At 64.7% G+C, this 55,543-nt stretch carries 56 protein-coding genes and 2 tRNA genes (2 of these 58 cut by a window edge); 29 read left to right on the top strand and 29 right to left on the bottom strand.

From position 1 onward, the window contains the following. The 8 genes from ubiB to serA all read right to left on the bottom strand — a co-directional run. Positions 1-368, bottom strand: the start of a protein-coding gene (gene ubiB, locus QTH90_RS20410; protein ID WP_286569307.1) for a ubiquinone biosynthesis regulatory protein kinase UbiB. Its footprint begins 1,198 nt before the window's first position; only the first 368 of its 1,566 coding nucleotides appear in the window; the start codon lies at positions 366-368; the stop codon falls past the left edge of the window. Continuing rightward, positions 365-919 (bottom strand): ubiquinone biosynthesis accessory factor UbiJ, encoded by a 555-nt coding sequence (locus QTH90_RS20405; RefSeq protein WP_286666395.1) that lies wholly within the window; start codon positions 917-919, stop codon positions 365-367. Before QTH90_RS20405 ends, ubiB begins: the two co-directional genes overlap by 4 nt. A 44-nt stretch (positions 920-963) precedes the next feature. Next, a complete protein-coding gene (locus QTH90_RS20400; RefSeq protein ID WP_286666394.1) occupies positions 964-1,998 on the bottom strand; it encodes a Tim44 domain-containing protein in 1,035 nt (344 codons plus the stop codon). A gap of 29 nt (positions 1,999-2,027) precedes the next feature. Continuing rightward, positions 2,028-2,759 (bottom strand): bifunctional demethylmenaquinone methyltransferase/2-methoxy-6-polyprenyl-1,4-benzoquinol methylase UbiE, encoded by a 732-nt coding sequence (gene ubiE, locus QTH90_RS20395; RefSeq protein ID WP_286666393.1) that lies wholly within the window; start codon positions 2,757-2,759, stop codon positions 2,028-2,030. 69 nt (positions 2,760-2,828) lie between these two features. Then, on the bottom strand, positions 2,829-3,242 hold the full coding sequence (locus QTH90_RS20390) for a gamma-butyrobetaine hydroxylase family protein (protein ID WP_286666392.1): 414 nt from the start codon (positions 3,240-3,242) through the stop codon (positions 2,829-2,831). Beyond that, complete coding sequence (locus QTH90_RS20385) at positions 3,242-3,679, bottom strand: HIT family protein (protein WP_286666645.1); 438 nt, start codon at positions 3,677-3,679, stop codon at positions 3,242-3,244. Before QTH90_RS20385 ends, QTH90_RS20390 begins: the two co-directional genes overlap by 1 nt. A gap of 5 nt (positions 3,680-3,684) precedes the next feature. After that, positions 3,685-7,572: a DUF3683 domain-containing protein gene (locus QTH90_RS20380; protein ID WP_286666391.1), complete on the bottom strand. Its 3,888-nt coding sequence runs from the start codon at positions 7,570-7,572 to the stop codon at positions 3,685-3,687. 84 nt (positions 7,573-7,656) lie between these two features. Then, positions 7,657-8,886 (bottom strand): phosphoglycerate dehydrogenase, encoded by a 1,230-nt coding sequence (gene serA / locus QTH90_RS20375; RefSeq protein WP_286666390.1) that lies wholly within the window; start codon positions 8,884-8,886, stop codon positions 7,657-7,659. A 227-nt stretch (positions 8,887-9,113) separates the two neighbouring features. On the opposite strand from serA, the gene ugpB reads away from it, so the two are divergent. From ugpB to QTH90_RS20345, 6 genes are all read left to right on the top strand, one after another. Further along, on the top strand, positions 9,114-10,424 hold the full coding sequence (gene ugpB, locus QTH90_RS20370; RefSeq protein WP_286666389.1) for a sn-glycerol-3-phosphate ABC transporter substrate-binding protein UgpB: 1,311 nt from the start codon (positions 9,114-9,116) through the stop codon (positions 10,422-10,424). A gap of 116 nt (positions 10,425-10,540) precedes the next feature. After that, positions 10,541-11,422 (top strand): sn-glycerol-3-phosphate ABC transporter permease UgpA, encoded by an 882-nt coding sequence (gene ugpA / locus QTH90_RS20365; RefSeq protein WP_286666388.1) that lies wholly within the window; start codon positions 10,541-10,543, stop codon positions 11,420-11,422. A gap of 1 nt (position 11,423) precedes the next feature. After that, entirely contained in the window at positions 11,424-12,275 is an 852-nt protein-coding gene (gene ugpE / locus QTH90_RS20360) for a sn-glycerol-3-phosphate ABC transporter permease UgpE (protein WP_286666387.1), read from the top strand. A 91-nt stretch (positions 12,276-12,366) separates the two neighbouring features. Next, entirely contained in the window at positions 12,367-13,374 is a 1,008-nt protein-coding gene (ugpC, locus tag QTH90_RS20355; RefSeq protein WP_286666386.1) for a sn-glycerol-3-phosphate ABC transporter ATP-binding protein UgpC, read from the top strand. Positions 13,375-13,382: 8 nt separating this feature from the next. Next, positions 13,383-14,129: a glycerophosphodiester phosphodiesterase gene (gene ugpQ, locus QTH90_RS20350; RefSeq protein ID WP_286666385.1), complete on the top strand. Its 747-nt coding sequence runs from the start codon at positions 13,383-13,385 to the stop codon at positions 14,127-14,129. Between the two features lie 62 nt (positions 14,130-14,191). After that, complete coding sequence (locus QTH90_RS20345; protein ID WP_286666384.1) at positions 14,192-16,648, top strand: DUF3772 domain-containing protein; 2,457 nt, start codon at positions 14,192-14,194, stop codon at positions 16,646-16,648. Here QTH90_RS20345 and QTH90_RS20340 read toward each other — a convergent pair. After that, the gene (locus tag QTH90_RS20340) at positions 16,645-16,923 is read right to left on the bottom strand and encodes a hypothetical protein (RefSeq protein WP_286666383.1); all 279 of its coding nucleotides are present in this window, start codon (positions 16,921-16,923) and stop codon (positions 16,645-16,647) included. The genes QTH90_RS20345 and QTH90_RS20340 overlap by 4 nt on opposite strands. A gap of 102 nt (positions 16,924-17,025) precedes the next feature. Here QTH90_RS20340 and hemA point away from each other — a divergent pair, with 102 nt between their 5' ends. From hemA to paeA, 7 genes are all read left to right on the top strand, one after another. Beyond that, a complete protein-coding gene (gene hemA, locus QTH90_RS20335) occupies positions 17,026-18,321 on the top strand; it encodes a glutamyl-tRNA reductase (protein WP_286666382.1) in 1,296 nt (431 codons plus the stop codon). A gap of 87 nt (positions 18,322-18,408) precedes the next feature. Next, positions 18,409-19,497: a peptide chain release factor 1 gene (gene prfA, locus QTH90_RS20330; RefSeq protein ID WP_286666381.1), complete on the top strand. Its 1,089-nt coding sequence runs from the start codon at positions 18,409-18,411 to the stop codon at positions 19,495-19,497. A 38-nt stretch (positions 19,498-19,535) separates the two neighbouring features. Continuing rightward, entirely contained in the window at positions 19,536-20,348 is an 813-nt protein-coding gene (prmC, locus tag QTH90_RS20325; protein ID WP_286666380.1) for a peptide chain release factor N(5)-glutamine methyltransferase, read from the top strand. 30 nt (positions 20,349-20,378) lie between these two features. Then, positions 20,379-20,705, top strand: coding sequence for a Grx4 family monothiol glutaredoxin (gene grxD, locus QTH90_RS20320; RefSeq protein WP_286569326.1), 327 nt, complete (start codon positions 20,379-20,381; stop codon positions 20,703-20,705). Between the two features lie 127 nt (positions 20,706-20,832). After that, entirely contained in the window at positions 20,833-21,333 is a 501-nt protein-coding gene (locus tag QTH90_RS20315; RefSeq protein WP_286666379.1) for a cupin domain-containing protein, read from the top strand. A gap of 109 nt (positions 21,334-21,442) precedes the next feature. Continuing rightward, the gene (locus QTH90_RS20310; RefSeq protein WP_286666378.1) at positions 21,443-22,438 is read left to right on the top strand and encodes an AAA family ATPase; all 996 of its coding nucleotides are present in this window, start codon (positions 21,443-21,445) and stop codon (positions 22,436-22,438) included. Between the two features lie 49 nt (positions 22,439-22,487). After that, the gene (gene paeA, locus QTH90_RS20305; RefSeq protein WP_286666377.1) at positions 22,488-23,792 is read left to right on the top strand and encodes a polyamine export protein PaeA; all 1,305 of its coding nucleotides are present in this window, start codon (positions 22,488-22,490) and stop codon (positions 23,790-23,792) included. Between the two features lie 3 nt (positions 23,793-23,795). On the opposite strand, the gene QTH90_RS20300 is transcribed toward paeA, so the two are convergent. After that, complete coding sequence (locus QTH90_RS20300) at positions 23,796-24,458, bottom strand: lytic transglycosylase domain-containing protein (protein ID WP_444814749.1); 663 nt, start codon at positions 24,456-24,458, stop codon at positions 23,796-23,798. Continuing rightward, positions 24,455-26,203, bottom strand: coding sequence for a proline--tRNA ligase (locus QTH90_RS20295; protein ID WP_286666375.1), 1,749 nt, complete (start codon positions 26,201-26,203; stop codon positions 24,455-24,457). The genes QTH90_RS20300 and QTH90_RS20295 overlap by 4 nt, the downstream gene beginning before the upstream one ends. A gap of 128 nt (positions 26,204-26,331) precedes the next feature. On the opposite strand from QTH90_RS20295, the gene QTH90_RS20290 reads away from it, so the two are divergent. Both QTH90_RS20290 and QTH90_RS20285 read left to right on the top strand, forming a co-directional pair. After that, positions 26,332-26,982, top strand: a complete 651-nt coding sequence (locus QTH90_RS20290) for an RNA pyrophosphohydrolase (RefSeq protein ID WP_286666644.1) — start codon at positions 26,332-26,334, stop codon at positions 26,980-26,982. 91 nt (positions 26,983-27,073) lie between these two features. Continuing rightward, positions 27,074-27,523, top strand: coding sequence for a CNP1-like family protein (locus QTH90_RS20285; RefSeq protein WP_286666374.1), 450 nt, complete (start codon positions 27,074-27,076; stop codon positions 27,521-27,523). Positions 27,524-27,527: 4 nt separating this feature from the next. Here QTH90_RS20285 and proB read toward each other — a convergent pair whose 3' ends face one another. From proB to rplU, 4 genes are all read right to left on the bottom strand, one after another. After that, positions 27,528-28,673 (bottom strand): glutamate 5-kinase, encoded by a 1,146-nt coding sequence (proB, locus tag QTH90_RS20280; protein ID WP_286666373.1) that lies wholly within the window; start codon positions 28,671-28,673, stop codon positions 27,528-27,530. A 73-nt stretch (positions 28,674-28,746) separates the two neighbouring features. Continuing rightward, positions 28,747-29,802: an Obg family GTPase CgtA gene (gene cgtA / locus QTH90_RS20275; protein ID WP_286666372.1), complete on the bottom strand. Its 1,056-nt coding sequence runs from the start codon at positions 29,800-29,802 to the stop codon at positions 28,747-28,749. Between the two features lie 68 nt (positions 29,803-29,870). Continuing rightward, positions 29,871-30,128, bottom strand: coding sequence for a 50S ribosomal protein L27 (rpmA, locus tag QTH90_RS20270; RefSeq protein ID WP_093105745.1), 258 nt, complete (start codon positions 30,126-30,128; stop codon positions 29,871-29,873). Between the two features lie 12 nt (positions 30,129-30,140). Further along, positions 30,141-30,452 carry a 50S ribosomal protein L21 gene (gene rplU, locus QTH90_RS20265; protein ID WP_077001508.1) on the bottom strand — a complete coding sequence of 104 codons (312 nt, stop codon included), beginning with the start codon at positions 30,450-30,452 and terminating at the stop codon, positions 30,141-30,143. Between the two features lie 186 nt (positions 30,453-30,638). On the opposite strand from rplU, the gene QTH90_RS20260 reads away from it, so the two are divergent. From QTH90_RS20260 to QTH90_RS20215, 10 genes are all read left to right on the top strand, one after another. Then, complete coding sequence (locus tag QTH90_RS20260) at positions 30,639-31,631, top strand: polyprenyl synthetase family protein (protein ID WP_286666371.1); 993 nt, start codon at positions 30,639-30,641, stop codon at positions 31,629-31,631. Positions 31,632-31,668: 37 nt separating this feature from the next. Beyond that, positions 31,669-31,745, top strand: a tRNA-Pro gene (locus tag QTH90_RS20255). A gap of 118 nt (positions 31,746-31,863) precedes the next feature. Beyond that, entirely contained in the window at positions 31,864-33,597 is a 1,734-nt protein-coding gene (pilB, locus tag QTH90_RS20250) for a type IV-A pilus assembly ATPase PilB (RefSeq protein WP_286666370.1), read from the top strand. Between the two features lie 20 nt (positions 33,598-33,617). Beyond that, positions 33,618-34,841, top strand: a complete 1,224-nt coding sequence (locus tag QTH90_RS20245; protein WP_286666369.1) for a type II secretion system F family protein — start codon at positions 33,618-33,620, stop codon at positions 34,839-34,841. After that, complete coding sequence (locus QTH90_RS20240; protein ID WP_286666368.1) at positions 34,841-35,683, top strand: prepilin peptidase; 843 nt, start codon at positions 34,841-34,843, stop codon at positions 35,681-35,683. Before QTH90_RS20245 ends, QTH90_RS20240 begins: the two co-directional genes overlap by 1 nt. Before the next feature lie 12 nt (positions 35,684-35,695). Next, complete coding sequence (coaE, locus tag QTH90_RS20235; RefSeq protein ID WP_286666367.1) at positions 35,696-36,298, top strand: dephospho-CoA kinase; 603 nt, start codon at positions 35,696-35,698, stop codon at positions 36,296-36,298. Positions 36,299-36,379: 81 nt separating this feature from the next. Beyond that, complete coding sequence (locus QTH90_RS20230; RefSeq protein WP_286666366.1) at positions 36,380-37,873, top strand: MBOAT family O-acyltransferase; 1,494 nt, start codon at positions 36,380-36,382, stop codon at positions 37,871-37,873. A gap of 8 nt (positions 37,874-37,881) precedes the next feature. Further along, positions 37,882-38,895: an alginate O-acetyltransferase AlgX-related protein gene (locus QTH90_RS20225; RefSeq protein ID WP_286666365.1), complete on the top strand. Its 1,014-nt coding sequence runs from the start codon at positions 37,882-37,884 to the stop codon at positions 38,893-38,895. A 30-nt stretch (positions 38,896-38,925) separates the two neighbouring features. Continuing rightward, on the top strand, positions 38,926-39,681 hold the full coding sequence (zapD, locus tag QTH90_RS20220; protein WP_286666364.1) for a cell division protein ZapD: 756 nt from the start codon (positions 38,926-38,928) through the stop codon (positions 39,679-39,681). Beyond that, a complete protein-coding gene (locus tag QTH90_RS20215) occupies positions 39,678-39,890 on the top strand; it encodes a DNA gyrase inhibitor YacG (RefSeq protein ID WP_286666363.1) in 213 nt (70 codons plus the stop codon). The genes zapD and QTH90_RS20215 overlap by 4 nt, the downstream gene beginning before the upstream one ends. 27 nt (positions 39,891-39,917) lie before the next feature. Here the strand turns inward: QTH90_RS20215 and QTH90_RS20210 are convergent, their stop codons facing one another. From QTH90_RS20210 to secA, 4 genes are read right to left on the bottom strand one after another with little or no spacing between them, the layout of a single operon-like run. Next, positions 39,918-40,352, bottom strand: coding sequence for an NUDIX domain-containing protein (locus tag QTH90_RS20210; RefSeq protein ID WP_286666362.1), 435 nt, complete (start codon positions 40,350-40,352; stop codon positions 39,918-39,920). A gap of 8 nt (positions 40,353-40,360) precedes the next feature. Beyond that, complete coding sequence (locus QTH90_RS20205) at positions 40,361-41,236, bottom strand: ATP-binding protein (RefSeq protein WP_286666361.1); 876 nt, start codon at positions 41,234-41,236, stop codon at positions 40,361-40,363. Further along, a complete protein-coding gene (argJ, locus tag QTH90_RS20200; protein ID WP_286666360.1) occupies positions 41,233-42,462 on the bottom strand; it encodes a bifunctional glutamate N-acetyltransferase/amino-acid acetyltransferase ArgJ in 1,230 nt (409 codons plus the stop codon). The genes QTH90_RS20205 and argJ overlap by 4 nt, the downstream gene beginning before the upstream one ends. Positions 42,463-42,490: 28 nt before the next feature. Next, positions 42,491-45,268, bottom strand: a complete 2,778-nt coding sequence (secA, locus tag QTH90_RS20195) for a preprotein translocase subunit SecA (protein ID WP_286666359.1) — start codon at positions 45,266-45,268, stop codon at positions 42,491-42,493. 2 nt (positions 45,269-45,270) lie between these two features. On the opposite strand from secA, the gene QTH90_RS20190 reads away from it, so the two are divergent. Together QTH90_RS20190 and QTH90_RS20185 are read left to right on the top strand one after the other, a co-directional pair. Then, positions 45,271-45,429 (top strand): hypothetical protein, encoded by a 159-nt coding sequence (locus tag QTH90_RS20190; protein WP_286666358.1) that lies wholly within the window; start codon positions 45,271-45,273, stop codon positions 45,427-45,429. A 16-nt stretch (positions 45,430-45,445) separates the two neighbouring features. After that, entirely contained in the window at positions 45,446-45,751 is a 306-nt protein-coding gene (locus QTH90_RS20185) for a hypothetical protein (RefSeq protein WP_286666357.1), read from the top strand. Between the two features lie 12 nt (positions 45,752-45,763). On the opposite strand, the gene QTH90_RS20180 is transcribed toward QTH90_RS20185, so the two are convergent. The 7 genes from QTH90_RS20180 to petA form a co-directional block, all read right to left on the bottom strand. Beyond that, the gene (locus QTH90_RS20180) at positions 45,764-46,531 is read right to left on the bottom strand and encodes a PepSY-associated TM helix domain-containing protein (protein ID WP_286666356.1); all 768 of its coding nucleotides are present in this window, start codon (positions 46,529-46,531) and stop codon (positions 45,764-45,766) included. Between the two features lie 63 nt (positions 46,532-46,594). Continuing rightward, positions 46,595-46,670, bottom strand: a tRNA-Thr gene (locus QTH90_RS20175). A gap of 39 nt (positions 46,671-46,709) precedes the next feature. After that, positions 46,710-47,276, bottom strand: a complete 567-nt coding sequence (locus QTH90_RS20170) for a ClpXP protease specificity-enhancing factor (protein WP_286666355.1) — start codon at positions 47,274-47,276, stop codon at positions 46,710-46,712. 16 nt (positions 47,277-47,292) lie between these two features. Next, positions 47,293-47,904, bottom strand: a complete 612-nt coding sequence (locus tag QTH90_RS20165) for a glutathione S-transferase N-terminal domain-containing protein (RefSeq protein ID WP_286567597.1) — start codon at positions 47,902-47,904, stop codon at positions 47,293-47,295. A 91-nt stretch (positions 47,905-47,995) separates the two neighbouring features. Beyond that, on the bottom strand, positions 47,996-48,751 hold the full coding sequence (locus QTH90_RS20160) for a cytochrome c1 (RefSeq protein WP_286666354.1): 756 nt from the start codon (positions 48,749-48,751) through the stop codon (positions 47,996-47,998). Positions 48,752-48,767: 16 nt separating this feature from the next. Further along, complete coding sequence (locus QTH90_RS20155; RefSeq protein WP_286666353.1) at positions 48,768-50,168, bottom strand: cytochrome b; 1,401 nt, start codon at positions 50,166-50,168, stop codon at positions 48,768-48,770. A gap of 13 nt (positions 50,169-50,181) precedes the next feature. Then, a complete protein-coding gene (gene petA, locus QTH90_RS20150) occupies positions 50,182-50,796 on the bottom strand; it encodes a ubiquinol-cytochrome c reductase iron-sulfur subunit (RefSeq protein WP_286666352.1) in 615 nt (204 codons plus the stop codon). Between the two features lie 175 nt (positions 50,797-50,971). Between petA and mscL the strand changes: the two genes are divergently transcribed. Beyond that, positions 50,972-51,397, top strand: a complete 426-nt coding sequence (mscL, locus tag QTH90_RS20145; RefSeq protein ID WP_286666351.1) for a large conductance mechanosensitive channel protein MscL — start codon at positions 50,972-50,974, stop codon at positions 51,395-51,397. Here mscL and pdxA read toward each other — a convergent pair. The 3 genes from pdxA to QTH90_RS20130 are packed head-to-tail and all read right to left on the bottom strand — an operon-like array spanning position 51,384 to position 54,558. Next, a complete protein-coding gene (gene pdxA / locus QTH90_RS20140) occupies positions 51,384-52,445 on the bottom strand; it encodes a 4-hydroxythreonine-4-phosphate dehydrogenase PdxA (RefSeq protein WP_286666350.1) in 1,062 nt (353 codons plus the stop codon). The two genes, mscL and pdxA, sit on opposite strands and share 14 nt — an antisense overlap. After that, positions 52,442-53,215, bottom strand: coding sequence for a Nif3-like dinuclear metal center hexameric protein (locus tag QTH90_RS20135; protein WP_286666349.1), 774 nt, complete (start codon positions 53,213-53,215; stop codon positions 52,442-52,444). Before QTH90_RS20135 ends, pdxA begins: the two co-directional genes overlap by 4 nt. Then, positions 53,212-54,558, bottom strand: coding sequence for an MFS transporter (locus QTH90_RS20130; RefSeq protein ID WP_286666348.1), 1,347 nt, complete (start codon positions 54,556-54,558; stop codon positions 53,212-53,214). Before QTH90_RS20130 ends, QTH90_RS20135 begins: the two co-directional genes overlap by 4 nt. Positions 54,559-54,868: 310 nt before the next feature. Here QTH90_RS20130 and QTH90_RS20125 point away from each other — a divergent pair, with 310 nt between their 5' ends. Then, positions 54,869-55,543 carry the 5' portion of a S1C family serine protease gene (locus QTH90_RS20125; protein WP_286666347.1) on the top strand. Its footprint extends 486 nt past the window's final position, so the window shows 675 of its 1,161 coding nt (coding positions 1-675); it begins with the start codon at positions 54,869-54,871; its stop codon lies beyond the right edge, outside the window.

Here is a 55,543-nt window from a genome sequence, read left to right as displayed (position 1 = left end):
GTCTCGTCGAACTGCACGAAGATGTCGCTGACCGGCCGGCGGAATGCGCGCTCGATGGTGGCAATCGCCACCTTCGACGGAAACGGAGGAACGCGATCCTGCAGCCACGCCAACTCGTCGGCGATGTCGGCCGGCAGCAGGTCGCGCCGGGTCGACAGCACCTGTCCGAACTTGACGAAGATCGGCCCCAGCCGCTCCAGCGCCTCGCGCAGGCGCTGGCCGCGCGGCGCGTCGAGCTTGCGGCCCACCGAGACGATGCGGGCCACCACGCGCAGCCACGGCTTCTGGAAGCTGGTGAGGACGAGTTCGTCGAGGCCGTAGCGAAGCGCGACCCAGACGATGAAGATGCCGCGATAGACGCGGCTCATTCGGTGCCCGCAGGCCCGCCGGCCTTGCCGGAGCGCTCGCCGACAAAGTGCCGCAGCGCTTCCACCACGCGGCGGGCGCCCGTCGCGATCGTGTGCGCGGGCACATCGCCGATGGCGCGCGCAAGGTCGTCCTCCACATCCCAGCGCACATGGTCGACCAGCCAGTTGACCTCTGCCGCAAGCTGAACGTCACCCTCGATGCGCACGGCGGGCTTCTCGCCCCGGAATGCCGCGCGTGCGAGGCCGAAGGGAGACTCCTCGGTCACGGTCAGCGTGAGTTCTGCCGTGGCGCCTTCGGGCGCCAGGTCGAGCAGGCCGGCCGGCGTGGCGACGAACTTCATCGTCACGAAGCGCCACTCGAACTGCACCACGCGGCCTTGCTGGCGCATGAGGCGCTGCTGTGCCTCGGGCTCCTGTTGGAGCACATGGTTCAGGAAGAGCACCGTGCGGTGCTGGATCTCGTGAACCGCCCAGGCCGGCGGCTGGAGGCGGCTGCCGACGCGATTGAACAGGTCGTCGAGAAATGAAAATGGGGACGATGGTGTAACCATGTCCCCATTATCCGGGCTTGCGACCCGATCGAATCGCCGAGCGCTTACTGAAGTGCCTGCACTCCGGCGACCAGCCAGCCACTGGAACCGCTGGTCGGCTTGGTCATGTTCCACACTTCACGGAACGGGCTCGGGCCGGATGAGACGTCCTCGCGGATCATTCCGGAGAATTCCACGCTGGCCAGGTAGGCGTCCGGAAGCTCCTCGATGCCCAGCAGCTTGGCGTCGAGCATCACGACCTCGGTCTTGTTCGGCTGGCCGCCGGTGTGGTTCTCGCGCTCGGCCAGTTGCTGGCGGATCTCGCCGACCATGCCGTCGGTCATCATCGAGCGCAGCATGCCGATGTCGGCACGGTCCCAGGCGTCCTGCAGCGTCACGAAATTGCGCTTGGCTGCCGTCAGGAAGCCATCCGTATCGAAGCCGGCGGGGATGCCCCAGCTTTGCGATCCGGCCAGCGCCGAGCCGATGATGCTGCCACCCGCGGCGGCTGCGCCTGCCATCGACGAGCCCGACTGATGCGGGTGCGCCGGCGTCGTGTCGAAAGCGGCGGCATTGCGTTCCCAAGGACGGGCCGACGCGTCATTGCCCACGTTGTTGGGGCTGTACTGCGCAGGCGCAGTGGCGTCTGCGGGGTTGCCCGCGCCCTGGAAGGCGAAGCCGCCGGCCCGTGGCGCAGCGCTGTTGCGCGAACGCGCCGCAAAGATGCGCCAAACGACCACGGCTGCCAGCACCAGCAAGCCGATCAGCAGGATGTTGCCGAAGGCAGCGCCGAGACCCAGCGAGTGTGCGAGCCATGCCAGGCCCAGGCCTGCGGCCAGACCGCCCAGCATGCCGGCCCACGGACGCTTGGGGGCTGCTGCAGGGGCAGCGGCCGGCGCGGGCTTGGCCGCGGCGTTGTTGACGTTCTGTGCGGGAGCGCCCGGCGTGGCAGGCGTTGTGGCAGGCGGGGTCGCCTGGCGCTGGGTGACGTTACCGGACTGCTTGCCGAACGACTTTCCGCCGCCCATGCGGGCAGCGTCGGCATCGATGCTCACGATGGCCAGCGCACACACCAGCATCACGGACCAGAAATTCTTCATGACGTCTCCTCTTCGGCAAACAAAATTGTTCAACACTTGATTCCAACATGCAGGGCGACAACACCGCCAGTCATGTTGTGATAGTCCACATGCCCGAAACCGCCCTCCTTCATCAGGGTCTTGAGTTCTTCCTGGGTGGGATGCATGCGAATCGATTCGGCGAGATAGCGGTAGCTGGCATCGTCGCCAGCGACCACCTTGCCCAGGCGTGGCAGCACACTGAACGAATACCAGTCGTAGGCCTTCTGCAGCGGCTTGGCGACCTTGGAAAATTCAAGCACGAGCAACTTGCCGCGTGGCTTCAGCACGCGGTTCATCTCCTTCAGCGCGGCGTCCTTGTGGGTCATGTTGCGCAGGCCGAAGGCGACTGTCACCACGTCGAAATGGTTGTCCGGAAAGGGCAGTTTTTCCGCGTCGCAGACCAGCGTGGGCAAGGCAACGCCGGCATCCAGCAGCCGGTCACGACCTGTGCGCAGCATGGCCTCGTTGATGTCGGTGTGGACCACCTCGCCGGTGCTGCCGACCTTCTTGGCGAAAGCGAGCGCCAGGTCGCCCGTGCCACCGGCGATGTCGAGCACCTTCGAGCCCTCGCCCACGTTCGCGACCATCACCGTGTAGGCCTTCCAAGCGCGATGAAGCCCCATGGACATGAGGTCGTTCATGAGGTCGTAGCGCGTTGCTACCGAGTCGAAGACACCGCGTACGCGGCGGGCCTTGTCGCTTTCGTCGACCGATTCAAAGCCGAAATGGGTGGTACTCATGCTCCCGATGTTAGGCCGGAAGCGTTCGCATCAAGCCGACGACCCCGCAGGGACACCGGACTTTCGTGATCAATGGCTACCGCAGGCGTGCCCGCCCTTTTCGGGCATCGGGGCATCCCGGTCCACGCCCGCTGCAGCGAGGCGCTGCTCGTACTCGGCCCAGAGTTCCTCCTGGCGAGTGCCGAGTTCGTACAGCAGGTCCCACGAGAAGATCCCGCTGTCATGGCCATCGCTGAAAGTCGGCTGCACGGCGTAGTTGCCCACCGGTTGCAGGTCGATCAGGCCGACGTTGCGCTTGCCGGTCTGCAGCACTTCCTGGCCCGGTCCGTGGCCCTGCACTTCCGCCGAGGGCGAATAGATGCGCATCAGCTCGAAGGGAATGCGGAAGGTCGCACCATCGGAAAAGCCCACCTCCAGCACACGCGATTGGCTGTGCAAGGTGATCGACTGGGGCGTCGGTGCGCCCGATTTCAAACCTGCCATCAGAAACTCCTTGTCGCCAGACGCTGGATCATGTCGCGCTCCATTGCCGGCAGCTTTGCCTCGACCGAGGCTTCCCGCCCGGCGTCGGGCTGGCGCTGTGCCGACGCCCACACGGGAGACGGAAAGCGCGTGTCCCAGTCGAAGCGAGCAATCACATGCCAGTGCAGATGCGGCACCATGTTGCCAAGTGCGGCGAGATTGATCTTGGCGGGCGCCAATGCCTCGCGCAGGCCCTGCTCCACCACGGCCACCGCCTCCATGCAAAGGGCGCGGTCCTCGGGCGACAGGTCGGACCATTCGGCCACGTGGTCCTTCCACACGACGCGATAGAAGGCAGGAAAGTTCGCCTCTGCTGCATGGATCACGCGCAGCTTCGCCGCGTCGAAGACCAACCGGCCGCCGAGGTCATCGCACAGGGGGCAGCCCGTGACGCGCATGTCCGTCACACCAGCACGCGTTCGATGCCGCCCTGGTTGGCAGCGGCCACGTACTCTGGCATCCAGCTCTCGCCCAGGATCTTGTTGGCCATCTCGACCACGATGTAGTCGGCTTCGAGCAGGCCGTTGTTCAAGTCATTGCCGTAGCGGCTCAGGCCTTGCAGGCAGCTTGGGCAGCTCGTGAGAATCTTGACGTTGTCCGTGGGCGCCACCTTGCCAGCATCGCGCAGCGCGGCCTCGCCCTTGCGGAGCTCCTCTTCCTTGCGGAAGCGGATCTGCGTCGAGATGTCCGGGCGCGTCACGCCCAGCGTGCCCGACTCGCCGCAGCAGCGGTCGTTCTTGAGCACGTTGTCACCGACGAGCGCCTTGACGGTCTTCATCGGATCCTGCAGCTTCATCGGCGTGTGGCAGGGGTCGTGATAGAGGTAGCCTCCGCCGCCAGCATCGGCGAGCGTGATGCCCTTCTCCAGCAGGTACTCGTGGATGTCGATGATCCGGCAGCCCGGGAAGATCTTGTCGAACTGGTAGCCCTGCAGCTGGTCGTAGCAGGTGCCGCAACTCACCACCACGGTCTTGATGTCGAGGTAGTTCAGCGTATTGGCGACGCGGTGGAAGAGCACCCGGTTGTCGGTGATCATCTTCTCGGCCTTGTCGAACTGCCCGCTGCCGCGCTGCGGATAGCCGCAGCACAGGTAGCCAGGCGGCAGCACGGTCTGCACGCCCGCATGCCACAGCATGGCCTGCGTGGCGAGGCCCACCTGCGAGAAAAGCCGCTCCGAGCCGCAACCCGGGAAATAGAACACCGCCTCGGTCTCGGGCGTGGTCGTCTTCGGGTCGCGAATGATCGGCACGTAGTCCGCATCCTCGATGTCGAGCAGCGCGCGCGCCGTCTTCTTGGGCAATCCGCCGGGCATCTTCTTGTTGATGAAGTGGATCACCTGCTCCTTGACCGGCGCCGGCCCGAGCGTGGCGGGCGGTGCGGCCGTCTGCTTCTTCGCGAGGCCGCGCAGCAGGTCGTTGGCCAGGCGCTGTGCCTTGAACCCGATGTCGACCATGCCCGTTCGCATCATCTTGATGGTCTGCGGATTGGTCGCGTTGAGGAAGAACATCGCCGCCGCATTGCCGGGCCGGAAGGACTTCTGGCCCATCTTGCGCAGCAGGTTGCGCATGTTCATCGACACGTCGCCGAAGTCGATCTTGACCGGGCACGGCGAGAGGCACTTGTGGCAGACCGTGCAGTGATCGGCCACGTCCTCGAACTCTTCCCAGTGCTTGATGCTCACGCCGCGCCGGGTCTGCTCCTCGTAGAGGAAGGCCTCGACCAGCAGCGAGGTCGCGAGGATCTTGTTGCGCGGCGAATAGAGCAGGTTGGCGCGCGGCACGTGCGTCGCGCAGACCGGCTTGCACTTGCCGCAGCGCAGGCAGTCCTTGACGCTGTCGGCAATGGCGCCGATGTCGCTCTGCTGCATGATGATCGACTCGTGGCCCATCAGGCCGAAGCTCGGCGTGTAGGCATTGGTCAGGTCCGCCTGCAGGGCGCGCCCGTCCTGCGCCTGGTGTTCGTTGCTGCGCAGCAGCTTGCCCTTGTTGAACCGGCCTTCGGGGTCGACTCGGCGCTTGTAGTCGGTGAAGGGCTGCAACTCGTCGTCGCTCAGGAATTCGAGCTTGGTGATGCCGATGCCGTGCTCGCCCGAGATGACCCCGTCGAGACTGCGCGCCAGCACCATGATGCGTGCGACGGCCGCATGGGCAGTCTGCAGCATCTCGTAGTTGTCGCTGTTGACGGGGATGTTGGTGTGCACGTTGCCGTCGCCCGCGTGCATGTGGAGCGCGACCCACACGCGGCCCTTGAGCACACGCTTGTGGATCTCGTTGCACTCGGCCAGGATCGGCGCGAACTCGGCACCCGAGAAGATGGTTGCCAGCGGCGCGCGGACCTGGGTCTTCCAGCTCGCGCGCAGCGAATGGTCCTGCAGCTGCGGGAACAGCGCCTCGACGTTGTCGAGCCACCCTTGCCACAACGCGCGCACCTCGCGCACCAGCGCCACAGCCTGCGCCACGCGGTCTTCCAGCAACTCGGCCGACGGGATGTCGTTGGCGTCGTCGCTCTTGCCCAGCGGCAGGTTGCCGCGCGCCAGGAAGGCTTCGAGCTCGTCGGCCAGCGCGATCTTGTTCTGCAGCGACAGCTCGATGTTGATGCGCTCGATGCCGTCCGTGTACTCGGCCATGCGCGGCAGCGGGATCACCACGTCTTCATTGATCTTGAAGGCGTTGGTGTGCTTGCTGATGGCGGCCGTGCGCTTGCGGTCGAGCCAGAATTTCTTGCGCGCCTCGGGGCTGATGGCGATGAAGCCCTCGCCGCTGCGCGAATTCGCGATGCGCACCACCTCGGAGGTCACGCGCGCCACGGCGTCGGCGTCGTCGCCGGCGATGTCGCCGAACAGCACCATCTTCGGCAGGCCGCCGTGCTTCTTCGACTTGGTCGCATAGCCGACCGCCTTGAGATAGCGGTCGTCCAGATGCTCCAGGCCGGCCAGCAGGACGCCGGAGCGCTTCTGCTCGGCGAACATGAAGTCCTTGATCTCGACGATGCTCGGCACCGCATCCTTCGCGTTGCCGAAGAACTCGAGGCAGACCGTGCGCGTGTGCGCCGCCATGCGGTGCACGATCCAGCGCGCACTGGTGATCAGGCCGTCGCAGCCTTCCTTCTGGATGCCGGGCAGGCCCGAGAGGAACTTGTCGGTCACGTCCTTGCCGAGGCCTTCCTTGCGGAAGGTCTTGCCGGGGATCTCCAGTCGCTCGGCGCGTAGTGCGGTCTTGCCGTCGGCGGCGAAGTACTGCAGTTCGAACACGGCGCTTTCGGCGTCATGGATCTTGCCGAGGTTGTGGCCGACACGCGTGACCTCCAGCCACTCGGCCTGCGGCGTGACCATGCGCCAGGACGCGAGGTTGTCCAGCGCAGTGCCCCAGAGCACCGCCTTCTTGCCGCCGGCATTCATCGCGACGTTGCCGCCCACGCACGAAGCCTCGGCCGAGGTCGGATCGACCGCGAACACGAAGCCCGCGCGTTCGGCCGCGTCGGCCACGCGCTGGGTGACGACGCCCGCTTCGGTCCAGATCGTCGGCACCGGGTTGTCCAGCCCCGGCAGCGAGATCGTCTCGACCTCGGTCATCGCCTCGAGCTTCTCGGTGTTGATGACGACGCTGTTCCAGGTCAACGGGATCGCGCCGCCCGTGTAGCCGGTGCCGCCTCCGCGCGGAATGATGGTCAGGCCCAGTTCGATGCAGCCCTTGACCAGCCCGGCCATCTCGGCCTCCGTGTCGGGCGTCAGCACGACGAAGGGGTATTCGACGCGCCAGTCGGTCGCGTCGGTCACGTGCGACACACGCGAGAGCCCGTCGAACTTGATGTTGTCCTTGGCGGTGAGCCGGCGCAGCGTGCGCGTGGCCTTGCGCCGCAGGGCTGCGACGTCGCGGAACATGGTGTCGAAGGCCGAGATCGCCTGGGCCACCAGGCCGGTCAGTTCGCCGACGAGCAGGTCGCGCTGGGCATCGCTGTCGGGCGTGCGGCGCTTCTGCACTTCGGTCAGGCGGTGGTTGAGCGCGTCCACCAGCTGGCCACGCCGGCGCGGATTGTCGAGCAGGTCGTCGACGAGATAGGGATTCCGCTGCACGACCCAGATGTCGCCCAGCACCTCGTAGAGCATGCGGGCGGATCGGCCGGTTCGGCGCTCGGAGCGCAGGATCTGCAGGAGTTCCCAGCCTCGCTCGCCCAGCAGGCGAATCACGATCTCGCGATCGGAGAAGCTGGTGTAGTTGTAGGGGATCTCACGCAATCGCACAGGCTCTGCGGCCTGCGACAACAACGCCGTCAAAGCGGTCGGAGCATTCATCGGGGAGTGGCCTCGGTCGGGCGCTGCGCGCCCATCAACCAGGGGCGTGCATTTTAAGGCAGGCCCGCGGGGCCTGCCGGAGAGTCAGAACAGGACGCGGCTGCGGATGGTTCCAGGCACCTTGGCGAGCTTTTCCAGGGCCAGGTCGGACGACTCCGCATCGATGTCGGTCACCACGTAGCCCACCTTCTCGTTGGTCTGCAGGTATTGCGAGGAGATGTTGATGTTGTTGTCCGAGAAGATCCGGTTGATCTCCGACAGCACGCCCGGCACGTTGCGGTGGATGTGCAGCAGCCGGTGCTTGCCCGGATGGGCCGGCAGCGCCACCTCGGGGAAGTTGACGGACGAGGTCGAAGTGCCGTTGTCGCTGTACTTCACGAGTTTCTCGGCCACTTCGAGGCCGATGTTGGCCTGCGCCTCCATGGTCGATCCGCCGATGTGCGGCGTGAGGATCACGTTGTCCAGCCCGCGCAGCGGCGACTGGAACTCGTCCTTGTTGCTGCGCGGCTCGACCGGGAACACGTCGATGGCGGCGCCCAGCAGCTTTTTCTCCTTGAGGGCGCCAGCCAGGGCCTCGATCTCGACCACCGTGCCACGGGAGGCATTGATCAGGATGGCGCCGGGCTTCATGGCCGCGATCTCCGTCGCGCCGATCATCCACTGCGTGGCCTGTGTCTCCGGGACGTGCAGGCTCACGATGTCGCTCTGCGCCAGCAGGTCAGGCAGGAGCCGCACCTGGCGTGCATTGCCCAAGGGCAGCTTGGTGACGACGTCAAAGAATGCCACCTGCATGCCGAGCGCCTCGGCCAGCACCGACAGCTGCGCGCCGATGGAGCCGTAGCCCACGATGCCCAGCGTCTTGCCGCGGATCTCGAAAGCGTTGTCGGCCGTCTTGAGCCAGCCGCCGCGGTGTGCGACGGCGCTCTTCTCGGGCACGCCGCGCAGCAACAGGATGGCCTCGGCCAACACCAGCTCGGCCACCGAGCGTGTATTGGAATAGGGAGCATTGAAGACGACGACGCCGTGCTCGCGCGCCGCATCCAGGTCGACCTGGTTGGTGCCGATGCAGAAGCAACCGACGGCCACGAGCTTCTGCGCCTCGGCGAACACCTCGGCCGTCAGCTGCGTGCGCGACCGGATGCCCAGGAAGTGAACGTCGGCAATGCGCGCCTTCAGCTCGGCATCCGGCAAGGCGCCGGAGAGCGATTCGACGTTCGTATAGCCGGCCGCATGCAACACCTCGACCGCCGAAGGATGGATGCCTTCCAGCAGGAGGAACTTGATCTTGCTTTTGTCGAGGGAGGTCTTGCTCATGCGAGTGCGGAGGCCCGCCCGAACCCCAAAGCCAGAGCCGGCAGAGCCGAAAAAAGGGAGCGCGATGCTAGCATGGTGCGCCGCAACATGCAGGCGGTGGGGCGTTGCACCAAAAAGGGTTTCCCCGGCTGGTGAACAATGCGCCCGGCGCGAAAAATATGTGACGCTGTCGTGTCATACAAGCGACCTAGCATTCGCGCTTTTTATTTCCCCCCTCAGGAGTCTTCATGCGATTCAAAACGCTCGCCATGGCATCGGCGCTTGCCGCGACGCTGTTCACCCCCGCGTTCGCGCAAACCGAAATCCAATGGTGGCATTCCATGACTGCCGTCAACGGCGAATGGGTCAACGATCTGGCCAAGCAGTTCAACGAGAGCCAGAAGGAATACAAGGTCATCCCGACATACAAGGGGACCTACGATGAATCGATGACCGCATCGATCGCCGCCTTCCGCGCCGGCAATGCGCCGCACATCCTGCAGGTGTTCGAAGTGGGCACGGCCACCATGATGGCCAGCAAGGGCGCGGTCATCCCGGTGGCCCAGGTCATGAAGGACGCCGGCGCGAAGTTCGACCCGAACGCCTATATCTCCGCGGTCGCCGGCTACTACACGGCGCCGAACGGCCAGATGCTGAGCTTCCCGTTCAACAGCTCGACGACGATCTTCTATTTCAACAAGGACGCCTTCAAGGCCGCTGGCCTGGACACGACCAAGGCCCCGGCGACCTGGCCCGAAGTGGTCGCCGCCGCAGCCAAGCTCAAGGCCGCCGGCCACAAGTGCCCGTTCACCACCGCCTGGCAAGGCTGGACCCAGCTCGAAAGCTTCTCGGCCTGGCACAACGTCGAGTTCGCTACCAAGAACAACGGCCTCTCCGGCCTCGACGCGCGCATGAAGATCAACTCGCCGCTGCACGTGCGCCACATCGACAACCTGGCGAACATGGCCAAGCAGGGTCTCTTCGTCTACAAGGGCCGCGGCAACGTGCCGGAAGCCAGCTTCGTGTCGGGCGAGTGCGCCATGATCAACACCTCGTCGGGCTTCTACGGCAACGTGGCCAAGAACGCCAAGTTCGCCTACGGTCTGGCACCTCTGCCCTACTACCAGGATGTGCAGGGCGCTCCGCAGAACACCGTCATCGGCGGCGCCAGCCTCTGGGTGATGTCGGGCAAGAAGCCAGCCGAATACAAGGGCGTGGCCGAGTTCTTCAAGTTCATCTCGACGCCTGAAGTGCAATCCGCCAGCCACAAGCGCACGGGCTACCTGCCCGTGACCACCGCGGCCTACCAGCTCACCGAGAAATCGGGCTTCTACAAGGAGAACCCGGGCACGGACGTGGCTGTCACGCAGATGATCCGCAAGGTGACCGACAAGAGCCGCGGCATCCGCCTGGGCAACTATGTGCAGATCCGCGCGATCGAGGACGAGGAACTCGAACAGGTCTGGTCCGGCAAGAAGTCGTCCAAGGAAGCCCTGGATTCGATCGTGAAGCGCGGCGACGAACTGCTCGAACGCTTCCAGAAAGCCAACAAGAGCTGACGCTCTCATCGCGGTTCAGACCGCGCCCGACCGGCTAACATCCACCGCCCCGCCTGCCCAGCAGTCGGGGCGGAATTGTTATCAGGGGGGCGAATAACTTTTAATCGATATCGCTCATGGAAAAACGCGTCGTCTTTCGCTCGGGCTGGCTGCCCTGGGCGCTGCTCACGCCGCAGCTCATCGTCATCATCGTGTTCTTCTTCTGGCCCGCGAGCCAGGCGTTGATGCAATCGATGCAGATGCAGGATGCCTTCGGCACCTCGACCGAATGGGTCGGCCTGCAGAACTTCAGGGACCTGTTCAACGACCCGGCCTACATCGAGTCCTTCGAGACCACGGCCCTCTTCTCGATCCTGGTCGCCGGCTTCGGCCTTGCGCTCTCTCTGGTGCTGGCCGTGTTCGCGGACCGCATCGTGCGCGGCGCAATGGTCTACAAGACGCTCCTGATCCTGCCTTATGCCGTGGCGCCGGCGGTGGCCGCAGTGCTGTGGGTCTTCATGTTCTCGCCCTCGCTCGGCGTCGTGGCCTATGCACTCGGCAAGATCGGCATCGACTGGAACCACCTGCTCAATTCGACGCACGCCATGACGCTGATCGTGATGGCCGCGGTCTGGAAGCAGATCTCGTACAACTTCCTCTTCTTCCTCGCGGGCCTGCAGTCGATTCCCAAGTCGCTGATCGAGGCCGCTGCCATCGACGGGGCGCGGCCCTGGCGGCGTTTCTGGACGGTGCAGTTCCCCCTGCTCTCGCCGACCACCTTCTTCCTGCTGGTGATCAACGTGGTCTACGCCTTCTTCGACACCTTCGCGATCGTCGACGCGGCGACCCAGGGCGGACCGGGCACGGCCACCCGGATCCTCGTCTACAAGGTCTACCACGACGGCTTCAAGGCAATGGACCTCGGCGGCTCGGCCGCGCAGTCGGTGGTGCTGATGGCGATCGTGGTCGTCCTGACCGTGATCCAGTTCCGCTACGTCGAGAAGAAAGTGAATTACTGACATGGTCGAACGCAGTCCCTCTCTCGGCATCCTGGCGCACGCCGTGATGATCTTCGGCGTGCTGCTCGTCGCCTTTCCGCTCTACCTGGCGTTCGTGGCATCGACCCATACGGCCCAGGAGATCGTGCAGGCGCCGATGCCGCTTCTTCCCGGCGGGCACTTCTGGGAAACCTACAAATCCGCACTGTTCGGCCGCACCGCCGGCGCCGGCTCCACCGCGCCGGTCGCCCGGATGATGTGGGTGAGCCTGGTGACGGCGCTGGTCATCACCTTCGGCAAGATCGCGATCTCGCTGCTGTCGGCATTTGCAGTGGTGTACTTCCGCTTCCCGTTCAAGAGCCTGTGCTTCTGGGCGATCTTCATCACGCTGATGCTGCCGGTCGAAGTGCGTATCGGGCCGACCTACCAGGTGGTGTCGGATCTCGGCATGCTGAACAGCTATGCGGGCCTGACGATCCCGCTGATCGCCTCGGCAACGGCGACCTTCCTGTTCCGGCAGTTCTTCCTGACGGTGCCCGACGAACTCATCGAGGCCGCCCGCATGGACGGCGCCGGGCCGATGCGCTTCTTCTGGGACGTGCTGGTGCCGCTGTCGAAGACCTCGATCGCCGCGCTCTTCGTGATCCAGTTCATCTACGGCTGGAACCAGTACCTGTGGCCGCTGCTCGCGACCACCAGCGAGGACATGTACCCGGTGGTGATCGGCATCAAACGCATGATCGCCGGGGGCGACGGGCAGAACGAATGGAACATCGTGATGGCCACGGCACTTCTCGCCATGCTGCCGCCCGCCATCGTCGTGATCCTCATGCAAAAGTGGTTCGTCAAGGGCCTCGTCGACACCGAAAAGTGAACACACCCCCAGGCTTGCCCGGCAAAACCGGTTCCGCGGTATTTCTGGAACGGGGCACGCATCGAGCCTCACTAATTAGATAAGCAACAACATGGCAGCTCTTTCGCTTCGCAACGTCATCAAGCGCTACGGCCACGGGCCGAAGGCCAACCAGGTCATCCATGGCGTCAGCGCCGAGATCGCAGACCGCGAATTCATCGTCATCGTCGGACCTTCGGGCTGCGGCAAGTCCACGCTGCTGCGCATGGTCGCGGGCCTGGAGGAAATCAGCGCCGGCGAGATTCGTATCGGCGACCGCGTGGTGAACAACCTCGAACCTGCCGAGCGCGACATCGCGATGGTGTTCCAGAACTACGCGCTCTACCCGCACATGACGGTGTTCGACAACATGGCCTACGGCCTGAAGATCGCCAAGGTGCCGGTGCCGGAGATCAAGACGCGTGTCGACAAGGCAGCCAAGATCCTGGAACTCGGCCACCTGCTGGCGCGCAAGCCGCGCGAGCTCTCCGGCGGGCAGCGCCAGCGCGTGGCCATGGGGCGCGCCATCGTGCGTCAGCCGCGGGTGTTCCTGTTCGACGAACCGCTGTCGAATCTCGACGCCAAGCTGCGCGCACAGACCCGCCTGGAAATCCAGAAGCTGCACCGCGAGCTCGGCATCACCTCGCTCTTCGTGACGCACGACCAGGTCGAAGCGATGACGCTGGCGCAGCGCATCATCGTGATGAACGCGGGCGTCATGGACCAGTTCGGCACGCCCGAGGACGTGTATTCGCGCCCCGCGACCACCTTCGTCGCCAGCTTCATCGGCTCGCCCCCGATGAACCTGCTGAAGCACGCACCCGGTGTGCGGCCGGGCACGATCCTGGGCATCCGCCCGGAGCACATGACGCTCGACGCGAACGGCTGGTCGGTGCAGGTGGAGCACGTGGAGTTGCTGGGCGCGGAACGGCTGATCTACGGCCGCATCGGCGAAGAGCAGTTGATCATGCGCGTGGACGAAGGCCAGACACCGCCGGCCGCCGGCGACACCGTCAAGATCGCCGCGCGCCAGGACAAGCTGCACTGGTTCGACGCCGGCTCCGGCAAGCGCACCGCATGAGTGCCACGATGGCGGCCTCCGATTGGCCCTACCCGCGCTGGATCGCGCATCGCGGCGCCGGCAAGCTCGCACCCGAGAACACGCTGGCGGCATTCCGGCTCGGCGCCGAACACGGCTATCGCATGTTCGAATGCGACGCCAAGCTCAGCGCCGATGGCGTGCCCTTTCTCCTGCACGACGCCACGCTCGATCGCACGAGCAACGGCCGTGGCATTGCAGGTGACCAGCCCTGGGCCGCACTCTCCAGGCTCGATGCGGGCAGCTGGCACTCCCGGCGCTATGCCGGCGAGCCGTTGGCGAGTCTCGAAGGCCTCATCCGGTTCTGCATCGCCAACAGCCACGCGCTCAACATCGAGATCAAGCCGACGCCAGGGCTCGAGCGGGTGACCGGCGAAACCGTGGCGCGAGATGCCGCGGCGCTGTGGGCCGGCGCGCCCCTGCCGCCTCCGTTCCTCACTTCATTTGCGCCCGACGCCCTGCGAGGCGCCCAGGCCGCACAGCCCGAACTGCCGCGCGGCCTGCTGCTGGACACGCTGTGGGACGGCTGGCTCGACACGGCCACGCAACTCGGCTGCGTAGCGGTTGTCTGCAACTACGCCTTGTGGGACGCCGCCACGGTCGCCCGGGTACACGCCGCTGGCCTGCGCGCACTGAGCTACACCGTCAATGACGACTGGGCGGCCCGGCATCTGATCGCGCTCGGCACCGACGGGATCATCACGGATCGCGTCGACAGGTTCAGCCCGGCAAGCTGAGCATCGAGGCTGGCGGCGGCGCGCATTTCGCCGACAGAACGGACGCCTTCTATGATGAAGTCATGAGTTGGCTCCAACGTCTCGCGGCACTGCTGCTCGCCGCCGTGCTTTGCGGCCCCGTGTTCGCCCAGGGTGATTCGAGCGAAGTCGCCCCTACCGTCGCCGCATTGCGGGCTCAGCTGGATCGCATTCCGAAGTCCGTCGATGCCGGTGATGACGTCGCCGGCCTGATTGCAGAACTGCACGGCATCAGCGCGGCCACCGACAAGTTCACCGCGGCGCGCACGGGAGAGCTCAACGACCTCAACGCACGCCTCGGCGAACTGGGCAACCCGCCCGCGGCCGGGGCGCCAGCCGAAAACCCCGACATCACCCGCCGGCGCGCCACGCTGACCAAGGAGCGCAACGCGCTCGACGCCGACATCCGGCTTGCACGTCTCGTCACGGTGGACGCCCAGCAGCGCGCCAGCGACCTGCTCGCCAAGCGACGCGCGCTGTTCGAGGCCCAGCTGACCGAACGCTCGCCTTCGCCCCTGGGCAGGGAGTTCTGGCGCGACATCGCCGATGCGTGGCCCTCCGACGTCGATCGCCTGAGCGCGCTCGGTGCCGAACTGCAGAACGGCTTCGACGTGGCGAGGGAGCCGGCCCATAGGGCGCCCGCATTGCTCAGCATCGTCGTTGCCCTGGTGGTCGCGCTGCTGGGCAACTGGATCGCCGAGCGCGTCTTGACCCAGCTCGCGGCGCGCTTCCTGCCAGGGGGCCGCTTGCGGCGTTCGCTGCTGGTGATCGCCATCGTCACCGCCAATGTCCTGATCGTCGGCATTGCGGCGCAGGCCGTCTACGCGACCTTCGACTTCCACGGCATCTGGGGACCGCAAAGCCGCAAGCTCGGGCAGGCCGTGGTGCAGTCGAGCATCTTCATCGCCTTCGTGGTCGGGCTCGGACGCGCGCTGCTGTCCAACAGCCGGCCGTCGTGGCGCCTGCCGCCGATACCCGACGACATGGCCCGGCGCCTCGCGCCCTTCCCTTGGCTGATGGCCGTGGTCGCGGCGCTGGTGTGGGCGCCGACGCAAGTCAACGCGGTGGTGGAAGCCAGTTTCGCCGCCGTGGTCGGCTCGCACGTGGTGACGGCCCTGGCCCTCACCGCCATGATCGGCGCGATGCTGCTGCGGCTGCGCGAGCCGGTGCATCCCTCGCCTGCCGAAGGAGCGGCTCCTGCCGTTCCGGACGCACCGGCGACGGATGCCGCCACGCAGCCCCCCGAGGCGGCGGAGCGCCCGCTCTGGGTGGGCATCCTTCTGGCCGTTGTCGCCCTGGCGCTGGTGGTCATCTGGATCCTGGTCGCCACCGGCTATGTGGCGATGGCGAGCTTCCTGGCCAGCCAGCTCAACTGGACCTGCATCGTCGCGGCGGCGTTCTATGTGCTGTTCAAGTTTGCCGACGACCTGTTCATGGCCGTGGTGTCGTCGCGCAGCAATTTCGGACATCGGTTGCAGGCGAGCTTCGGGCTGGAGTCGCGGACGCTGGACCAGGCCGCGGTCGCGCTGTCGGGCCTCAGCCGCGTCGCGCTCTTCTTCTATATGTTGATCGCGCTGGCGACCCCGCTGGGCACCAGCCCGGGCGAGGTCTTCCTGCGCAGCGGCAAGTTCGTCGGCGGCGTGAAGGTGGGCGAGATCCAGCTCGTTCCCGGCGCGATCTTCAGCGCGGTCGCCGTGCTGGTGGGCGGCTTTGTCGCCTTGCGTGTCGTCAAGCGCTGGCTGGAGAGTCGCTACCTGCCGAACACTGCGCTCGAGCCCGGCATGCAGAGTTCGATCACCACCCTGCTCGGCTACGTGGGCGGGATCATGGTGGTTGCTTTCGCGCTCTCGGCGCTGGGCATCGGCATCGAGCGGATTGCGTGGGTGGCGAGCGCGCTGTCGGTCGGTATCGGCTTCGGCTTGCAGGCGATCGTGCAGAACTTCATCTCGGGCCTGATCCTGCTGGCGGAGCGGCCTGTCAAGGTCGGCGACTGGGTGGTCCTGGGCAATGCCGAGGGGGACGTGCGGCGCATCAACGTGCGCGCGACGGAGATCCAGCTGGGCGACCGCTCGACGATGATCGTGCCGAATTCGGAGTTCATCACGAAGACCGTGCGCAACATGACCCTCACGAACGCCGAGGGCCGCGTGCTCATCCGTCTGCCGATGCCACTGACCACCCACGCGAGCCGCGCGCGCGAAGTGATGCTGGCGGCGTTCGCCAACCACCCTGGCGTGCTGACAACGCCAGCGCCGACCGTCACGCTCGAAGGCATCGAGGTGGGCTTCCTGATCTTCCAGGCGATCGCCTATGTGCCGAGCCCGCGCCTGGCCGGTGGCGTGCGCAGCGACATCCTCTTCGCGATCCTCGATGGCTTGCAGGCAGCCGATTTGCCGCTGGCAGCCTATCCGGGCGTGCCGGCCCCGCCCGGAACACCGGGCGCCCCACCCGTGCCGGCGCCCGCGGCGGCCGCCCCCGTGGGGCCGCTGATCGCGCCTTAGCGGCGCCAGCCTCCGGCGACCAGCCACTGGCTGGTGCCGCACGCGACCACCAGGGCCGCGTAGGTGGTCATCTTTCCGTCGCGCCCGAAAATGACCAGCCCGGCCGCCAGCACCGCGACGCCCACTACGAAATTGATAGCACCCTGAGCCCACCAGGCGGGGGCCTTGGCCGCCCGCCGCATCGAGACCCGGCCCAGGATGGCGCACAGGAAGCCGACCGCAAACGCGGGGGCAACGAAATTGAGCAGGTGGTTGAGGAAATCCAGCGGGGCCATGGGAGGGGTGGTGCAAGGGCGACCACGGGTATCGCCGCGATGGCCACGGCCTTTTTCGGGCTGCATGCCGTGTGCGGGCTGCTGATTTTATAATCAGCAGCTATGTCAGTCTGGGCCCTCGGCTTGAACCACACGACCGCGCCGCTCGACCTGCGCGGTCGTTTTGCGTTCGCCATCGACCAGATCGCCCCAACTCTGCACAGCTTGCGGCACTCTTTCGGCTCCCAACGGCACCCCAGCGTGGAGGCCGCGATCATCTCGACCTGCAACCGCACCGAGATCTACTGCGCCGCCGACCACCAAGCGCTCGACCACACGGTCGACTGGCTGGCGCAGAGCGGCGGCGTCGCGCCGGCCCTGCTCCGATCGCACGCCTACACGCTGCATGACGACCAGGCGGCGCGCCACGCCTTCCGTGTGGCCAGCGGACTCGATTCGATGGTGCTCGGCGAGGCCCAGATCCTCGGCCAGATGAAAGACGCCATTCGCGCCGCCGAGACCGCCGGCGCCCTTGGCAGCACCTTGAACCAACTCTTCCAGCGATCCTTCGCGGTGGCCAAGGAAGTGCGCACGGCGACCGAGATCGGCGCGCACTCCATCAGCATGGCAGCTGCCGCGGTCCGGCTGGCAGGCCAGCTCTTCGAAGACCTGCAGCGCACGCGCGTGCTCTTCGTCGGCGCCGGGGAAATGATCGACCTGGCGGTCACGCACTTCGCCGCCAAGCAGCCCAAATCCATCGTCATCGCCAACCGTACGCTGGAGCGCGGCGAGAAGCTGGCGTCCCGCTTCGGTGGTGAAGCCATGCGGCTCGCGGATCTGCCATCGCGTCTTGCCGAATTCGACATCGTCGTGAGCTGCACCGCGAGCACGCTGCCGCTGATCGGCCTCGGCGCCGTGGAACGTGCGCTCAAGTTGCGCAAGCACCGCCCGATGTTCATGGTGGACCTCGCCGTGCCGCGCGACATCGAGCCCGAGGTCAAGGCGCTGGAAGACGTCTACCTGTACACGGTCGACGACCTCGCTCAAGTCGTGCAGCAGGGCCACGCCAATCGGCAGGCCGCCGTGGCCCAGGCCGAAGTCATCATCGATGCCGGTGTGCAGAGCTTCATGCACTGGCTGGACCAGCGCGGCACCGTGCCGCTGATCCGGCAGCTCAACGCGCAGACCGATGAGTGGCGCGCCACCGAACTGGCGCGCGCTCGCAAGCTGCTTGCCAAGGGCGAAAGCGTCGACGCCGTGCTGGAAGCGCTCTCGCGCGGGCTCACGCAGAAGATGCTGCACGGCGCCATGGCCGAGCTGCACGCTGGCGACGCCGCCGCGCGCGAGCACACGGCGCTGGCGATCTCGCGCCTGTTCCTGCGCAACGATCTTCGCGGCGATCCGCGCAAAGAGCCCTAGCGACGCTCGTCGCACCGGCGGCGCTTGCCGCCACCAGCCGTTGCCGCGACCGCGCGGCCCCGTATCTTTCGCAATTCCCCTGCTGCCGTGAAACCATTCCTGCGTCACCAACTCGAGCGCTACGCGCAACGCCTCGGCGAACTGGACTTCCTGCTGTCGCGGGAGGACATCATGTCCGACATGGCGCAGTACCGCACCATCTCGCGCGAGCATGCGGAAGTCACGCAGATCGCCGGCCGCTATGGCCGCTACGTCCAGCGCGAGGCCGATCTGGCCGGCGCCCGCGAGATGCTCGACGATCCCGACATGGCCGAGATGGCTCGCGAGGAAATCGCGAGCGCCGAGGCTGAACTCGTCCAGCTCGAAGACGAACTCCAGCGCCTGCTGCTGCCCAAGGACCCGGACGACGCGCGCAACGCCTTCCTCGAAATCCGCGCAGGCACCGGCGGTGACGAGTCGGCCCTCTTCGCCGGCGACCTCCTGCGGATGTACACGCGCTACTCCGAGCGCGCAGGCTGGCGTTGCGAGCTCGTGAGCGAAAGCGAGAGCGAACTCGGCGGCTACAAGGAGGTGGTGGTGCGCATCGTGGGCGACGACGTGTTCGGCAAGCTGCGCTTCGAGTCCGGCGGCCACCGCGTGCAGCGCGTGCCGGCGACCGAGACGCAGGGCCGCATCCACACCAGCGCCTGCACGGTCGCGGTGCTGGCCGAGCCCGACGAGACGCAGGCCGTGCAGATCAATCCGGCCGACCTGCGCATCGACACCTATCGCGCCAGCGGCGCGGGCGGGCAGCACATCAACAAGACGGACTCGGCGGTGCGCATCACGCACATCCCGACCGGCATCGTCGCTGAATGCCAGGACGACCGCAGCCAGCACCGCAACAAGGCCAAGGCGCTGCAGGTGCTGTCGGCACGCATCCAGGAGAAGGACCGCAGCGAGCGCGCGGCCAAGGATGCGGCGCTGCGCAAGGGGCTGATCGGCAGCGGCGACCGCAGCGACCGCATCCGCACCTACAACTTTCCGCAAGGCCGGCTCACGGACCACCGCATCAATCTCACGCTCTACAAGTTGCTGGCCATCATGGAAGGCGACCTGGGTGACGTGCTGGCGGCGCTGCAGTCGGCACGCGAAGCGGAGCAGTTGGCCGAACTCGAAGCCAGCTTGCCGGCGTGACGACTTCAGACACGCCATTGCCGTCCACCGCGGTCCAGATGCTGGCCGCCGCCGCGGGATTGGGCGTCGAGCGGCTCGACGCCCAGCTGCTTTTGCTGCACGTGCTGGGTCGAAGCGGGAGCGAGCGAGCCTGGCTGATGGCGCACGACACCGATGTGCTCACCGCTGAGGTTTGGCCTGCATTTGCCCAGTTGTGCGCGCGACGGGTCGAGGGCGAGCCGGTGGCCTATCTGGTCGGCGAGAAGGAATTTCACGGACTCGGCTTGCAGGTCGATCGGCGGGTGCTGGTGCCCCGACCCGACACTGAAACGCTGGTCGAATGGGCGCTGCAGTGCCTGGATGGCCGGACGGTGCCCTCCGTTCTGGACCTCGGCACCGGCAGCGGCGCGATCGCACTGGCGATCCAGCACGCTCGCCCTGATGCAACGGTCACGGCCGTCGATGCCAGCGCCGACGCCCTCGCCGTCGCGAGCGCCAACGCGGCTCGGCTCGGGCTGCCGGTGCGCTTCAAGGAGGCCAACTGGCTGGCCGGCGCGGGCACGGGTCATGACCTGATCGTCTCGAACCCGCCCTACATCGCCGCTGGCGACTCCCACTTGCCCGCCCTGCGCCACGAACCGGTCCAGGCGCTCGTTTCCGGCGCCGACGGCCTTGACGATATCCGCCGCATCGTCGAGTCAGCACCGGACCATCTGGCGGACGGCGGCTGGCTGATGCTCGAACACGGCTATGACCAGGCAGAGACGGTGCGTCAATTGCTCGCGCGCCGCGGATTTGCCGAGGTCCAAAGCCGCAACGACCTCGCCGGCATCGCACGATGTTCCGGCGGGATCTGGCGCACGGTGAAATAATCCGCCCAGCCCAATTTCCAGGAGATCCCCATGTCCGAAGCCCAGCAACGCATTGACGACCTCGTCAAGACCAACGACCTCGTGCTCTTCATGAAGGGCAACGCCAGCTTCCCGATGTGCGGTTTTTCCGGCCGCGCGATCCAGATCCTCAAGGCCGTGGGTGTCGACACGCGAACGCTCAAGACCGTCAATGTGCTGGAAGACGACGCCATCCGCCAGGGCATCAAGGAATACAGCAACTGGCCGACCATCCCCCAGCTCTACGTGAAGGGCGAGTTCGTCGGCGGTTCGGACATCCTGATGGAGATGTACGAATCCGGCGAGCTGCAGCAGATGCTGAACAACAGCCCTGCGTGATCATGGCTCGCCCCCAGGCTGCGCGCACTTCGTGTCGCTTCGCCTACCCCCTGCCGGGGGCAACACCGGCGGACCGGCGGAGCCGGTTCCGCGGTGTTTCGCGGGAATTCAAGCTGCTGGTGCGGGCATGACTCACGATCACGGCGATCACGGGCATTCGCATGGCGAAGGCGCTTGGAAGCACGATGGTGTGCGGGTGATCCCGGGCAACCAGCTCGACACCAACACCGCGCAGACACCGGGCATGAACCGGGCCGCCGCCATCAACTTCGCGCGGGTCGGGGCACAGAAGCTCTGGGCGGGCACGGTCACCATCCACGCCAATGCCAAGACTGGCGCTCACCATCACGGCCATCTCGAATCGGTGATCTACGTGGTTCGGGGACGCGCCCGCATGCGTTGGGGCGAACGGCTGGAATTCACGGCCGAAGCCGGTCCGGGCGACTTCATCTACGTGCCGCCCTACGTGCCGCACCAGGAAATCAACGCCAGCGAGACCGAAGCGCTCGAATGCGTGCTCTGCCGCAGCGACGGGCAGGCGGTGGCGATCAACTTGGACATCGAGCCTGTCGAAAAGCCCGATACGGTGCTGTGGGTCGATCCGACCCACCCGCAAGGCGGCGTGTGACTGCGCCGCGACAGAATCCCAAAACCCTGAAAAGCGAGAAAACGTAGACACCCGTCGAACCCGGGCACGGCTTATGCTGTCCAAAGAGTGTTCGAAACCGGAGGTGTCCATGGATTCCCGCAGTCTCGTCCCCGCCACGCCGGCGTTCCAGTTGCCGGTGGCCCATCTGCGCAGCGTGTTCCAGACGCACGACGTCGAACGCAAGCTCGCCAAGCTCCCCGATCGCGACCACGAACACCTGCGGACCACCTACGAGCGCATGCTCGAGCGCGGTCCCGACCGCTTCCAGGTCAAGCCCAGCGGCGTACCCGAGATGGCCGCGCTCTATGCCCAATTGCCCAATTTCACCGAGGTGCTCGACGACGTGCGCCGCCACGTCGCGCTCGCGCAAGACAGCCGCGATGGACTGGAAGTGACGCCGATGCTGCTCCTCGGCCCGCCCGGCATCGGGAAGACCCATTTCGCGAAGAAGCTGGCCGAATTGCTCGGCACCGGCATGTCCCTGGTGCCGATGAATTCGATGACCGCCGGCTGGCTGCTTTCGGGTGCATCCTCGCAATGGAAGGGCGCCAAGCCGGGCAAGGTGTTCGAGGCGCTGGTCGACGGCCAGTACGCCAACCCGGTGATGGTGATCGACGAGATCGACAAGGCCGGCGCCGACAGCCAGTACGACCCGCTCGGCGCGCTGTACAACCTGCTCGAACATGACACGGCGCACGCTTTCGTCGATGAATTCGCCGAAGTGCCCATCGACGCGAGCCAGGTGATCTGGATCACCACGGCAAACGATGAGCGCAGCATTCCCGAGCCCATCCTGAACCGGATGAACGTATTCGAGATCGAGGCGCCTTCGCCCGAAGCCGCCCGCCAGATCGCGCGTCAGCTCTACATCTCGATCCGCAACGACCACGACTGGGGCCGGCTGCTGGCCGAGGAGCCCGCCGGCGACGTGCTCGACCATCTGGCTACGCTCGCCCCGCGCGAGATGCGCCGCGCGCTGATGACCGGCTTCGGCAACGCCCGGCTGGCCGGCCGCGACGAGATTCGCGTCGACGATCTGCCGCGTGCCAACGTCGCCCGGAGCCGCATCGGGTTCGTCCAATAGAAGGCGCCGGACGGGTCATGGCACCATGTCGGTCTTCATTGACCGACCCATGACCCTGACTCAAAGCCTGCTGGTCCTCGTTGCGCTGATCGCAACGAGCGCCTTTTTCTCTCTTGCCGAAATCTCACTGGCGGCCTCCCGTCGCCTGCGCCTGCGGCAGATGGCGGACGAGGGCGACGTGCGCGCCGAGCGCGTGATGCGCATCCAGGAGCAGCCCGGCCACTATTTCACCGTCGTCCAGATCGGCCTCAACGCGGTCGCCATCCTCGGCGGCGTGGTCGGCGAAGGCTCGCTCAGCCCTTACTTCGCGCGCCTGTTCGAAATGTGGCTCAGCGTGGAAGCGTCGCAGAACGCTGCCTTTCTCGCATCCTTCGTCACGATCATCGCGGTGTTCCTTGTGTTCGCGGACCTGTTTCCCAAGCGTCTGGGCATGAGCAACCCGGAGCAGCTCGCGGTACGCATGGTCGGACCGATGCAGGTCCTGATCACCACCTTCAAGCCGCTCGTCTGGTTCTTCACGGTCAGCACCGACCTGCTGTTCAAGCTGCTCGGCATGCCGAGCCAGCGTGACGAGAAGATCACTTCGGCCGACATCCTCGCCATGACCGAAGCCGGCGCGCGCGCCGGGGTCCTCGCCCAACGGGAACAGCAGGTGATCGCCAACGTGTTCGAACTCGACACGCGGCTGGTCAGCAGCGTGATGACTTCGCGCGACCGTATCGCGTGGTTCCTGCGGGACGATCCGGAATCCGTGCTGCGTGCGCGCATCGTCGCCGAGCCTTTTTCCGCCTACCCGGTGTGCGAGGGCGATATCGACCACGTGCTGGGCTATGTCGACGCCAAGGACATGTTCCAGCGCGTGCTGAGCGGGCAGCCGCTGTCCTTCTCCCAGGGACTGCCACTGCACAAGGCGCTGGTCATCCCCGACCGGCTGTCGCTGACCGAAGTGCTGGAGCAGTTCCAGCAGGCGCATGAAGACTTTGCGATCATCGTCAACGAGTACAGCCTGGTCGTGGGCGTGATCACCCTCAACGACGTGATGAGCACGGTGATGGGCGATCTGGTCGGCGATCAGGATGAAGAGCAGCAGATCGTCAAGCGAGACGAGAACTCCTGGCTGATCGACGGCGTGACGCCGATCCAGGACGTGCAGCGCGCACTCGACATCGACTCGCTGCCCCATGACGACGAATACGAAACGCTCGCCGGCTTCCTGATGGTGATGCTGCGCCGCGTGCCCAAGCGGACCGACAGCGTGACCTGGGCCGGCTACACCTTCGAGGTGATGGACGTGGACAGCTTCCGCATCGACCAGGTGATGGTCACCCGCGCGAGCGCTGCGGGCAAGAGCTGAGGCTCAATCCTCCAGCCGGCGGTCCTTGAAGACCCACAACCGCTGGTTCGCGAAGACGGCGTCGGGGTAAGGCGAGCGGCCACGGCTGCCGTTGTAGCGGCCGAGCGTCATGAAGAGGTCGCCTTGCTCGCGATTGAGGTAGTGCCGCAGGATCACACAGCCGAATCGCAGGTTGGTCTGCATGTGGAACAGCGTCGACGGATCGCCGTCGCCGATGACGCGCGTCCAGAAGGGCATCACCTGCATGTAGCCGCGAGCGCCGGCGCTCGATACGGCAAATTTTCGGAAGTTGCTCTCCACCTGGATCAGGCCGAGCACCAGGCTGACGTCGAGCCCCGAGCGACGCGCCTCGTACCAGACGGTCTGCAGGAATTCCTTGCGCGTCGGCCAGTCGGGAAGTTTCTTCTTGAGGCGCTCGCTCATCTCGCCGAGCCATCGCAGGTAGGCGAGGCGCGCCTCGGTGCTGCCGAACTCCGGCACCGGCGGCGCCTTGTTGTGGATCGCCGAGCTGAGCGCGGTACGGACCGAATCGATCAGCGGTTCCTCGATCTGTGCACCCGCCATGGCGCTGCGGGGCAGCATCAGGGACATCGCCCCGGCAGCGGCGCCGCCGAGACACAGTCGTCGGGAAAGGCTGGACGCTGGCGTCCGCGCCACAAGGCTCATGCCGCTGCCAGCTTGCCGGCGATGAATTCTGCGATGCCGGCCACAGGCACCTTCGTTGCGGCGGTGTCGCGACGGTGCTGGTACTCGAACTGGCCTTCCTTGAGGCCACGGTCGGAGATCACGACGCGATGCGGCACGCCGATCAGTTCCCAGTCGGCGAACATCGCGCCGGGGCGCTCGCCGCGATCGTCGAGCAGCACGTCGGCGCCTGCCGTGAGCAGTTGCTCGTACAGCGCTTCGGCGGCGACCTTGACCTCGGGGCTGCGGTCCATCCCGATGGGGCAGACCACCACGGTGAAAGGCGCGATCGCGTCTGGCCAGATGATCCCGCGTTCGTCGTTGTTCTGCTCGATGGCCGCCGCGGGCAGCCGCGTGATGCCGATGCCGTAGCAACCCATTTCGAGGAACTGGGGCTTGCCCGCTTCGTCGAGGAAGGTCGCATTCATCGGCTTGCTGTACTTGGTGCCGAGCACGAACACGTGGCCGACTTCGATGCCGCGTTCGATCGCCAGCAGGCCCTTGCCGTCGGGCGAGGCATCGCCGGCAACCACGTTGCGGATGTCTGCCACCACGTCGGGTTCGGGCAGGTCACGAACCCAGTTGACGCCGGTGATGTGGAAATCGACCTCGTTCGCACCGCAGATCCAGTCGGCCATGACGGCGACTTCACGGTCGGCGACGATCTTCACGGCCTGCTTCAGGTTGAGCGGGCCCAGGTAGCCAGGCTCGCTGCCGAAGTGGTCCTTGATCTCGGTGACGGTCGCGAAGCGGAAACCGTCGTCCAGCCCCGGCACCTTGCTCACCTTGATCTCGTTCATGTCGTGGTCGCCGCGAACGAGCAGCAGCCAGACCTGGGAGCCCTTGATGTTGCCGGCGGCATCCACGATGTCGGTGGCCAGGACGAGCGACTTGACGGTGGTCGACAGCGGCACGCCCAGCAGGGCAGCCACGTCCTCGCAGGTGCTCTTGCCCGGGGTGGGTGTCTTCGTCGCGGGCTGGGCCGCTGCTGGCCGCGGACCGGCCGGTGCGAGCGCCTCGGCCTTTTCCATGTTGGCGGCGTAGTCGCTGTCGGGGCAGTAGACGATCGCGTCCTCGCCCGTCGCGGCAATGACCTGGAACTCCTGGCTGACGTCGCCGCCGATGGCGCCGCTGTCCGCAGCCACGGCCCGGTAGCGAAGGCCGAAGCGGTCGAAGATCCGGCGGTAGGCATCCGCCATCACCTGGTAGCTGGCCTTGGCGGCATCCAGGTCGCGGTCGAAGCTGTAGGCGTCCTTCATGATGAACTCGCGCCCGCGCATCAGGCCAAAGCGCGGACGACGCTCGTCGCGGAACTTGGTCTGGATCTGATAGAAGTTTTTCGGCAGTTGCTTGTAGCTGCGGATTTCCTGGCGCGCGATCTCGGTCACGACCTCTTCGCTGGTCGGCTGGATGACGAAAGAGCGCTCGTGCCGGTCCTTGATGCGGAGCAGTTCGGCGCCATAGCCCTGGAAGCGACCGCTCTCTTCCCAGAATTCGGCTGGCTGCACCACGGGCATGGTGAGTTCGACCGCGCCCGCCCGGTTCATTTCCTCACGGACGATCGCCTCGACCTTGCGGATGACCCGCAGGCCCATCGGCATGTACGTGTAGATGCCCGTGCCGAGCTTCTTGATCATGCCGGCGCGCATCATGAGCCGATGGCTCGCGACTTCGGCATCGGCCGGCGCTTCCTTGAGGGTGGAGACAAAGAATCGGGAAGCTTTCATCGGTCGCGGCGCTGAGGGCTACAGGTAGGATTACTGGGGGGCAGGCCTGGAGAAGACCTGGAACGGGTCGCTTGCCGAGTGCAACCCGGCATGCATAATCGACTCAGTTCAAAAATTGGGGTTTGATTATGCTCGACCGGGACGGCTTCAGGCCCAACGTCGGCATCATCCTGCTCAACCAGAGAAACCAGGTTTTCTGGGGTAAACGCATTCGCACCCATTCCTGGCAGTTTCCGCAAGGCGGCATCGATCGCGGCGAAAGTCCCGAGCAGGCCATGTTCCGGGAACTGCACGAGGAAGTAGGCCTCCATCCGGAGCATGTGCGCATCGTGGCCCGTACCCGTGACTGGTTGCGCTACGAGGTGCCGGATCGGTTCATCCGCCGTGACGCGCGCGGCCACTACAAGGGCCAGAAGCAGATCTGGTATTTGCTACAACTCATCGGCCACGACTGGGATCTGAACCTGCGTGCCACCGACCATCCGGAGTTCGACGCCTGGCGTTGGCACGACTATTGGGTCCCGCTGGACGTCGTGGTCGAGTTCAAGCGCGGCGTCTATGAGATGGCGCTGACCGAACTCGCTCGCTACCTGCCTCGGCAGGATTTCCGCAACCGCTTCCTGCGCAGCAACGTGCGCGCTCGCGAATTCGAGCGCCATCCGCCTGCTGCAGGCCATGAATCCCATTTCGAACTGCCCCCGGGGGCCAGTTTCGACCCGAATCCCAATGCCTCTCATCCAGCGCCCGATCCCAGCGACCCTCTTCACGTGCAGCGCTAAGCATGTTCTCGTCCTCACCGTCGCATGCGTGCTCTCCGCGTGCAGCTCGGGCCCGAGGGACACCGACAACCGGGACTGGGCGCAAGCCGGCATGCCGCCGCTGGCCACTGTGACGGCACAGCCCGACGAATGGAAGGAAAGCGCACTGCCGCCGCCCCCTGCCTTCGAGGAAAAGAGGTTGCTCCCGATCGAGATGCCACCGCACCTGAGCCTCAACTACGGCGTCGACCCGGCCACCATTTCCGTGACCGGTGACGGCGTGGTTCGCTATGTCGTCGTGGCCAGCAACAAGGCTGGCGGTGCCTCCAACGCCTTCTACGAAGGCGTGCGCTGTTCGACCGAAGAGGTAAAGCAGTACGCCCGCTTCAACCAGGGAACCTGGCACGACGTGGCCAACCCGGAATGGAAGCGCATCAACAACCTCAGCTCGCGATACGCCAAGGAACTGGCCGCGCAAGCCTTGTGCCGCGGTCACGCCCCTCGTGCATCCGTCAGCGAGATGATCAGGAACATCAAGGACCCGATCCGCGAGGTCCAGTAGGCGTTCAGCGGCCGTCCGGCATCAGCACCATGTTGTCGCGGTGGACCATTTCCGGCTCCGCAACATAGCCCAGCAGACGCTCGAACTCTGACGAAGGCTTGCGGCAAAGCATCCGCGCTTCGGCACTCGAGTAATTCGCCAGGCCGCGGCCGAGTTCGGCGCCCTGCCCGTCGCGGATGGCGATCACGTCGCCCCGCGAGAACTCACCCTCGACGCCTGTCATGCCGATCGGCAGCAGGCTCTTGCCCTCGCCGCGCACCTTGGCGGCGGCGCCGGCATCCACCACAACGGCACCCCGCAACTGCAGATGGTCGGCCATCCAGCGCTTGCGCGCCTGGTGCTTGGCGGTCTGTGCCACCAACAGCGTGCCGATCGGTTCGCCACGCGTCAGGCGCAAGAGCGCGTCCGGCTCGCGGCCCCAGGCGATGACGGTGGAGGCGCCGGAACCCGCAGCGCGCTTGGCGGCAAGGATCTTGGTGATCATGCCGCCGCGGCCGATGCTGCTGCCCGCACCGCCGGCCATCGCCTCGAGCGCGGGATCGCCGGCCGCCGCCTCATGCACGAAGCGGGCGTCGGGATCCTTGCGCGGGTCCGCACTGAAGAGGCCCTTTTGATCGGTCAGGATCACCAGCGCATCGGCTTCGACCAGATTGGCGACCAGCGCGCCCAGCGTGTCGTTGTCACCGAACTTGATCTCGTCGTTGACGACCGTGTCGTTCTCGTTGATGACCGGCACGACGCCCAGCGCCAGCAAGGTGACGAGGGTGGAGCGTGCATTGAGGTACCGCTCGCGATCGGCAAGATCGGCGTGGGTCAGCAACACCTGGGCGCTGCCGATGCCGTTCTCCCGCAGCTTGGTCTCGTAGATCTGAGCCAGTCCCATCTGGCCGACAGCGGCGGCGGCCTGAAGCTCATGGATTTCGTGCGGGCGCACACGCCAGCCCAGTCGCTTCATGCCTTCGGCAATGGCGCCGCTCGACACCATCACCACCTCCCGCCCATCGCGCACCAGCGTGGCGAGCTGGCGGCACCATTCGCCGATGGCGCTCTCGTCGAGGCCACGGCCTTCATTGGTGACGAGGCTGGAGCCGACCTTGACGACGATGCGCCGTGCATCACGAAGGGCGGTGGAACCAGTGCTAGAGGTCATTGAAAGCTGTTGCGGTCGTGGAATGCTTGCCGGAATCACTGTCTCTGGAATGCCATCGAACGGAACCCGGAACTCAGGAAAAACGCGGATCGATCTCCGTCGGCGGCTGCTCGGCAACCTGCTGCGCCTTGACGTGCTGGTAGATCGCCTGCACCAATGGCTCGCAGCCCTCACGCGTCAGTGCCGAGATCTCGAACACCGGCCCCTTGAACCGCAAGCGCTTGACGAAGTCCTTGACGCGCGCGGCACGCTCGTCGGTCGGCACCATGTCGAGCTTGTTCAGGACCAGCCAGCGCGGCTTTTCATACAACGCTGCGTCGTACTTCTTGAGTTCGCCAACGATGGCCTTGGCCTGCGCGACCGGATCGACACCTTCGTCGAATGGCGCCATGTCGATCACGTGCAACAGCAGGCGGGTGCGTTGCAGGTGGCGCAGGAACAGGTGGCCGAGGCCGGCGCCCTCGGAGGCACCCTCGATCAGACCCGGCAAGTCGGCCACGACGAAGCTCTGCTCCGGACCGACGCGCACCACTCCGAGGTTCGGGTGCAGCGTGGTGAAGGGATAGTCCGCGATGCGCGGACGCGCATTGGAAATGGCGCTGATGAGCGTCGACTTGCCGGCATTCGGCATGCCCAGCAGGCCCACGTCGGCGAGCACTTTCAGCTCGAGCTTGAGATTCTTCTTTTCGCCGGGCCAGCCAGGTGTCTTCTGGCGCGGTGCGCGGTTGATGGCGCTCTTGAAGCGCATGTTGCCGAAGCCGCCGTCGCCGCCCTTGGCAATGGTGATCACCTCGCCCGGCGTCAGCAACTCGTACAGGACCTCGCCCGTCTCCGCGTCGGAAATGATCGTGCCGACGGGCATCTTCAGGGTGACATCGTCGCCGGCGGCGCCGAACATGTCCGACCCCATGCCGTGTTGACCGCGCTTGGCGTCGTGGCGGCGCGAGAAGCGGAAGTCGACCAGCGTGTTCAGGTTCGGGTCGGCCACGGCAAAAACGTGACCGCCACGGCCACCATCGCCACCGTTCGGCCCGCCGAACTCCTTGTACTTCTCATGGCGGAACGACACACAGCCGTTGCCACCGTCGCCAGCGGCAACGTCGATGAAGGCTTCGTCCACGAACTTCATGAGATGTCCAGTTTACAAATGAAGAAGCCCCGGCAAAGCGGGGCTTCGAAAAGATCGAAGTGACTGGCTCAGGCCGGGGTCACATTGACCGTGTGCTTGTTCAGTGCACCCTTGGTACCGAACGACACGTGGCCGTCGACCAGGGCGAACAGCGTGTGGTCCTTGCCCACGCCGACGTTGACGCCGGGGTGGAACTGGGTACCGCGCTGGCGCACGATGATCGAGCCTGCGCTGATCAGTTCACCGCCAAAAGCCTTCACGCCGAGCATCTTGGGCTTCGAATCGCGCCCGTTTCGCGTAGAGCCGCCGCCTTTTTTCTGTGCCATGGAATCAGCTCCTTAGCCGGCGATCGCGCCGATTTGCAGCTCGGTGAACTGCTGGCGATGGCCTTGACGTTTCTGATAGTGCTTGCGACGGCGCATCTTGAAGATGCGAACCTTGTCGTGCTTGCCGTGCGACAGTACCGTGACTGTCACCGTTGCGCCGGACACCAGGGGCGTACCAACCTTGATTGCGCTGCCGTCGCCGACTGCGAGCACTTGGTCGATCACGATTTCCTGGCCTACGTCCGCAGCAATCTGTTCTACTTTAATTTTCTCGCCGGAAGCAACGCGATACTGCTTGCCGCCGGTTTTTATGACCGCGTACATGTTGACCTCTTGGGAATAAGATGGCTCCGCGGCGAATTCCGCAGAGCCCTAGATTCTAGCACGAGAGGCGTTTCTTGGGCCACGGGGCGGAAGCGGAGCCGAATCGGGCGGATTCGTCTCCCTATAATCCGTGACTTCAGCCCTGCGCCATCGTCGCATCTCACGCAGCGCGCAAGCGCCCTTGCTTTGTCAGTTCCCGCCGCCGACACCTCCCCCGCCGCTGCCGTTCTCGACCTCATCGCCGAAGACATGGCGGGAGTCGACCGCGTCATCAGCCGCCGCCTCGACACTGGCGTGCCGCTGGTCCGCCAAGTATCCAGATACATCATTTCCGCAGGCGGCAAGCGCTTGCGACCCGCCTTGCTCCTTCTCATGGCCGGCGCGCTCGGCTACCGCGAGGAGCAACGCTTCAACCTCGCTGCGGTTGTCGAATTCATTCACACGGCGACCCTGCTGCACGACGACGTCGTGGACGAATCCACCCTTCGCCGCGGCCGTCCGACAGCCAACGAGTCGTTCGGAAACCCGGCCAGCGTTCTCGTCGGAGACTTCCTCTATTCCCGCGCTTTCCAGATGATGCTGGACGCCAACGACGTCCGGGTCATGGAAATCCTTGCAGACGCGACCAACGTCATTGCCGAGGGCGAAGTGCTTCAGTTGATGAACATGCACGACGCATCTCTCGACGAGGAGGCCTACCTTCGGGTGATTCGCTCGAAGACAGCCAAGCTGTTCGAAGCAAGCACGCGGCTCGCCGCCGTGCTGGCCGGCGCAGGGCCTGAAGTCGAACAAGCTTGTGCGACCTACGGACAGGCGCTCGGCACCGCCTTCCAGGTCATCGACGACGTGCTCGACTACGCCGGAAACGCCAACGAGACCGGCAAGAACGTGGGCGACGACCTCCGCGAAGGCAAGACCACGCTCCCGCTGATTCTTGCCATGCAACGAGGCACGCCGGAACAGCGCGACCTGATCCGCGCGGCCATCGAAGCAGGCGACACGACGCAACTGCCCCAGATCGTGGCCATCGTGCGCGAAACGGGGGCTCTCGAAGCCACGCGCGCAGCGGCCGCCGCAGAGGCCCAACGCGCGATGGACGCACTTCGTGGTTTTCCTGCAAATCCGCACTCCGCGGGTTTGCTACAATTAGCGGCTCAGTTGCTTGAGCGACGCGCCTAAGTCACCACGAAGGACGACTCTCTTTTCTTGCAACCATCGGGGTGTAGCTTAGCCTGGTAGAGCGCTACGTTCGGGACGTAGAGGCCGGAGGTTCGAATCCTCTCACCCCGACCAGCCTTTTCGGGCTGTAATTGCCAAATGCTGCGCGATCAAAGCGCGCGCAGCGGTTTACAGTCCTTAGGCGATCAGCGATGATCGTGAAGCAATTTTTCACGTCTCTTACATTCGTTGAATGGCCGCTGCCGAACCCCTCGTCAAAGAAAGCTCGTCGATCGCCCTCCCCGGGCTCGCACGCGCGCTGGTCTCGGCCGGAAAGCTTGCCGCGAAGGCCGCGGAAGACATCTACCAGAAGTCCCTGAGCGGGCGCACCAGCTTCATTGCGGAACTGACCGGCACCGGCGCCGTGTCGGCGGCCGATCTGGCCCACACGCTGTCGAGCGCGTTTGGCGCCCCCCTCCTCGATCTCGATGCCATTGATCCGCAACGGCTTCCGAAGGACCTTCTCGACGCGAAGCTGTGCCAAGCGTATCGAGTCGTCGTCCTGAGCAAGCGCAACAATCGTCTCATTGTTGCAACAGCCGACCCTTCCGATCAGCAGGCCGCCGAAAAAATCAAGTTCGCGTCCCAGATGGGCGTGGACTGGGTCATCGCGGAGTACGACAAGCTCTCCCGCATGATCGAGGCGGCGGCGGTCACCGCCTCCGAAACCATCGACAGCATCATCGGCGCGGAGTTCGAATTCGACGATGTCTCCGCGGATACGTCCAGCGAGGCCAACGACCCGGCAGTCGCCGAGGTCGAGGACGCGCCCGTCGTCCGTTTCCTGCACAAGATGCTTCTCGACGCATTCAGCATGCGTGCGTCGGACATTCACTTCGAGCCCTACGAGCACAACTACCGCGTTCGCTTCCGCATCGACGGCGAGTTGCGCGAGATCGCAAGCCCGCCAACGGTCATCAAGGACAAGCTGGCTTCGCGCATCAAGGTCATTTCCCGGCTGGACATTTCCGAGAAGCGTGTTCCGCAAGACGGCCGGATGAAGCTCAAGATCGGTCCGGAACGCGTGATCGATTTTCGGGTGAGCACCTTGCCCACGCTGTTCGGCGAGAAGATCGTGATCCGTATCCTGGATCCGAGCAGCGCGCGCCTCGGTATCGATGCACTCGGCTACGACGCGGATGAGAAAGAGCGTCTGCTCAACGCCATCGGGCGCCCCTACGGGATGGTGCTGGTCACCGGGCCGACCGGCTCCGGCAAGACCGTGTCGCTCTACACCTGCCTGAACCTGCTCAACAAGCCCGGCGTGAACATCGCCACGGCGGAAGATCCGTCGGAAATCAACCTGCCGGGCGTCAATCAGGTCAATGTGAACGAGCGGGCGGGCCTGACCTTCGCGACTGCGCTGCGGGCCTTCCTGCGGCAGGATCCAGACATCATCATGGTCGGCGAAATCCGCGATCTCGAGACCGCCGACATCTCGATCAAGGCTGCGCAGACGGGCCACCTGGTCCTCTCGACGCTGCACACCAACGATGCGCCCACGACCCTCACACGGATGCGCAACATGGGCATCGCGCCCTTCAACATCGCATCCAGCGTCATCCTGATCACCGCGCAGCGGCTTGCACGGCGCCTGTGCACCGTGTGCCGCGCACCTGCCGACCTGCCGAAACAGGCGTTGCTCGATGCCGGCTTCAAGCCGCACGAACTGGACAACTCCTGGAAGCCCTATCACCCGGTCGGCTGCTCGGCGTGCAATGGCGGATACAAGGGTCGTGTCGGCATCTACCAGGTGATGCCGATCAGCGAAGAGATCCAGAAGATCATTCTTCGCGATGGAAGCGCGCTCGACATCGCGCGGCAGGCCGAGACCGAGGGCGTGCGCTCGCTGCGTCAATCGGGCCTGAAAAAAGTCATGCAGGGACTGACCTCACTGGAAGAAGTGCTTGCAGTCACCAACGAATAGCATCGAGAAGCGGAGATTCAATGGCAACGGCAGCAGCATCCAACCGAACGTTCAAGGAATATGTCTTTGAGTGGGAGGGCAAGGACCGCAACGGCAAGACGGTACGCGGCGAAGTGCGTGCCGCCGGCGAAAACCAGGTGCAGGCGGCGCTGCGGCGCCAGGGCGTGCTCACGACGAAGATCAAGAAGCGGCGCATGCGCTCCGGCAAGGCGATCAAGCCGAAGGACATCGCGATCTTCACCCGCCAGTTGGCCACCATGATGAAGGCTGGCGTGCCCCTGCTGCAGGCGTTCGACATCGTGGGCCGCGGCAATGCGAATCCCAGCGTGGCGAAGCTGCTCAACGACATTCGCAGCGACGTGGAAACAGGCACATCGCTGTCGTCCGCGTTCCGCAAGTTCCCGAAATACTTCGACAGCCTCTACTGCAACCTGGTCGAAGCCGGCGAGGCCGCGGGTATTCTGGAAGACCTTCTCGACCGCCTTGCCACCTACATGGAAAAGACGGAGGCGATCAAGTCGAAGATTAAGTCGGCGCTGATGTATCCGACGTCCGTGGTCGTCGTGGCGTTCGTCGTCGTGGCGATCATCATGATTTTCGTGATCCCGGCATTCAAGCAGGTGTTCACCTCCTTCGGCGCGGACCTGCCGGCTCCGACGCTGTTCGTCATGGCGCTCAGCGAGTTCTTCGTGGCCTATTGGTGGTTGATCTTCGGCGTGATCGGCGGCGGCCTCTATTTCTTCATTCAGGCCTGGAAGCGCAACGAACGCGTTCAACAGGTCATGGATCGCCTCCTTTTGCGCCTGCCGATCTTTGGTGCCCTGATCGACAAATCGTGTGTCGCGCGCTGGACCCGGACGCTGGCGACCATGTTCGCCGCTGGCGTGCCGCTGGTCGAGGCGCTCGATTCCGTGGGTGGCGCATCCGGCAATTCGGTGTACGCGGAAGCCACCAGCAAGATCCAGCAGGAGGTCTCGACCGGAACCAGCCTCACGGCGGCGATGACCAATGCCAACCTGTTCCCGTCGATGGTGCTGCAGATGACCGCCATCGGCGAGGAATCGGGCTCGATCGACCACATGCTGGGCAAAGCCGCCGACTTCTACGAATCCGAAGTCGACGACATGGTTGCCGGCCTTTCCAGCCTGATGGAACCCATCATCATCGTGTTCCTGGGGGTGATCATCGGCGGGATCGTGGTCTCGATGTACCTGCCCATCTTCAAGCTCGGCCAGGTCGTCTGATGCTGGTTTCGCAGGGGGTGGACGCCGCACTGGCGGGTGTGCTGGGGCTCTTGATCGGCAGTTTCCTCAATGTCGTGATCTATCGCCTGCCCAAGATGCTCGAAGCACAATGGGCGGCAGAATGCGCGGGTGCCGAAGGCGGCGACGCCGCACCTGCCGAGCGGTTCAATCTGATGGTGCCGCATTCGCGCTGCCAGCAATGCGGGCACGCGATCCGCTGGTATGAGAATGTCCCCGTCCTGAGCTATCTCATGCTCCGCGGAAAGTGCTCCGCATGCAGGACGCCGATCAGCATGCGCTACCCCGTGGTCGAACTGGTGACCGGTGCGCTTTTCGCCTGGTGCGTCTGGCGCATGCCTGGGCAAATCGGCAGCCTCGCATGGTGCGGCTTCGCGGCGGCGCTGCTTGCGTTGGCGCTCATCGACTGGGACACCACCCTGCTGCCGGATGACATCACTCTCCCTTTGCTGTGGGCTGGCCTGCTGGCCTCCATCGCTGGCTTCAGCGGCGTACCGCTGGCAAGCGCTGTCTGGGGTGCGGTGGCGGGCTACCTCTCGCTATGGGCCGTCTACTGGCTTTTCAAGCTGACCACGGGCAAGGAAGGCATGGGCTACGGCGACTTCAAGCTCTTCGCAGCTTTCGGCGCATGGTTCGGATGGCAGGCACTGGTGCCGATCATTCTGATGGCGTCGGTCATCGGCGTGGTTGTCGGTCTCGCGCTCAAGTTCAGCAGCGGATTGCGTGAAGGTGGCTATGTGCCCTTCGGTCCGTTCCTGGCTGGTGCCGGCTTTACGGCCATGATCTTCGGACCGGACGCGATCCTCCGCGTGGCCGGCCTTTGAGGGCCTGAAGCCATGCGCATCGGCTTGACCGGCGGCATCGGCAGCGGCAAGAGCACTGTCGCGACGATGCTGGTCTCGCTGGGTGCGAAGCTGGTCGACACCGATGCGATTGCGCGATCCGTCGCCGAGCCGCAGGGGGCCGCCATGCCGGCGCTCGAAGCGGAATTCGGTCGATCCATCCTCGCCGAGGATGGCGGTCTGGACAGGGCGCGCATGCGAAGCCTCGTGTTCGCCGATGCTCAAGCCAAGAAGCGGCTCGAGGCGATCCTGCATCCGCTGATCGGCGCGGAGTGCGAGCGGCAGGCGGCAACTGCAGCCACCGGGCAACCCATCGTGTTCGACGTGCCGCTACTGGTCGAATCAAGACGCTGGCGCGCCCTCGTCGACAGGGTGCTGGTGATCGACGCCACAGAAGAAACCCAGTTGCGTCGCGTGCTGGCTCGTTCGGGATGGGCGGCCGATGCCGTTCGCTCCGTCATCGCGCAACAGGCCAACCGCGCCCAACGCCGGGCGGCGGCCGATGCGGTGATCTTCAACGAGAACCTGTCGATGCCGGAACTCGCGTGCGATGTTCGGGATCTGTGGAGTCGGTGGACTGGTATCGTCGCGCGATAATCGGCCGGCCACCAACCGGCCCCTGCGCCAGACAACAAGAATGCGGAGCGCGAGACGGCTCCGCGCGCCACCTCCCACAAGATGCTCTTCAATTCGTACGCGTTCATCTTTTGCTTTTTCCCGATCGTCTTTTTCGGGTTTTTCCTGATCGGTAAACGGAACGCGCGTGCAGCAGCAGGCTTTCTCGCGCTGGCGTCGCTGTTCTTCTATGGCTGGTGGAGCGTTCAGGCGCTTCCGCTGCTGGTCGGATCCATCTGCTTCAACTACTGGGCGGGACTGCGTCTGACGCGAGGCCCGGGACGAACCGATGCCGGGCGAAAACGCATGCTGGTGTTTGCGCTGGTGGTCAATCTCGGGGTGCTGGCCACCTTCAAGTACGCGAATTTCTTCGTCAGCAATGTGAATGAGGGACTCGCGGCAGCCGGCCTCTCTCCGTTGCCGCTTCTGCACGTGGCGCTGCCGATCGGCATTTCCTTCTACACGTTCACGCAGATCGCCTTTCTCGTCGATTGCTGGCAGGACAAGGTCCACGAGCGCAGTTTCGTGCACTACGTGCTCTTCGTGACCTATTTCCCGCACCTGATCGCCGGGCCGGTGCTCCATCACGCGCAGATGATGCCGCAGTTCGCGAATCCGGCGACCTACCGAATGGACCTGAACAAGGTCTCGCTGGGCCTCGCGATCTTCGTCTTCGGCCTGGCCAAGAAACTGCTTATCGGCGATCGGATGGGGGAGTACGCGGACCTGATGTTCACAGGCGTCCACAACGGCACCGTTCCGACGCTCTACACCGCGTGGCTTGGGGTGATGGCCTATACGCTGCAAATCTATTTCGACTTTTCGGGGTACTCGGACATGGCCGTGGGCCTGTCGCTGTGCCTGGGTGTGCAGTTGCCGCTCAACTTCAATTCGCCCTACAAGTCGACCAGCATCATCGAGTTCTGGCGCCGCTGGCACATTTCGTTGTCCACCTTCCTGCGCGACTACCTCTACGTGCCCCTGGGCGGAAACCGAAAAGGTCCGGCACGGCGATATCTGAATCTTTTCCTCACCATGCTCCTGGGTGGTCTCTGGCACGGCGCCGCGTGGACTTTCGTGATCTGGGGCGCCCTGCACGGCACCTTCCTGATGATCAACCATCTCTGGAATGCGAAGGTGCGACGCAACGCCAAACCCGGGCGCCTGGCACGCGTGCTCGGCTGGTTCGTGACCTTCATCTGCGTGATGATCGCGTGGGTGGTCTTCCGCGCCGAAAGCATGAATGCGGCGATGGACATCTACAAGGGCATGCTGGGGATGCACGGTACCGAGCTTGTGGCCTTCCATGAATTCGGGCCGGTCCCGATCCGGAAGCCGGAGTTCTTCCAGACCATGCTGGTGGGTCTGTTCATCTGCCTCGCACTGCCGCCCACCATCACGCTGCAGCGCTGGGTGCCTCAAGCCCAGGCGCTGGCCGGTCGCCCACGCGTCGCGAGGATCTTCACCGGCTTCATGGCGCTCGCGACAGTGATCCTGCTCGGCCTCTGCGTGTCGAAGCTGGGCTCCTACAGCCCGTTCCTCTATTTTCAGTTCTGAGTTCCGATATGACGCCTGCAAAACTCTGGCTGCAGATATTCCTGGCCGGCTTCGCGGTCATCGTTGCGCTACTGGTCACCACCTTGGCCACGACGCCCCCCTATGGCGACCTGTCCCGGATCGGCCAGCTTTCGGATTACGAGTTCGGCTGGCAACTCGATCAGCCGCACGTCGAACCGAAATACCTCCGCGCCTCCCCGGTCACTGAAGCGGACATCCTTGTCATAGGAGACAGTTTCTCCATGATTTACCGTTGGCAGTCTGTCCTGACCAAGGCAGGCTACCGCGTCACGACGATCTATTGGGGACAACTCAACGAAGCCCTCTGTGACGATTTCGACGCCTGGCTCGACCGCGCAGGATTTCGTGGGAAGTTGGTCATTCTCGAAAGCGTCGAACGCCTGCTCGGCGAGCGCCTGACCAAAACACAAAAATGCACCAAGATGCAACGGCCTTTCGAAGCCCGGCTCGATCCCTTCACCTCGCCTACGGAAAAGGTGCCAGGATTCGAGCTCAACTGGAAGGGCAAGCTGACCTCGGGCTATGTCACTTACAGAAACACGCGCAGGGCAAAGGGAACGGCTGGCGAGACCCTCGCGGGCAAGCAGACCTGGGCCCGGCCCGTTGTCGACGGCTGTTCAATGTTCAGCAATCGACTGTGCAACAAGGCACTATTCTTCCGGGACGATGACGATAACGGCGAACTCACCCCGGAACACGTGGAGCAGATGCGCGCCTTCGGCGCTGCCCATACCGCTCGCTCGATCATCTGGATGGTGATTCCCAACAAGACGACGATCTATGTCAACCCGGACCATTCGAAAGACTTTGTGAATGCGTTCAGGGGCACCGGCCTGGGTCCCGACCTTTTCGGATTCGCCTTGGAACAAAAAGAGAAGGTCCGTGACTTCTATTTTCCCAATGACACGCACTTGTCACTGCGCGGGCAATTGCTCGTCGGGCAGCGCATGCTGGAGGCGGTACGCAAGATCCTGCCCGAGCCGCCTGCCAAGGCGTCTTGAAGCTATCATTCCGACAGGAAGCCCTCACGCGTGATCCTTTACGAGTACCCATTCAACGAGCGCATCCGGACCTACTTGCGGCTGGAGCACCTGTTTCGCCGTCTTGGGGAGCTGGTGCCTGCCGACTCGGCCCTCTTGCACCACTACGCACTCGTCACGATCTTCGAGATCATGGACGTGGCTGCGCGCGCCGACCTGAAGGCCGATGTCCTGAGGGACCTGGACAAGCACAAGAATGTGTTCAACAGCTACCGCGGGAATCCGGCGATCGCCGAAACGGTGCTGGATCAGGTGGTGGGCAAGCTGGAGAGCAACTTCAACACGCTCAACACGGTTCCCGGCAAGGCCGGCCAGGCATTGACCGAGAACGAGTGGCTGATGAGCATCCGCAGTCGTGCCAGCATTCCGGGTGGCACCTGCGAATTCGATCTGCCGGCGTATTACGCGTGGCAAAACCGCCGCGCCCCGGAGCGGCGCGCCGACCTCGAGCGCTGGTCCTCCACGCTCTCGCCGCTGGCGGAGTCCATCTATCTGCTGCTGAAGCTCCTGCGAGATGCCGACGTTCCCTACAAGGTCATCGCAACGAACGGACAGTTCCAGCAGACCCTGCCGCAGGGCCGGAGCTTCCAGCTCCTGCGTCTGCGCATCGACCCCAAGCTCGGCCTGATTCCGGAAATCAGCGGCAATCGGCTGATGGTGTCCGTCCGGCTGATGCGCCACGAAGCTGACGACCGCCTGCACCACAGCACGGATGACACACCTTTCGAACTGACTCTCTGCGCATGAGCGGCACCAACACCTTCGGCGAGCGGATCGTGCGCTGCCCGGCGTGCGGCCAGGACAGCATCTACGCTCCGAGCAACCCCTACCGGCCTTTCTGCAGCGCCCGCTGCAAGGGAATCGACCTGGGCGCCTGGGCCAGCGAGGAATTCAGGATGCCGGCAGACGCGCCGCCGGACGAAGATCCGTTCGGCGACCCCAAGCGTCAGCAATAGCTCGCCAGCGCGAGCAGCGGATAGCGCTCAGCGCCTTACCGCATCAGGATCGGGCAGGCCGCGCTCGTCGGCAAGCCATCCCAGGACGGGCAGCGCGCCCGGAAGTACGGGTTCCACCTCGAGCGGCAATTGCTGCCAACACATCGACTGGCCTTCGCGCATCTCGAAGTCGCCGTCCCAAGCCTTGACCTTGCACCAGTGAAGGCGCACCAGCGCATGCGGGTAGTCGTGCTCGGTGACCCGCCACACTTCGGCACCAGCGATGGTGATCCCGAGCTCCTCGTGCAATTCGCGCCGCAAGGCCTGCTCGACCGACTCACCCGCCTCGATCTTGCCGCCGGGAAACTCCCAGTAGCCGGCGTAGGGCTTGCCTTCCGGCCGGGTCGAAAGCAACAGGGCATCGTCCTCACGGATCAGGATGCCAACGGCCACTTCGGTGTGCTTGCGCGAATCCGGCGTCATCACGGGCCTCAAGCGGCAGCGCGCCCTGCGTAGTCGCGCGCGAACTGGTAGGCCACGCGCCCGCTGCGCGAGCCCCGCTCGAGCGCCCAGACGAGCGCCTCCGGCCGAGCGGCTTCGATGGCCTTCGCGTCCACCCCGAAGGAAGACAGCCATTGCGCGACGATCGTCAGGTATTCGTTCTGGCTGAACGGGTAGAAACTCACCCAGAGACCGAAGCGCTCGGAGAGCGAGATCTTTTCCTCGATCACCTCACCGGGATGCACTTCGCCGTCCTCGGTGTGCGTGTAGCTGAGGTTTTCCTTCATGTACTCGGGCAGCAGATGGCGCCGATTGCTGGTCGCGTAGATCAGCACATTCGGCGTGGCCGCGGCGATGGAGCCGTCGAGGATCGACTTGAGCGCCTTGTAGCCCGGCTCACCCTCGTCGAAGCTCAGGTCGTCGCTGAAGACGATGAACTTCTCGGGCCGATTCGAAACCACCTCGACGATGTCCGGCAGGTCCGTGAGTTCGGCCTTGTCGACTTCGATGAGGCGCAAGCCCTGCGACGCGTAGGCCTGCAGGCAGGCGCGGATCAGCGACGATTTGCCGGTGCCGCGGGCGCCGGTCAGCAGCACGTTGTTGGCTGGCTTGCCTTCGACGAACTGCCGCGTGTTGCGCTCGATCTTTTCTTTCTGGACGTCGATTTCCTTCAGCGCGTCGAGCGGCATCGTTGCCACATGACGCACCGGCTCCAGCGTGCCATGGCCCGAACTGCGCCGACGGTAGCGCCAGGCGATGGAGGCACTCCAGTCGGTGGGTGCTGCCAGGGGCTGCGGAAGGATGGATTCGATGCGGCTGATCAGTTGTTCGGCGCGCTCGATCAGGCGTTCGAATTTCTCGTTCATGACCGGTAGTCGGCGTTGATCGACACGTAGTCGTGGCTGAGGTCGCAAGTCCAGACCGTATCGGCGGCATCGCCACGGCCGAGCGCGATGCGCACGGTGATTTCGCTTTGCTTCATGACGCGCTGGCCATCCTCCTCGCGGTAGGTGGGGTTGCGCCCCCCCTTGACGGCCACGTGGACGTCATCGAGATAGAGATCGATGCCGGTCTGGTCCAGATCGGCAATGCCCGCGTAGCCGACAGCGGCCAGGATGCGGCCGAGATTCGGGTCGCTCGCGTAGAACGCCGTCTTGACCAGCGGCGAATGCGCGACCGCATAGGCCACCTGGCGGCACTCCGCCGCGTCGCGTCCACCTTCGACACGGATGGTGATGAACTTGGTCGCGCCTTCGCCGTCGCGCACGATGGCCTGCGCCAATTGGCGCGCGACGCCCTGCATGGCTTCCAGCAAGGCGCGTCCCTCGGCGGATTCGAGCGAGGTGATGGTGCCGTGATCGGCCTTCTGCGTGGCGATGACCACGAAGGAATCGTTGGTCGACGTATCGCCATCGATCGTCACCCGATTGAACGATGCGTCGGCCAGGGCCTTCGCGAGCGGCTGGATCAGCGAAGCATCGATCTTCGCGTCGGTGGCCATGAAGCCAAGCATCGTCGCCATGTTGGGGCGGATCATGCCCGCGCCCTTGCTGATGCCGGTGATCGTGACGGTGGCGCCGCCGATCTGCACCTGCTGGCTGAAGGCCTTCGGCACCGTGTCGGTCGTCATGATGCCTTCGGCCGCGCGCGCCCAGTTCGATGGCGAAGCATCGGCCAGCGCGGCGGGCAGCCCCGCCTCGATCCGGTCGATCGGCAACGGCTCCATGATCACGCCGGTAGAGAAAGGCAGGATCTGCTCCGGCGCGAGATTGAGCTTGCGGGCCAGCGCGATACACGTGGCACGCGCACGCGCCAATCCGTCCTCGCCCGTGCCGGCGTTCGCATTGCCGGTGTTGATCAGCATGGCGCGAACGCCGAAATTCGCGGCCAGGTGGTCACGGCAAAGCTGGACGGGCGCGGCACAGAAGCGGTTCTGCGTGAACACGCCGCCCACGGCGGCGCCTTCGTCGATCAGCACCACCGTCAGGTCCTTGCGATTGGCCTTGCGAACGCCGGCTTCGGCAACGCCGATGCGGACGCCGGGCACCGCGTGCAACGCTGCGGGATCGGGAGCGGAAAGATTCACGGGCATGGATGAGTCCTGCTGACGGATACGGATATCAGGTGAGCTTGCCGTGGCATTGCTTGAACTTCTTGCCACTGCCGCAAGGACAAGGATCGTTGCGGCCCACGCGCGCAAACGCGGCCGCGCCGGCGCTCAGGCCACTCGCGGCCTGGCGGCGCAGGCTTTCTTCATCGACACGCACTTCGACTTCGCCGGTCTCCGTGGGCGCGGTGTAGGTGATGTTCGCCACGTTTTCGCCGCGGCTTTCCATCGCCTCGGCGGCTTGTTCGAGTTGCTCGGTGGACTGCACGCGCACGGTCATGAGCTGACGCGTGACTTCGTTCTTGACCGAATCGAGCAACTGGCCGAAGAGCTCGAAAGCTTCGCGCTTGTATTCCTGCTTGGGTTGCTTCTGCGCGTAGCCGCGAAGGTGGATGCCCTGGCGGAGGTAGTCGAGCGAAGCCAGGTGCTCGCGCCAATGCGTGTCGATGCTCTGCAGCAGGACCATGCGCTCGAATTGCGTGAAGTTCTCCTGGCCGATCAGCGAGACCTTGGCGTTGAATGCCTCGTTGGCCGCGGAGACGACCTTCTCGACCACGTCTTCGTCGCCGATGGCCGTCGCAGCTTCCACTTCCTTGCGAAGCGGCATGTCCATGTGCCATTCGTCGGCAAGCACCTTCTCGAGACCGGCGAGGTCCCATTGCTCTTCGACCGATTCGTTGGGCACGTACTGGCGAACCAAGTCCGCAAAGCAGCCTTCGCGCAACCCTTCGATCTGCGCAGTCAGGTCGCCCGCATCGAGAATGTCGTTGCGCTGCTGGTAGATGACCTTGCGCTGGTCGTTCGACACGTCGTCGTACTCGAGCAATTGCTTGCGCACGTCGAAGTTGCGCGCCTCGACCTTGCGCTGCGCACTCTCGATGCTGCGCGTGACGATGCCGGCTTCGATCGCCTCGCCGTCGGGCATCTTGAGGCGGTCCATGATCGCCTTCACGCGATCTCCCGCGAAAATGCGCATCAGCGGATCGTCCAGGCTCAGGTAGAAGCGAGAGGAGCCCGGGTCGCCCTGGCGACCCGAACGGCCGCGCAGCTGGTTGTCGATGCGGCGCGACTCGTGACGCTCGGTCGCGATGATGCGCAGGCCGCCCAGCGACTTCACGAACTCGTGGTCCTTGTCCCATTGCGCACGCAGCCGGTCCATCTCCGCGGCCTTCGCTGCGGAATCGAGTTCCTCGCTGGCCTCGACGGCTTCGATCGCCTTCTCGACGTTGCCGCCGAGCACGATGTCGGTACCACGACCCGCCATGTTGGTGGCGATCGTGATCATCTTGGTGCGACCCGCCTGCGCCACGATCTCGGCTTCGCGTGCATGCTGCTTGGCGTTGAGCACCTGATGCGGCAGATTGGCCTTCTCGAGCAGTCCGGCGATGATTTCGGAGTTCTCGATCGACGAGGTGCCGACCAGCACCGGCTGGCCGCGTTCGTAGCACTCGCGAATGTCCTGGATGGCCGCGTCGTACTTTTCGCGGGTGGTCTTGTAGACCCGGTCCAGCTGGTCTTCGCGCTTGCTCGGCCGGTTCGGCGGAATGATCATGGTCTCCAGACCGTAGATCTCCTGGAATTCATAGGCCTCGGTATCGGCCGTGCCGGTCATGCCCGCGAGCTTGGCGTAGAGACGGAAATAGTTCTGGAAAGTGATCGACGCGAGGGTCTGGTTCTCGGCCTGGATTTCGACGCCTTCCTTGGCCTCGACGGCCTGGTGCAGGCCGTCGCTCCAGCGGCGCCCTGTCATCAGGCGACCCGTGAATTCGTCGACGATGACCACTTCGCCCTGTTGCACCACGTAGTGCTGGTCGCGGTGGTAGAGGTGACGTGCACGCAGCGCCGCATTCAGGTGGTGCATCAGCGTGATGTTGGCCGGGTCGTAGAGCGAGGCGCCCTCGGGCAGCAGCTTGAACTCGGAAAGAACCTGCTCCGCCTTCTCATGGCCGTCTTCGGTCATGAACACCTGGTGCGTCTTCTCATCGACGGTGAAGTCGCCGGGCTTGGTGACGCCTTCGCCGGTGCGCGGATCAGCTTCGCCTTCCTGCCGAACCAGCAACGGCACGACCTTGTTGATCGCCAGGTACAGCTCGGTGTGGTCCTCGGCCTGGCCGCTGATGATGAGCGGCGTGCGCGCCTCGTCGATCAGGATGGAGTCCACTTCGTCGACGATGGCGTAGTTCAGCCCGCGCTGGACCCGGTCGCCCGGCTCGTAGACCATGTTGTCGCGCAGGTAGTCGAAGCCGTACTCGTTGTTCGTGCCGTAGGTGATGTCGCTGCCGTAGGCCTGCTGCTTTTCCTCGCGCGGCATCTGCGGCAGGTTGATGCCGACGGAGAGGCCGAGGAAGTTGTAGAGCCGACCCATCCAGGTCGCATCGCGGCTGGCGAGATAGTCATTCACGGTGACCACGTGCACGCCCTTGCCCGTGAGCGCGTTCAGGTACACGGGCAGCGTGGCGGTCAGGGTCTTGCCCTCACCCGTGCGCATTTCCGAAATCTTGCCGTTGTGGAGCGCCATGCCGCCCAGCAGCTGGACATCGAAGTGGCGCATTTTCATGACCCGCTTGGACGCTTCGCGGACTGTGGCGAAGGCCTCAGGCAGCAGGTCGTCGAGCGTCTCGCCCTTGGCGATGCGTTCCTTGAATTCCTGCGTCTTGGCACGCAGCGCATCGTCGTCGAGCTTCTCGAAGGAGGGTTCCAGCGCATTGATGCGTTCGACCGTCTTGCGATACTGCTTCAGGAGCCGGTCATTGCGACTGCCGAAAATTTGAGTCAGGAAATTGGTGGCCATGAATGGAGATCGAAGCAAACTCGCTGCATGCGACTACTTCGACCGAAATCCCTAAGATAGACGAGAAGGAACTTGGGCGCGCTTTGCCAGAAAGCAAGCCGACCGGCCCGCAGGATTGCTGGCAAACCATTGATTTTAGCCGCCTTGTTCGAACCCACTGACTGCAGACCTTTCCCCATGAACCGCCGTTTCAACGCCGTCACCTTGCTCGAGGCCACAGAGGGCTCTCCCACCCTCGCCAGTCTGGCTGCGCGTGCCCGCGAGGCGGGAGAGCGCCTGGCGGCGGTGCAGGACCTGATCCCCCCGGAGATGCGTGCCGGCGTCAAGGCCGGCCCCGCGGAAGGGGATGTCTGGTGCATGCTGGTCTACGGGAGCGCGGCTGCCGCCAAGCTTCGCCAGCTGGCGCCGATCCTTCAGGCGCGGCTGAAATCCCGCGGATGGGACGTGGCGACGATCCGCATCAAGGTGCAATCGCGCCACTGAGCGCGGCACGCCTCAGAGTTGCGCGATCACCAACCCAAGCGTGAGCGCAACCGATGTACCGAAGATGACGAGGCCGACACGCCGGCGCCGATGGGTCAGCATCCAGAGCGCCACGCCCGAGATCGAAAGGAAGATCAAGCTGCCCGCCAGTGTGTCGACCAGGAGGATCCACGCGACCGGCATGCCGACGCCCTTGTGCAGATTGGCCAGCGTCGCAACGAAACCGTTGCTCGTGGTCGTGACGCCCACGGAACGATTGCCGCGCCAGTATTCGGCCTGCACGACCGCATCGGGACCGCCGAAATTGAAGATCCAGCGCTCCGGCTGCAGGAGCGGCTTCGCAGGCGCCGCATTGTCGGACGCGTCAGCTGCCGGGGTGCGCCTGCCCTTCTCGGTCCACGCCACAGGCTTCGCGGGCTCGGTGCGTGTGGAATTCGGCGGACCGCTCTGGCCCAGTGCCTCCTGCAACCACGCGGCCATTTCCTCCGCGGTTGCCGGTGCCGGTTCGGGCAAGGCCAACTGGGCATTGATGCGCTGCTGCGCCATCGGCAACTTGAGTACCGCGCGGTGGTTCAGCCAGATGCCAGCGGTGCCGAAGATCAACCCCAGGATCGCGCCCCACAGGCCGAACCAGCCGTGAGTCTTGCGAATCCATTGCACCACCGTGGAGCGGCGCTGCTGCGAGCGCTTTCGAGCTTCGATGGAAATGGACGTGGCAATGTCGGTCACGCCCGGGTCTGCGACGGCGCTATCAAGGTGGTGCTGGATGGCGTTGTCCATATCGTAGGGCCGAGCCCGTCCCGTTGTCGGGAACTGGGGAGCGGAGCGATCCCCGGATAGTGATGGTGCCGCTTGTCGGAATCGAACTGACGACCTACCGCTTACAAGGCGGTTGCTCTACCAACTGAGCTAAAGCGGCGGAAAAAGGATTTTAGCGGCGCGGCATTTGCCGCATCGCTCATTTGATCCGCTTGAGCGAGGGCCGCGAGCCGCCACCGGCCGGCGGGCGCGGCGGATCCTCGGGATCGGCGGGCGTGCCGCTGGCCTCGACGGCTTCTTCCGCGCCTTCGCCGCTCACGAGATGAACGATCTTGCTGGCGTCGCCTTCGGTGCCACGGGACGCATCGCGCAATGGCGTGCGCGTGGCAGAGGACGAGGATGTTGCCGCAGCAGGTGCCGCGCCGCCATCAGCCTGCGCAGGAGCGGGTGCGGGAAAGGCCATCCCCTGCCCGTTCTCGCGCGCATAGATTGCGATCACGCGGCCCACGGGAACGCTGATCTCCCGAGCCGTGCCCGCAAAACGCGCCTTGAACTCGATGAAATCGTTGCCCAGCTTGAGCGAACTTGTCGCATCGAAGCTGATGTTCAACACGATCTCGCCGTTCTTGACGTATTCGCGCGGCACCTGAACGGTGTCGTCGACCTGCACCGCGACATAGGGCGTGAAGCCGTTGTCCGTGCACCATTCATACAGCGCCCGGATGAGATACGGGCGGGTGGAAGACGACTCGAGCGCGTTGATCATGGCCGGCTGCAGAGACTCACTTGCGCATGACCTTTTCGGACGGCGTCAGCGCTTCGATGTAGGCGGGGCGCGAGAAGATGCGCTCGGCATACTTCAGAAGCGGCGCAGCGTTCTTGCTCAGATCGATGCCGTAGTAGTCCAGGCGCCAGAGCAGCGGAGCGATCGCGACGTCGAGCATCGAGAAGTTGTCGCCCAGCATGTACTTGTTCTTCAGGAACACCGGTGCGAGCTGCGTCAGGCGATCGCGGATGTGCGAGCGCGCCTTTTCGAGCGCCTTTTCGTTGCCCTTGGACGTGCGGTTTTCCAGCGTCGACACGTGCACGAAGAGTTCCTTCTCGAAATTGAGCAGGAACAGGCGCACACGCGCGCGGTCGACCGGGTCGCCGGGCATCAGTTGCGGATGCGGAAAGCGCTCGTCGATGTACTCGTTGATGATGTTCGACTCGTACAGGATCAGGTCGCGTTCGACCAGGATTGGCACCTGGCCGTACGGGTTCATCACGCTGATGTCTTCAGGCTTGTTGTAGAGATCGACATCGCGAATCTCGAAATCCATGCCTTTCTCGAACAGCACGAATCGGCAGCGATGTGAAAAAGGGCAGGTCGTTCCCGAATACAAGACCATCATGGCGAAAGGCTCCTAAAAATCAAAAAGAGTGGATCGCGCTAGCAACCCACTCTGCGGGACCGGACGCCCGAGGCGCCCGATCGGCATCGAATTACTTGACGTCTTTCCAGTAAGAGGCATTCAAGCGCCATACAAAGACCACTGCCATGACAAGGAACAGCAGCACCCAGACGCCCACACGGATGCGGGTGTTCTGCGCCGGCTCTGCCATCCACTGCAAATAACTCACGAGGTCACCCATCGCCTGGTCATATTGCATGGGCGTCATGGTACCGGGACTGAGCTGCTCCCAGCCCTTGAATACCTCGGTTTCATGGCCGTGCGACTCGACCTTGTCGAAGATCGGGCGGCGTTCGCCTTGCAACTCCCACAAGACGTGCGGCATGGCGACAGCCGGGAACGCCAGGTTGTTCCAACCCGTTGCCTTCGTGTCGTCACGGTAGAACGTGCGCATGTAGGTGTACAGGTAGTCCGCGCCGGTGCCGCCGTGGCCGGCACGCGAACGTGCGACCAGCGTCAGGTCGGGCGGCACCGTGCCGAACCATTCCTTGGCCTGGCGGGGGTCGATATTGGCCTTCATGGTCTCGCCGACCTTGTCGGTCGCGAACAGCAGATTGTCCTTGATCTGCTGCTCCGAGATGCCAATGTCCTGCAGCCGGTTGTAGCGCATGAACGCCGCCGAGTGGCAGTTGAGGCAGTAGTTGACGAAGAGTTTGGCGCCGTTCTGCAGGGCGGCCAGGTCATTCGTCCGGTTCGGTGCCTTGTCCCAGGGAATCCCGCCTTCGGAGGCGTGTGCGCCAGTGACGATGCCAAGCGCTGCAATCAACGTGAGGATCAGTTTCTTCATTCTTGTGCTCTCCCGGTCAGTGCGCTGCGAAGGTCACGCGCTCAGGGACCGGCTTGAATTCACCGAGGCGGCTCCACCACGGCATCAACAGGAAGAAACCGAAATAGAACAGGGTACCGACTTGCGACACGCGCTCGCCGATCGGCGACGGCGGTTGCACGCCCAGATAGGCCAACACCACGAAGTTGATGACGAAGATGCCATACAGGTACTTGTGCCAGCCCGGACGATAGCGGATCGACTTGACCGGGCTGTGATCCAGCCAAGGCAGGAAGAACAGGATGATGACGGCGCCGCCCATGACGACCACACCCCAGAACTTGGCGTCGATCGACAGCATCAGGGCAGCAACGACGACCGCAGCGATCACGATCACGCCCTTGATGAGCGAAGGCAAACGCGCCTTCCAGACACCGAATGCCGCGGCACCCACCACGCAGGCGATGAGCGCATACATCATCTCGCTCGTGATGGCACGCAGCATCGAATAGAAGGGCGTGAAGTACCAGACCGGTGCGATGTGGTTCGGCGTCTTCAGCGAATCGGCCGGGATGAAGTTGTTGTACTCCAGGAAGTAGCCACCGGCTTCAGGCGCAAAGAAGATCACGGCCGAGAAGATGGTCAGGAAGACGACCACGCCGAAGATATCGTGCACCGTGTAGTACGGATGCGACGGGATGCCGTCCACCGGGTGACCATCGGGACCGCGATTGGCCTTGATCTCGATGCCGTCGGGATTGTTCGAGCCCACCTCGTGCAGCGCGATCAAGTGCGCGACGACGAGGCCGAGCAGCACCAGCGGCACGGCGATCACGTGGAAGCTGAAGAAGCGGTTGAGGGTGGCGTCGCTCACCACGTAGTCACCACGAATCAGCAGCGCGAGGTCCGGGCCCACGAAGGGGATGGCGGAGAACAGGTTCACGATCACCTGTGCGCCCCAGTAGCTCATCTGGCCCCAGGGAAGCAGGTAGCCCATGAAGGCTTCGGCCATCAGGCACAGGAAGATCGCGCAGCCGAAGATCCAGATCAGTTCGCGCGGCTTGCGGTAGCTGCCGTAGATCAGCCCGCGGAACATGTGCAGGTACACCACGATGAAGAAGGCGGAGGCCCCCGTCGAGTGCATGTAGCGGATGAGCCAGCCCCACGGCACGTCGCGCATGATGTACTCGACCGACGCGAACGCCAGCGAGGCATCGGGCTTGTAGTGCATCACCAGGAAGATGCCGGTCACGATCTGGATCACGAGGACCAGCATCGCGAGCGAACCGAAGATGTACCAGAAGTTGAAGTTCTTCGGTGCGTAGTACTTGCCCCACTGGTCGTTCCAGAGCTTGGTCAGCGGGAAACGGTTGTCGACCCAGTTGAGAGCCTTCTCGGCTGCGGGTGCATTGGGGGAGATTTCCTTGAATTCAGCCATGTCGTCCTTCTCCTCAAGCCTTCTTGTCGTCGCCGATCAGGAGGCGCGTGTCGGAGAGGTACATGTGCGGAGGCACCGGCAGATTGTCCGGCGCAGGCTTGTTCTTGAAGACGCGACCGGCCAGGTCGAAGGTCGATCCGTGGCACGGGCAGAGGAAGCCGCCCTCCCAGTTGTCGGGCAGCGAGGGCTGCGGGCCGGCCTGGAACTTGTCCGTCGGCGAGCAGCCGAGGTGCGTGCAGATGCCGACGACCACCAGGACTTCAGGCTTGATCGAGCGGTGCTCGTTGCGAGCGTATTCGGGAGTGAACTCGTCCGGATTGCGCTTGGAGAGCGGATCAGCGAGCTGGGCGTTGAGATTGGGAAGTTCGGCGACCTGGGCGGGAGAGCGCTTCAGGATCCACACGGGCTTGCCGCGCCATTCGACCGTCATCTTCTCGCCCACTTGCAGGCCGCTGATGTCGGCCTCGACCGGCGCACCGGCCGCCTTGGCCTTTTCGGAGGGCTGGAAGGAACTCACGAACGGGACGGCCACTGCCACCCCGCCCACTGCGCCCGCACAACCTGATGCGATCAACCAGGTCCGCTTGCTGGTGTCGATCCGGGGGCGGCCGGCGGTGCTGTCACTCATGGGGATCCTCAATGTTCTTCGCTAGGGTCTTGGGTCAACCAACGATTGTAGCGGAGCGTAAGAAGTGAATTCAACGTGACGCAGGCCCCTGGCGCAGGCATTCCGCGAGGCTGGCGCCGCAAGTCCGGCCTCTATACTCGACTGCGTTCAACAACCATCAGAGGGGGTACCCGACATGAGCTTTCTGAAGGAGTTCCGCGAATTTGCCGTCAAGGGCAACGTGATCGACCTCGCGGTCGGCGTGATCATCGGCGCTGCCTTTGCGAAGATCGTCGACTCCCTGGTGAGCGACATCATCATGCCGATCGTCGGCCTGGTGTTCGGCAAGCTCGATTTCTCGAACCTCTACATCGTGCTGGGACCAACACCTACAGGCGTTGCCAACAACCTGGCCGATCTCAAGAAGTCCGGAGCACCGGTGCTGGCATACGGCAATTTCATCACCATCGCCGTCAACTTCGTGATCCTGGCCTTCATCATTTTTCTGATGGTCAAGCAGATCAACAAGCTGAAGAAGTCCCAGGAGGCAGCCCCTCCGCCCGCTCCTCCCGAGGATGTCGTGCTGCTGCGCGAGATTCGAGACAGCCTCAAGCGCCCCTGACGGCGCCCGACAGCGACTTCGCCATTCTGACCGCCTCGACGAGGCTGGACGCGTCGGCCTGCCCCGTCCCTGCAATGTCGAACGCAGTCCCGTGATCGGGACTGGTGCGCACCAGGGGCAAGCCCAGCGTGACGTTCACACCCTTCTCCACGCCGAGGTACTTGACCGGGATCAAGCCCTGGTCGTGGTACATCGCGATCACCACATCGAACTCGCCGGCGGCGCCGGGCGCCTTGGCGCGGGCCCGCATGAAGATCGTGTCGGGGGCGTGAGGCCCGTCTGCATCGATGCCCTCGGCCCGCGCCGACGAGATGGCCGGCACGATGATGTCGCGCTCTTCCGATCCGAACAGGCCGCCCTCTCCCGCATGAGGATTGAGGCCCGCGACGCCGATCCTCGGCGCCCGCCCCAAGACGGCGGTGAGCGCACGGTGGGCGATCCGCAGCGTTTCGAGCACGCCATCGAAGGTCACGGCCTCGATTGCATTGCGCAGCGACATGTGAATGCTGACGAGCACGGTCCGAAGCTCGTCGTTGGCCAGCATCATGCGCACCGGCACATCAGCGACCGGACGACCAAGGTGTGCAGCGGCCTCGGCCTGCAGCAATTCGGTGTGGCCCGGAAAGGAAAAGCCTGCGGCCGATAACGCTTCCTTGTGCAGGGGCGCCGTCACGATCGCCGCGATCTCTCCGCGCAATGCCGCGCGTGCAGCCCAGACGACACAGTCGCCGGCCATGCGGCCCGCCGCGGCACTGATTTCGCCGACCGCGATCGTGCCTTCGGGCGGCTCGATCGCCTGCAGCACGGGGATGCACCCGGGCGGAACGCTGACAGCCTCCGTCGGCACCTCGATCGCCGCGACAGGCAGCGCGAGCATGCCGGGTGCCGCGAGCGCATGAGCAGCGCGCCTCACCGTGCCCACATCCCCGGCCACGAAGCACCCCGCCATCTCGCCGGCCGCGTTACGAAACGCCTTGACGATGATCTCGGGGCCGATGCCCGCCGGGTCGCCGAGTGTGACGGCGATGGGACGCTGGACGCTGCTCACGCCGGGTTGTCGATGTCGATGAACTCGTGCGCCAGGCCGAGTTGCGCGGCCACATGGCCCGCCACGGCCGGCGCGCCGTAGCGCTCGGTGGCGTGGTGTCCGCAAGCGAGAAAGGCAACACCCAGTTCGCGTGCGTAATGGGTCTGGGGCTCGGAAATTTCCCCGGTGATGAAGGCATCGGCTCCGGCCGCGATCGCGGCCTCGAAGTAGCTTTGCGCCCCCCCTGTACACCACGCGACGCTTCGGATCTGCCGAGGAAGGCCATCCACCAGCGTCACGGGCTTGCCGAGCGCCTTCTCCACATGAGTGGCCAGCGCCTTGGCGCTCGTGAAGGCTTCGCCGTTCTCGCGCCCCCCCATGAATCCGAGTTCCTGTTCGCCAAAACGGCCTGCAGAGCCCGCGCGGGCCACGAGCCCCAGCTTGGCTCCGAGTTGCGCGTTGTTGCCGAGCTCGGGATGCGCATCGAGCGGCAGGTGGTACGCGAAGAGATTGACGTCGTCGCCCAGCAGAAGGCCGAGGCGTTGGCGCATCCAACCCGTGACCCGGCCATCCTGGCCGCGCCAGAACAAGCCGTGATGAACGAAGATCGCATCGGCTTCCGCGCGAATGGCCGCCTCGATCAGCGCACGGCTTGCCGTGACGCCGGAGACGATCTTGCGCACCTTCGTGCGGCCTTCGACCTGCAGGCCATTGGGGCCGTAGTCCTTGAAACGCTCGGGAGCGAGCAGCAGGTCGAACGCGTGAAGAAGTTCGTGGCGGGTCGTGCTCATCCCGCCATTGTGGACCCGGCCGGCGCTGCCCGCATGGCATGGCCGCGCGACGCAAGGGGCAGCAGGCCGAGCACGAAGCCGAGCACGGCGAGGGCCGCAACGTAGTGCGCCGGCGCCATCGGATCCTTCTGCAGCCACAGCGTGAGGATGATGGGCGTGAGGCCGCCGAAGATGGCGTACGACATGTTGTACGCGAACGAAAGCCCCGAGAAGCGCACCGGCGCGGGGAACGCTCGCACGCCGGCGATCGGCACGGTCGCGATGGTGCCGACGAACAGGCCCACCAGGCCGTAGTGCCAGACCAGCGAGGTCGGCGTTCCGGGCAGGCTCGTGTAGAAGAGATAGGTCGTGACGACCAGCCCACCCCAGCCGATCAGCATCACCGCCCGCGTACCGATGCGGTCGCAAGCCCACCCCACCAGGATGCAGCCCAGCGTCAGCATCAGCGTTGCGACTGCGTTCGCCTCCAATGCGAGGGTCGCCGGAATGTGGTGCACCTTCTGCAGGTAGGTCGGCGTGAAGAGCACGACCACCACGATCGCGGCCGAGAGCACCCAGGTCAGCAGTCCGACGAACACGCTGGCGCCGCGGTGCTCGCGCAGGATTGTCTTGAGCGGGAGTTCGCGCGCCACGCTGCGACGATCCGCGAGTTCCTGGAAGACAGGCGTCTCATGCAGGAAGCGGCGCAGATAGACAGACACCAGGCCGAACACGCCGCCAAGGATGAACGGAATGCGCCACGCAAAGTCACTGACCTCGGCCGGCGTGTAGTGCTTGTTGATGGCGACGGCGACCAGCGAACCCAGCAGGATGCCGCCCGTGATGCCCGAAGTCAGCGTGCCGATGCCGAAGCCATAGCGGCGTGCCGGCACATGCTCGGCCACGAAAACCCAGGCGCCTGGCATCTCGCCGCCGATCGCCGCGCCCTGCAGCACGCGCATCGCCAGCAGAAGCAGCGGCGCCGCCACGCCGATGCTGGCGTAGGTCGGCAACAAGCCGATCACCAGCGTGGGCGCCGCCATCAGGAAGATCGACAGCGTGAACATGCGCTTGCGCCCCAGCAGGTCGCCGAAATGCGCGATCACGATGCCGCCCAGGGGCCGCGCGAGATAGCCGGCGGCGAAGATGCCGAAGGTCTGCAGCTGTCGCAGCCAGTCCGGCATGTCGGCCGGAAAGAACAGCGCCCCGAGCACGGTTGCGAAGAACACGTAGATGACGAAGTCGTAGAACTCGAGCGTGCCTCCGAGCGCCGACAAGGCGAGCGTCTTGTAGTCTCGGGCGCCGAGCGTGCGCGGGGGTGTCGATGGCGCGGAAACGCCATCGCCAAGGGCTGATGCAGTCATGGGCATACGTCAAAGCGGAACGGTGGGACGAGGCGCTTCGGCGATCCGAAGCCCGTGGGCTCTTGCGTAAGCGGCCTGTCGCTGCGGGTCTCGTGCGCGCCACACCGGAAACAGGCCCTGTAGGGCATCCGGCTGCAAGTCCTTCCATTTTAAGGGTTTCCCCTTAACCCACCCTGCCAGTCTGGATCAGGCCCGCGCTCCGGTCGCTGGGGGCGGACGGCCCGGGCTTCGGGACCGTTGAGGGACAATCGGGTCTCTGACGCTCAGATCGCCTGAAGCGCTTTGGCCCAACGTCCTCTTCACCTTCTAAATGAAACGCACCTGGCTGCTGTTTGCCCAAGCCGTAACGGTCCTGCTCGCGGCCTATTTCGTCGTCGCGACCCTCAAGCCCGAGTGGCTCAATCGGCGGGGCTCGCTCGGCGGCGTCGTGGCGGTCATCGAAGCGCCAGCCGCGGGTCCGGCCACGATCGCCCCGGGCAGCCTGAGCGCCGCCGCCAAGAAGGCGTCGCCTGCCGTGGTCAGCATCAACACCAGCAAGGCGGCGCAGCTTTCTCCGCGCAGCAACGATCCGTGGTTTCGCTTCTTCTTCGGTGACCAGGGAGCGGACCAGCCCCAGGTCGGACTGGGCAGCGGCGTCATCGTGAGCGCCGACGGCTACATCCTCACCAACAACCACGTCGTGGAAGGCGCCGACGAAATCGACGTCACGCTCAACGACAGCCGGCACGCGCGCGGCAAGGTGATCGGCACCGACCCCGATACGGATCTGGCCGTGCTCAAGATCGAGCTCGACAAGCTGCCGGTGATCGTGCTCGGCAATTCGGACTCGCTTCAGGTAGGCGACCAGGTGCTCGCCATCGGCAACCCCTTCGGCGTCGGCCAGACCGTGACGAGCGGCATCGTGTCCGCACTCGGGCGCAACCAGCTCGGCATCAACACCTTCGAGAACTTCATCCAGACCGATGCGGCGATCAACCCCGGCAAT

It is taken from the genome of Variovorax flavidus (assembly GCF_030317145.1).
Lineage (GTDB): Bacteria > Pseudomonadota > Gammaproteobacteria > Burkholderiales > Burkholderiaceae_C > Variovorax > Variovorax flavidus.
Note: the sequence above shows the minus strand (reverse complement) of the source record. Positions and strands in the feature narration are given on the sequence as shown.

What these genes read in the sequence shown, in the direction of transcription:
- ugpB (WP_286666389.1), top strand. Translation starts at nt 9,114, where the DNA reads ATGCGATTCAAAACGCTCGCCATGGCATCGGCGCTTGCCGCGACGCTG.
- QTH90_RS20155 (WP_286666353.1), bottom strand. Translation starts at nt 50,168, where the DNA reads ATGGCTGAATTCAAGGAAATCTCCCCCAATGCACCCGCAGCCGAGAAG.
- QTH90_RS20225 (WP_286666365.1), top strand. Translation starts at nt 37,882, where the DNA reads ATGACGCCTGCAAAACTCTGGCTGCAGATATTCCTGGCCGGCTTCGCG.
- ugpC (WP_286666386.1), top strand. Translation starts at nt 12,367, where the DNA reads ATGGCAGCTCTTTCGCTTCGCAACGTCATCAAGCGCTACGGCCACGGG.
- QTH90_RS20300 (WP_444814749.1), bottom strand. Translation starts at nt 24,458, where the DNA reads ATGAGCCTTGTGGCGCGGACGCCAGCGTCCAGCCTTTCCCGACGACTG.
- QTH90_RS20165 (WP_286567597.1), bottom strand. Translation starts at nt 47,904, where the DNA reads ATGATGGTCTTGTATTCGGGAACGACCTGCCCTTTTTCACATCGCTGC.
- QTH90_RS20315 (WP_286666379.1), top strand. Translation starts at nt 20,833, where the DNA reads ATGACTCACGATCACGGCGATCACGGGCATTCGCATGGCGAAGGCGCT.
- QTH90_RS20180 (WP_286666356.1), bottom strand. Translation starts at nt 46,531, where the DNA reads ATGGACAACGCCATCCAGCACCACCTTGATAGCGCCGTCGCAGACCCG.
- ugpE (WP_286666387.1), top strand. Translation starts at nt 11,424, where the DNA reads ATGGTCGAACGCAGTCCCTCTCTCGGCATCCTGGCGCACGCCGTGATG.
- QTH90_RS20185 (WP_286666357.1), top strand. Translation starts at nt 45,446, where the DNA reads ATGAACCGCCGTTTCAACGCCGTCACCTTGCTCGAGGCCACAGAGGGC.
- pilB (WP_286666370.1), top strand. Translation starts at nt 31,864, where the DNA reads ATGGCCGCTGCCGAACCCCTCGTCAAAGAAAGCTCGTCGATCGCCCTC.
- QTH90_RS20285 (WP_286666374.1), top strand. Translation starts at nt 27,074, where the DNA reads ATGCCGCCGCTGGCCACTGTGACGGCACAGCCCGACGAATGGAAGGAA.
- rpmA (WP_093105745.1), bottom strand. Translation starts at nt 30,128, where the DNA reads ATGGCACAGAAAAAAGGCGGCGGCTCTACGCGAAACGGGCGCGATTCG.
- ubiE (WP_286666393.1), bottom strand. Translation starts at nt 2,759, where the DNA reads ATGAGTACCACCCATTTCGGCTTTGAATCGGTCGACGAAAGCGACAAG.
- grxD (WP_286569326.1), top strand. Translation starts at nt 20,379, where the DNA reads ATGTCCGAAGCCCAGCAACGCATTGACGACCTCGTCAAGACCAACGAC.
- proB (WP_286666373.1), bottom strand. Translation starts at nt 28,673, where the DNA reads ATGACCTCTAGCACTGGTTCCACCGCCCTTCGTGATGCACGGCGCATC.
- serA (WP_286666390.1), bottom strand. Translation starts at nt 8,886, where the DNA reads ATGAGCAAGACCTCCCTCGACAAAAGCAAGATCAAGTTCCTCCTGCTG.
- ugpQ (WP_286666385.1), top strand. Translation starts at nt 13,383, where the DNA reads ATGGCGGCCTCCGATTGGCCCTACCCGCGCTGGATCGCGCATCGCGGC.
- QTH90_RS20295 (WP_286666375.1), bottom strand. Translation starts at nt 26,203, where the DNA reads ATGAAAGCTTCCCGATTCTTTGTCTCCACCCTCAAGGAAGCGCCGGCC.
- QTH90_RS20210 (WP_286666362.1), bottom strand. Translation starts at nt 40,352, where the DNA reads ATGACGCCGGATTCGCGCAAGCACACCGAAGTGGCCGTTGGCATCCTG.
- QTH90_RS20215 (WP_286666363.1), top strand. Translation starts at nt 39,678, where the DNA reads ATGAGCGGCACCAACACCTTCGGCGAGCGGATCGTGCGCTGCCCGGCG.
- QTH90_RS20245 (WP_286666369.1), top strand. Translation starts at nt 33,618, where the DNA reads ATGGCAACGGCAGCAGCATCCAACCGAACGTTCAAGGAATATGTCTTT.
- QTH90_RS20130 (WP_286666348.1), bottom strand. Translation starts at nt 54,558, where the DNA reads ATGACTGCATCAGCCCTTGGCGATGGCGTTTCCGCGCCATCGACACCC.
- QTH90_RS20390 (WP_286666392.1), bottom strand. Translation starts at nt 3,242, where the DNA reads ATGGCAGGTTTGAAATCGGGCGCACCGACGCCCCAGTCGATCACCTTG.
- rplU (WP_077001508.1), bottom strand. Translation starts at nt 30,452, where the DNA reads ATGTACGCGGTCATAAAAACCGGCGGCAAGCAGTATCGCGTTGCTTCC.
- QTH90_RS20340 (WP_286666383.1), bottom strand. Translation starts at nt 16,923, where the DNA reads ATGGCCCCGCTGGATTTCCTCAACCACCTGCTCAATTTCGTTGCCCCC.
- QTH90_RS20170 (WP_286666355.1), bottom strand. Translation starts at nt 47,276, where the DNA reads ATGATCAACGCGCTCGAGTCGTCTTCCACCCGCCCGTATCTCATCCGG.
- mscL (WP_286666351.1), top strand. Translation starts at nt 50,972, where the DNA reads ATGAGCTTTCTGAAGGAGTTCCGCGAATTTGCCGTCAAGGGCAACGTG.
- paeA (WP_286666377.1), top strand. Translation starts at nt 22,488, where the DNA reads ATGACCCTGACTCAAAGCCTGCTGGTCCTCGTTGCGCTGATCGCAACG.
- QTH90_RS20380 (WP_286666391.1), bottom strand. Translation starts at nt 7,572, where the DNA reads ATGAATGCTCCGACCGCTTTGACGGCGTTGTTGTCGCAGGCCGCAGAG.
- QTH90_RS20345 (WP_286666384.1), top strand. Translation starts at nt 14,192, where the DNA reads ATGAGTTGGCTCCAACGTCTCGCGGCACTGCTGCTCGCCGCCGTGCTT.
- petA (WP_286666352.1), bottom strand. Translation starts at nt 50,796, where the DNA reads ATGAGTGACAGCACCGCCGGCCGCCCCCGGATCGACACCAGCAAGCGG.
- ugpA (WP_286666388.1), top strand. Translation starts at nt 10,541, where the DNA reads ATGGAAAAACGCGTCGTCTTTCGCTCGGGCTGGCTGCCCTGGGCGCTG.
- QTH90_RS20405 (WP_286666395.1), bottom strand. Translation starts at nt 919, where the DNA reads ATGGTTACACCATCGTCCCCATTTTCATTTCTCGACGACCTGTTCAAT.
- QTH90_RS20230 (WP_286666366.1), top strand. Translation starts at nt 36,380, where the DNA reads ATGCTCTTCAATTCGTACGCGTTCATCTTTTGCTTTTTCCCGATCGTC.
- QTH90_RS20385 (WP_286666645.1), bottom strand. Translation starts at nt 3,679, where the DNA reads ATGCGCGTCACGGGCTGCCCCCTGTGCGATGACCTCGGCGGCCGGTTG.
- secA (WP_286666359.1), bottom strand. Translation starts at nt 45,268, where the DNA reads ATGGCCACCAATTTCCTGACTCAAATTTTCGGCAGTCGCAATGACCGG.
- prmC (WP_286666380.1), top strand. Translation starts at nt 19,536, where the DNA reads ATGCTGGCCGCCGCCGCGGGATTGGGCGTCGAGCGGCTCGACGCCCAG.
- cgtA (WP_286666372.1), bottom strand. Translation starts at nt 29,802, where the DNA reads ATGAAGTTCGTGGACGAAGCCTTCATCGACGTTGCCGCTGGCGACGGT.
- QTH90_RS20400 (WP_286666394.1), bottom strand. Translation starts at nt 1,998, where the DNA reads ATGAAGAATTTCTGGTCCGTGATGCTGGTGTGTGCGCTGGCCATCGTG.
- QTH90_RS20290 (WP_286666644.1), top strand. Translation starts at nt 26,332, where the DNA reads ATGCTCGACCGGGACGGCTTCAGGCCCAACGTCGGCATCATCCTGCTC.
- argJ (WP_286666360.1), bottom strand. Translation starts at nt 42,462, where the DNA reads ATGCCCGTGAATCTTTCCGCTCCCGATCCCGCAGCGTTGCACGCGGTG.
- QTH90_RS20135 (WP_286666349.1), bottom strand. Translation starts at nt 53,215, where the DNA reads ATGAGCACGACCCGCCACGAACTTCTTCACGCGTTCGACCTGCTGCTC.
- QTH90_RS20160 (WP_286666354.1), bottom strand. Translation starts at nt 48,751, where the DNA reads ATGAAGAAACTGATCCTCACGTTGATTGCAGCGCTTGGCATCGTCACT.
- hemA (WP_286666382.1), top strand. Translation starts at nt 17,026, where the DNA reads ATGTCAGTCTGGGCCCTCGGCTTGAACCACACGACCGCGCCGCTCGAC.
- QTH90_RS20190 (WP_286666358.1), top strand. Translation starts at nt 45,271, where the DNA reads ATGGAGATCGAAGCAAACTCGCTGCATGCGACTACTTCGACCGAAATC.
- QTH90_RS20240 (WP_286666368.1), top strand. Translation starts at nt 34,841, where the DNA reads ATGCTGGTTTCGCAGGGGGTGGACGCCGCACTGGCGGGTGTGCTGGGG.
- QTH90_RS20310 (WP_286666378.1), top strand. Translation starts at nt 21,443, where the DNA reads ATGGATTCCCGCAGTCTCGTCCCCGCCACGCCGGCGTTCCAGTTGCCG.
- QTH90_RS20205 (WP_286666361.1), bottom strand. Translation starts at nt 41,236, where the DNA reads ATGAACGAGAAATTCGAACGCCTGATCGAGCGCGCCGAACAACTGATC.
- coaE (WP_286666367.1), top strand. Translation starts at nt 35,696, where the DNA reads ATGCGCATCGGCTTGACCGGCGGCATCGGCAGCGGCAAGAGCACTGTC.